Consider the following 53,966-nt stretch of genomic DNA (forward strand, 5'->3'; position numbering starts at 1 on the left):
AGCTCCATACCAGCCACCGCCAAACGCGTCGATGAGTCGGCGGCATCCCGGCTCGCTTCGTGCGGCAACTTGCCATGTGCGATTCGGTCCCAAGTCTGGGTCATGGCGCAAGGGGCCGCCACTTTCGCCAGCCAGCCTTCTATAGCAGCGTTGCGCCCGAGCTTCGCCGCCATCCGCGCATGTGCTGGAGCGCTCGGCCGGTCCTGTATGACGTCCTCCAGGCGGGACCAGAGCAATTGCACAGGACGCCCCATATCGCGGGCGATCAGCGCTGCCTGGACGCCTGCTTCAAAGTCCATCTTCCGGCCGAAGGAGCCTCCTGCATGCAGCGGATAAAGGGTAACGCCGCGCTCATCCATGCCGAGCGCGTCTGCAATGGCGGCCCGAGCCAAGGCAGGCGCTTGTGTTGGCATCCATATTTCAGCAACGCCATCGCTGATGCGGGCTGTGGCGCACATTGGTTCAAGCGCCAAGTGCAGGCTGGGTGCCACGCTGAACTCGCTGGCAAGGATGGTCGCGTTGTCGAACAGTGGTTTGAGATCGCCCTGCGAATAGAGGCGCTGCCCGTCCGATCCTGAAAACGCCCCCTCCAACGCCGCGTCGATGCTCGCACTGCTAACGGACGTTCCCGCCAGTTCGAAAACAGGGTCGCTAACATCCAGCGCCTTGTTGGCGGCCCACCAATTGGTTGCGACCGCCGCCACCCAGCGCTCCGTCCGCACGAACTTGAGGAAACCAGTGACAGACTTGGCAGCCTGTTCATTGACGCTCTTAAGCAAGGCATCACCGATCGGTCCCTGACGGATGGAGGCGAAAAGCATGTCCGGCAAGCGGATATCAGCGGCAAAATTATGGCTGCCGTCGATCTTCGATGGAGTGTCGAGGCGCGGCAAGTCCTGCCCCGCGAGCCTCTCGGCCTGCCCCTGTCGGAACGGCAATATGTCGGGCAGATCAAACTCCGCGGCCTCCGCTGCTACTTCTCCAATCTTGAGAGTGCGCTGGCCGCCGTCGGAAATTAGGCCATTTTCGATGTCGCAGCTTTCCCACGGCACATCCCAGCGCGCCGCCGCAGCCTGGCACAGAAGCACACGCGCCGCCGCCCCCGCTTCCCTGTATGACTTATGAAACATCGGCACCGATGTGCCGGCTCCGGTCAGCATCAGCGCACGGCGCGTGGCATATTGATCGATCGCCCATTCCCCGGCATCGCCCGCCAGACGCGACCAATCGCTGGCCAGCCACTCATTAGCCAGCAAGCTATTCGCATAAAGCGGACTGATCGGCGCACTTTGCACGCCGACGGTTCGCCAATCAGCTCCTAGTTCGTCGGCAAGAATCTGTGGCAGCAAGGTCGTTACGCCTTGGCCAGTTTCAGTCTGCGGCACGATAACAATGATCCGCCCCGCTTTATCGATCTTCAGAAAAGCATTGAAGACCGTCTCGCCAGGTGCGGCGTTGAGATTGGGGCGATAGCTACGCGGCCAAACACCCCATGCCAGCAGCAAGCCTACCGATGCCCCGGCACCAACCAGCAAGGTACGGCGATTTACGCCCCTGACCTGCTGCTTACGGTTTGCCGCCTTCCGCGGTACGCGCCCCATGGCCATGCTGATAAAGAGGCTTGGCGCGGCTGAAAAGCGTTAATGCGCGCCTACCGGCGGGATATTGAAACGGGGGATGTCGATTGCGGGGCAGCGATCCATAACCACCTTCAGCCCAGCCGCTTCCGCACGAGCGGCGGCCGCTTCGTTGACAACGCCCAATTGCATCCAGACCGCCTTGGCTCCGGCTGCTATGGCGTCGTCCACTGCCTCACCGGCAGCTTCGCTGCGACGGAAGATATCCACCATATCGATCGCGACACCGATATCCGCCAAGCGTCCCCAGACAAACTCCCCATGCACATGTTCGCCGGCGATCTGGGGATTGACGGGCAGCACCCGATAGCCGCGATCCTGAAGGAACTTCATCACGCCGTAACTGGGCCGGTTCGGCCTGTCCGAAATGCCCACTAATGCGATAGTTCGCGTTTCCTGAAGCAAGTCAGCGATATCCTGTGGCTGCGTCAGCGGCATGAGCATGCTCCCTTCATTACCAGAATGAAAACAGACGCAGGACAGCGCCAAGCCGTTCCCTCTGCCAGCTTCAATCGCGCAGCCAGGCCGCCACTTTCTCCGCGATGGCGAGGAACGCCTTGCCTGAAGGATCATCGCCCGCGGCCGGCGGTTCTCCCGCGTCCGAACGGCGGCGTATATCGATCGCGAGCGGCACGCGCCCCAGGAAAGCCATGCCCATGGCGGATCCCGCCGCCTCGGCGCCGCCCGCGCCGAAGGGATCGGAAATTTCGCCGCAATGCGGACAGCTATAGCCGGCCATATTCTCGACAAGGCCGATCAGCGGCACATGTGTTTGTTCAAACAGGCTCACCGCGCGGGTAGCATCGATCAAAGCGAGATCCTGCGGCGTGGAGACGATCACCGCTCCCGCCGGTTTATGCTTCTGCACCATCGACAACTGAACGTCGCCGGTCCCCGGCGGCATGTCCACCACCAACAGTTCGACGTCACCCCAATCCGCATCGATTAGCTGCGCCAGGGCGTTTCCAGCCATCGGGCCGCGCCATGCCAGAGCCTTGCCCGGCTCCACCAGATGCGCCATCGACAGCATCGGCACGCCAAACGGGCTTTCCACGGGGATAAGCTGCTTTTCACGCGCCTGCGGCTTCTTGCCCTCGCTAGCCATCAGCCGAGCCTGCGAGGGGCCATAAATGTCCGCATCAACCAACCCGACTGCAAAGCCCAGCCGTTTCAGCGCGACGGCAAGGTTCGCGGACAGGGTCGATTTGCCGACACCGCCCTTCCCCGACGCCACGGCGATGATCTTCATGGCCTTACGCTCAGCCGTCATGGCAATGCGCACATCCTGCACGCCCGGCACCGACAGGCCGCCCTCCCTGATTGCAGCAGCCACGGCGTCGCGCCGCTCAGCGGATAGGCCGCTCACATCGAGCGCAAGGCTCATGATCCCGTCCTTTACCCGAGGCGCGCTGGCGCGGCCATCGGTCAGCGTCTTCAGGCGGGCGGCGAAACTCTCAAGATCGGTCATGACAGCGGCTCCTAGGCAATAATCGTTGCGAAGGGCACTGTTTTTCGCGACCCAGCCTTCCTATAGAGACGGAATGAAGAGAATTTTCGGGTGGATGCCTGGCATCGCTAACGCAATGACCCAGGGTCCCTGGGGAGGAAAGAGCGACGGCCCCGGCGGCAATGATGGTTCGGGCAAAGGCGGTGACGGCGGCCCCCGCAATCCCTGGACGCAGCCGGGCCGCTCTCCGGGCAGCAAGGGGCCTTCCGCCATTGAGGAATTGCTTCGCCGCAGCCGGGAAAGCTTCGGCCAGGGCGGCGGCGGGGGCGGTTTCGGCAACCTGCCTCCCCGGCCGGCAGGCAAGACGCTGTGGCCTGCCGCCATCGGCATCCTTGTCGTCCTTTGGCTGGTACTCACCTGCTTTCACCGAGTAGGCCCGCAGGAGCGCGGCGTCGTGACGCTGCTTGGCAAATATAGCCGCACCCTGTCGCCCGGCATCAGCCTGACGCTGCCCGCGCCCTTTGAGAATGTGACCACGGTCGATGTCGAGGAAATCCGCGCCATCGATATCGGGTCGCCGAGTGCGCAGAGCGAAAACCTGGTGCTGACGGGCGACCAGAACATCATTGACCTCGCCTATTCGGTGCGCTGGAATATTCGCAATCCCGAATTGTACCTGTTCCAACTGTCCGATCCCGACACGACGGTCCGGGAAGTCGCGGAAAGCGCCATGCGCTCTGTCGTCGCCAGCGTCAGCCTGGACGATGCCCTGGGCGCAGGGCGGACCGAGATTGAGCAGCAGGTCGAACAGCGCATGCAAGAGATATTGGACGGTTATAAGTCCGGTATCCGGGTACAGGGCGTGGCGATCAAGCAAGCCGATCCGCCGACTGCAGTCAACGACGCGTTCAAGGCCGTGTCGGCAGCCCAGCAGACAGCGCAAACCTATCTCAACGAAGCGCGCGCCGCTGCGCAGCAGGTGACGGCCAAAGCTCAGGGTGAGGCCGCTGCATTCGACAAAGTCTATGAGCAGTATAAGCTTGCGCCCGACGTAACGCGCCGCCGCATGTATTATGAAACCATGGAGGGCGTGCTGTCCAACGTCGATAAGACGATCGTCGAGAGTGGGAATGTCACTCCTTTCCTGCCGCTGCCGGAACTCAAGCGTCGCGCTCAGGGAGCCAGTGCTGCGTCCGGCGCTGCCGGGGAGGGTCAGTGATGCCGACACTAGTCCGTCACCCCGTCGCCCTGGCGCTTTCCGTGATCGCGCTGCTGTTGCTGATCGGCAGCACCGTGACGATCGTGCCTGAAACCAAGCAGGGCGTGATCGTACGCTTTGGCGATCCCAAGAAGATCGTCAATCGCTACCGCCCCAGCGAAGATTTCGGCAAGACTGGCGCAGGCGTCATCCTGCGCTGGCCGTTCATCGACCAGATCGTTTGGATCGACAAGCGCGTCCTGTCCGTGGAGATGGAGCGGCAACAGGTGCTGTCCACCGATCAGCTACGGTTGCAGGTGGACGCCTTTGCCCGCTATCGGATCGTGGATCCGCTCCGCATGTATATCGCAGCGGGTAATGAAGACCGCGTGTCTGATGCACTGCGCCCCATCCTGGGGTCGGCGCTTCGCAATGAACTTGGCAAGCGGCCATTTGCCGCCTTGCTCTCGCCAGAGCGCGGGCAAGTGATGGATAATATCGAGGCCGGGCTTAACCGCGTGGCCCGGCAATATGGCGCGCAGATCGTCGATGTGCGGATCAAGCGCGCCGATCTGCCCGATGGCGCTCCGTTGGAAAGCGCCTTCACCCGCATGCGCACGGCGCGCGAGCAGGAAGCGCTGACGATCCGGGCGCAAGGCGCGAAGCAGGCGCAGATCATCCGTGCAGAGGCCGATGCCAACGCTGCGCGCATCTATGCCGAAAGCTTTGGCAAAGACCCGCAATTCTACGATTTCTACAGGGCAATGCAGGCCTACCGCTTCACCTTTGCTCCGGACCGGCAAGGTGCGACAACGATGCTGCTCTCGCGCGACAATGACTTCCTCAAGCAGTTCCAAGGGAGGCAGTGATCGGCGCAAATGCCGGTAAACAGGCTTATAGATCAGTTCGGAACCAGCGTCATTCAATGAGGGTTAAGGATGGGCGGCGCATCCGACTCCCGCAGAGTCCCGCCCTTTCCTTTGCCAAGTTCACGAGAGGACCGTCACGAGTGCGTTACGCTTATGCCCTAACCGGCGCCCTGCTGCTCGGCGGCACCGCCATCGCAGTCACCTCCAGCCCGAATGTCGGCGCGCAGGTCGCGCAGAATGAAGGCATGCAGGCCGCTGCCCCCGCTGGCGCGCCTGCCAGCCTTGCGGACATGGTCGAAAAGCTGCAGCCCGCTGTCGTCAATATTTCAACCCGGCAGCGTGTCCAGGTCCAGAACCCGTTCGCGGGCACGCCCTTTGGTGACCTGTTTGGCCAGGCTCCGGGCGCCAAGCCCCAGACCCGCCAGGCGCAGTCGCTGGGATCGGGCTTCATCATTTCCGCCGACGGCTACATCGTCACGAACAACCATGTTGTTTCAGCCGGGGCCGAGGGTGCATCGGTGGACTCGATCACGGTCACTCTCACCAATCGTGAGGAATATTCGGCGAAGCTGGTCGGCCGTGACCCCGCTACCGACATCGCCGTGCTTAAGATCGAACCGAAGAAGGCGCTGCCCTTCGTCAAGTTCGGCGACAGCACCAAGGCGCGCGTCGGCGATTGGGTAATTGCGATCGGCAATCCGTTCGCCCTGTCCGGCACGGTGACCGCAGGCATCATCTCCGCCGTCCATCGCGGCACCGGCGGCACTTATGACAAGTTCATCCAGACCGACGCGTCGATCAATCAGGGCAATAGCGGCGGCCCAATGTTCGACATGCGCGGCAATGTGATCGGCATCAACAGCCAGATTCTCTCGCCCTCTGGCGGCAATGTCGGCATCGGCTTCGCTATCCCGTCCGAGCAGGCCGCACCGATCGTTGATACGCTGCGCCGCGGTCAGACGGTTAAGCGCGGTTATCTGGGCATCCAGATCAGCCCGCTGGGCGAAGATCTTGCCGATTCCCTGGGCCTTGCGAAAAACCGGGGCGAGTTCGTGCAGGGCGTTGAGCCTGGCAAGGGCGCGGACCGGGCCGGTATCAAGGCTGGCGATGTTATCGTCAGCGTCGCCGGTCAGGAAGTGACGCCGGACCAGAATCTGTCATCCATCGTCGCGTCGCAGCCGATTGGTTCGCGCGTGCCGATCGTGCTGCTCCGCAATGGGCAGCGCCAGACGGTCACCGCGATTGTCGGCGAGCGTCCTTCCGAAGATGAGCTGAACAGCTTCGCCCAGCAGCAGGGTGACGATGACTTCAGTCAGCAGCAGGACGATCAGTCTGGCGGCGGCCAGGCGACACAGCAGTCGCTGGGCATCTCCGCTATCCCGCTGACCCCGAATATCGTTCGTCAGCTGGGCATCGCTGCCGACACGCGCGGCATCGTGATCACTGCGGTTGATTCCTCAACCGATGCAGGCGCCAAGGGGCTGCGCCGTGGCGATGTTATCATCACCGCCAACAATCGACCGGTCGCCAGTCAGGCCGATCTCGACGCGGCAGTGCGGCAAGTGTCCTCGCAGGGGCGCAGCGCGATCCTGTTGCAGGTTCTGCGCCGCGGCCAGCCCGCCGTTTTCTTGCCGGTGCGTCTGCGCAACAAATAAGCCGCCTAAACAGCGGATCGTTACGGGCCGCGCTTGCCGGAAGCCCTGTCTCACCACTAGAGTGCAGACAGACTCCGGCGGGCGTGGCCCGCAGCTTTGGGGAGCATGACGCGAATGAGCGACGGTATTTTCATCGGCCTTGGCGCACCCGACAAGGCTGGAGGCATTCCCCAGACATTGAATCTGCGAAGGGCCAATCGCCACGGGCTGATTGCGGGCGCCACCGGCACCGGAAAGACCGTGACGTTGCAGGGGATTGCAGAGAGCTTCTCCGCACTTGGCGTTCCAGTCTTCCTCGCGGATGTGAAAGGCGACCTGTCGGGCATTTCGATGGCCGGGTCACCGACGGCGAAGAATGCCGACAAGCTGGTCGCCCGCGCGAAAGAGATCGGCATCGACAATTATAGCTACGCCGACAATCCCGCGATCTTCTGGGACCTTTACGGCGAGCAGGGACATCCGATCCGCACCACGGTCAGCGAGATGGGGCCGCTGCTGCTCGCTCGCCTGATGGGGCTCAACGAAACGCAGGAAGGCGTGCTTTCCATCGCCTTCAAATATGCCGACGAGGAAGGGCTGCTCCTGCTCGACCTGGGCGATCTTCAGTCGATGCTCGCCTACTGCGCGGAAAATTCCGACGCCCTTTCCACCCGCTACGGCAATGTCACCAAAGCAAGCGTAGGCGCGATCCAGCGTCAGTTGCTGCAGCTGGACAGCCAGGGCGGCGCGCATTTCTTTGGTGAACCGGCGCTCGACATCCATGATTTCCTGAAGGTGGACGATCAGGGCCGCGGCTATGTGAACATCCTCGCGGCAGACAAGCTGATGCAGAGCCCGAAGCTCTACGCCACCTTCCTGCTGTGGCTGCTGAGCGAGTTGTTCGAAACGCTTCCCGAAGTCGGCGATCCGGACAAGCCGGTGCTGGTCTTCTTCTTCGACGAGGCGCACCTTCTGTTCGATGACGCGCCCAAGGCGCTGACGGACAAGATCGAACAGGTCGTCCGCCTGATCCGCTCGAAGGGCGTTGGCGTCTATTTCGTCACCCAGAACCCCATCGATATTCCAGAGGAAGTGGCTGGGCAGCTTGGCAACCGCGTTCAGCACGCCCTGCGCGCCTTTACGCCGCGTGATCAGAAAGCGATCAAGGCTGCGGCCGAAACCTTCCGCGTGAACCCGGATCTGGACGTTGAAACCGCGATCACCGAACTGAAGGTCGGCGAGGCGCTGGTGTCGCTGTTGCAGGAGGATGGTTCGCCCGGCGTCGTTCAACGTACCCTCATCGCGCCGCCGCGTTCCCGCCTCGGCCCGGTTGATGCGAAGGAACGCGCGATCATCCAGTCGATTTCGCCTTGCGCAGGAAAATATGACGAGGCGGTCGATCGCGAATCCGCTGAAGAAATCCTCGCCGCCCGGGGTCAGGCCGCCGCCGCAGCGGTGCAGGCTGCCAAGGCGAAGGCCGAGGCTGATAAGGCCGCCGCTACTCAGGCAAAGCTGGAGGCGAAGCAGCGCGAGGCTGAGTTGAAGGAGCAGGCCCGGCGTGACGCTGCGGCCGCGCGGGAAGCGGCGAAGCCCTCCGCTTTGGATCGGGCGGTCCAATCGGCTACCCGTTCTGCAGCGTCGTCGGTAGGACGGCAGGTGGCCAACGAACTTGGCCGCGCCGTATTCGGAGGGTCCAGCCGCCGCTCCTCCTCCGGAGGATTGGCCGGGCAACTGGTCCGCGGCATTTTGGGTAGCCTGTTCAAATAGGGTGAGGAGAAAGAGGATGTCCGTCGCAAGGATTGCCGTCTGCGCCATAGCCACGGCGCTTGTCCTGCCCGCACATGCGCAGGACCATCGAGACCTCCACCGCGCCGCTGACGCGGCCATAGTCAGCGACATTGCACGCGATCGACAGGCCGAGCGCGATGCCCAGCGACAACCCTATGCCTCGCCTGGCTATGGCTCCATCCGCACAGCCGCCGCAGCGCGCAACGCTTGCGCGGCGAAGGCCCGTGAAGAAGCAGGGCGCGGTTCCCGCATCCTGGGAAGGATCGCGGCCAGTTCCATGTCCACCGGCTGGGAAGTGGAAGGCGAAGTCCGGCCACTTGGCAATCAACGGTCCGTGCCCTTCGTCTGCTCGGTACGCAATGGATCGGTGAGCGGCATCCTGCTCGATCCAGACCGCTAATCGGTTGGGCGCAGGCATAAAGCAGCACTTGTGCGGTTGCAAAAAACTGCCGCCTCCATTCTCTACTCGCGCAGTTGCGTATCGTGGTGCAGGCGCTAATAAAATCACATGAAGGCCCCTGCCCATCCACGCCATCCGCTGAGTTTCGGCGATTTCAGGGCCTATCTGCTGGGGCGGCTCGCCGGGGTCCTGGCGCAATATGGAATGATGACGGTCCTCGGGTGGCAGGCATATAACGTCGCCCGGGAAAGCATGAGTACGTCGGGCGCCGCCGCGCAGCTTGGCCTCATCGGCCTGGCTCAGTTCGTTCCACTCTTCTTCCTCACCCCCATGACGGGCTGGGTCGCGGATCATTTCGACCGACGCACGATAACGCGTTTGACGCTGGCGCTGCTGATGACCGCGTCGGGGCTGCTGGCCTTTGCGACCTATGAAGGCTGGGTCAGCTTGCCCCTGATTTTCGGCATCGCTGCGATCGTCGGCATCGCACGCGCATTCAACGGGCCTGCTTATAGCGCGCTCGCGCCGAACCTTGTCCCCCGCGATGTGCTGCCGCACGCCATCGCCATGTCCAGCGTCGCCTGGCAGGCGGGGATGATCATTGGCCCAGCGCTTGGCGGCTATGTTTATGCAATCACCTCCTGGGGCGCATATGCGATGGCGTCGGCGCTGTTCGCGGTCGCCCTCGCCGGGATGCTGCTAATCGGCCCGGTTCCGCAACCGCCACGCGACACAAGCCGCCATCCCGTCCGGCAGATGATCGACGGCCTGACCTATGTCCGCACCAACCGTTTGGTGCTGTCCACCATCACACTTGATCTCTTTGCGGTGCTGCTGGCAGGCGCGACTGCGCTGCTGCCCATCTATGCGCGCGACATTTTGAAGATCGGCTCGACGGGCCTTGGCCATCTTGCCGCTTCACCCGCTGTCGGAGCCGGAGTCGTGGCGCTGTTCTTCTCCTTCCGTCCGATGAAATCGGAAGTGGGCCTTAAGATGCTAGCGGCAGTGGTGGTCTTTGGCCTCGCCACCGTTCTTTTTGGTTGTACGGCCTTCATGCCCCGGAATATCGCTGTCGAGATCGGCATCGCCGCGCTGCTTCTGTTGGGCGCAGCGGACATGGTGTCAGTCTATGTACGGCAATCGCTGATCCAGCTACATACGCCTGATTCCATGCGCGGCCGGGTATCGAGCCTGTCCCAACTCACCATCTCGGCCTCCAACGAGTTGGGGGAAGCGGAGTCGGGGTTCCTCGCCGCTCTGGTCGGCCCGGTGGCCGCAGTGATCGGCGGCGGGATCGGCGCGATCGTTATCACAATCTTATGGGCGCGGCTTTTTCCCGAACTGCGCCTTGCACGCACCTTTGACCCACCCGACTTACGGGAGGCGGACATCAGCCAGGAGAAGGTCCTATGAAAGCTGCCAATATCCTCGAAACCATCGGCAACACGCCGCATATCCGGGTGAGCCGCCTGTTTGCCGACGCGCCTGCGGGCTCAGAGGTCTGGATCAAGTCGGAACGCTCCAATCCCGGCGGGTCGATCAAGGATCGCATCGCGCTGGCGATGATCGAGGCGGCCGAAGCGTCCGGCGATCTGAAGCCCGGCGGCACCATCATCGAGCCGACATCGGGCAATACCGGCGTCGGCCTGGCCATGGTGGCGGCGGTCAAGGGCTACAAGCTGATCCTGGTCATGCCGGAAAGCATGTCGCTGGAACGGCGGCGGCTGATGCTTGCCTATGGTGCGACCTTCGACCTCACGCCGCGCGAGAAGGGGATGAAGGGTGCGATCGAGCGGGCGCTCGAGTTGATCGATCAGACGCCCGGCTCATGGATGCCGCAGCAGTTCGAAAATGCCGCCAATATCGATGTGCATGTCCGCACGACGGCGCAAGAGATTGCGACGGACTTCGCGGACAGCCCGATCGATGTACTGATCACCGGTGTGGGCACGGGCGGTCACATCACCGGCGCTGCCGAAGTGCTGAAGAAGCTGTGGCCCAGCCTCAAGGTCTATGCCGTCGAACCGACCCTCTCCCCGGTCATCAGCGGCGGCCAGCCCGGTCCGCATCCCATCCAGGGGATCGGTGCGGGCTTCATTCCAGCCAACCTGCACACGCAGTTGCTGGACGGCGTCATCCAGGTCGATCCGGCGGATGCAAAGGAATATGCCCGCCGTGCAGCACGGGAAGAAGGCATGCTGGTGGGCATCTCTTCGGGCGCGACCTTGGCCGCGATCGCGCAGAAGCTGAAGGAGCTTCCGGCGGGTAGCCGCGTTCTGGGGTTCAATTATGACACTGGTGAACGCTATCTTTCGGTTCCCGACTTCCTGCCCGAATAGGTTCGCGCCGGAGCAGGCATGACCGACACTAACATCAGCAGCCAGCCGCATCGGGCGATGTGGCTGATATGGTTCTTGCTGTTCGCCGGTCTGCCTGCGCTGGTGGCACGGTGGGAAGCGCGTGCGCCTGCCGCCGATGCGGCGCGGACGGCGCTTGTCCAGCATGCGCGGCTGCGGCGGCCGACGACCGCTGCGCCGGTCGTGCAGCCGGTGGAGCTTTATGCGCTCGATCGGGATCAGGCGCGGGCATTCAACGAAGCGGTGCCTTTTTCCCGCCTGCCCAATCCGGCAGCGCGGCCCTTCGTTTTTGTGGGGTCAGAGGCCGATCTGGCTCGGGCGACGGACTGCCTGGCCGCAGCGCAACTCTACGAGGCGGGCGACGACGCGGTCGGCGAGCGGGCGGTCGCGCAGGTGGTGCTGAACCGGGTGCGACATCCGGCCTTTCCCAAGACGGTGTGCGGCGTCGTCTTTCAAGGACAGGAGCGATCGACAGGCTGCCAGTTTACCTTCACCTGCGACGGTGCGCTGGCGCGGACACCGGGCCAGGCGGCTTGGGACCGGGCTCGGGAGATCGCCCGGGCGGCGCTGGCGGGCAAGGTGTTCAAGCCGGTGGGATACGCCACCCATTATCATACCGACTGGGTGGTGCCCTATTGGAGCGGGAGCCTGGACAAGATCGCGGCGGTTGGAACGCATCTATTCTTCCGTTGGCGGGGATGGTGGGGGACGCCGCCCGCGTTCCGCCTGGGGCGTGAGAGTATCGAGCCGGTGGTGCCCAAGATCGCCCGGCTGTCCACGGCGCACCAGCAGGGGATTGGCGGCGCGCCCGGCGTGCTGCTGCCCGGAGGCGGCGATGCGCTGGCCGCGCTGACCGCAAAGCCGCAAGAGACGATCGGGGTGGATTCGCTGGGGCGGATCATGGGCGGAGTGCGGTTGATAGCGATTGCGCCGGGGGCGAAAAGCTTCCTGGTTGAACTGAGCAAGACGGCGGCGCCGGATAGCTGGCCGATGATGGCCCAGACTTTTTGCGCGGGGCGGCCGGAATGCCGGATCATGGCGTGGCGAGCGGGGAGCGCGCCGACAGGGTTTCCGCTGTCGGGGGATCAGATGGAAAGCATGAGCTTTGCCTATATCCATAATGCCGCGACGGGATTGCAGCGGGCGCTTTGGAATTGTCAGCAGAATCCGCGGGAAAACAAGGCGGATTGCATGCGGCAGCGGGTGCCGGTGGAGCAGGTAAATGTTCCGCCGCCGCTGACCGGGGTGCGGCGGAAGGAACGGTTCGAGACGGTGAAGATCGTGCCGCCGACGGTGCCGGTTACTGGAAATAATGAATGAAATAGCGAGAAAAACGGGTTTTTGAAAAAGCGGATCAGAATCCTATTTTTCCTATTTTCAAAAGAGCGCGGGTTTGGGGTCTTTCAGATGCCGGGCCAGGAAGTCCAGGCAGGAGCGGACCTTCGCGGTTTCGCCCTGCGCGGGGAGATAGACCGCGGCGATGGTGGAGGCAGGGAGGCTGACGCCGGGTAGCACCGGCTGCAAACGCCCGGCTTCAATATCATCGGCGACCTCCCAGGAGGATTTGATCGCGATGCCCGCGCCGTCGAGCACCCAGGCGCGCGCCAGTTCCCCATCATTGGTGGTGAGCGTCGCGCGCGGCGCAGCCCCCTCCCCCGCGATAGAGCGCCAGATTTCCTGCTGCACCGGTCCCACGACGACATTGTCATGCAGGGCGAGGTCCTGCACACTGGCGGGCAACCCGCGACGTTGCAGATAGGCGGGCGAGGCGCAAAGCAGGCGCGGATTGTCCGTCAGCCACTTCATCTTGAGCGACGAGTCCGGCGGCGGATCGAAATAGATGGCGATGTCATGCCCGCTCTCGACGATGTTCGGGGTCTGCTCGACAGTTTCGAGATGAACCGCCACATCGGGATGAAGCAGGCCATAATGGCGGAACAGCGGGGCCAGACGCGTGCGGCCGACATTGATGGTCGTGACGACGCGCAACCGGCCCGACGCCTCCGTGGCGCGGCGCATCACCTCCGCCTCTATATCGTCCATGTCGGAAAGGGCACGCCCTGCCCGCTCGTAGAAAAAGGCGCCCTCGTCCGTCAGCGACAAATGGCGGCTGTTGCGGCGAACCAGCGCCACGCCCAGCCGTGCCTCCAGTTGGGAGAGGCGGCGGCTGGTCGCGGCAAGCGAGAGGCCGAGCCGCCGCGCCGCTTCGGAGAGCGTTCCGGATTCGGCGATTTTGACGAAGGAGAGAATTTCGGAAAAGCGATCGGCCATTGATCCAAGCTAAGATGACAATGCTGCGCCGCAATAGGATAGCTGTTGCGAGATGATGAGTTTTCATTGCCACATGGCAGACAAGCCACCGTTATGTAACGCTTTTGCTAATCTCACGCGGGACGCAAGGCTGGCTTGCAGGACATGAGCCGCGTTGACCAAAGCTTTTGCAGCGCATCATTTTCCGCGACTTCGACGCCCATGTGACGGAGTGATGGATGAAGACGCTGATTGCCGCACCGGCCAAGGCCGACCCGCCGATCCGGTGGAACGATCTGGAGGCGCTGCCCATTTATGCGGCGATGGGACTTGGCCTGATCTGCCTGGCGCTCGCGCTTGCCGACTGGACGCCCACTGTCTATGCCTCGACCCTGAAAGCGGTGGGGATCATGGGGAGCCTGGCCCTTCGTCATGCCTGGTTGAAACTGGATGATGAAGGGATGGAGCCCGATCTGGCCTGAAAAAGAGACACACTGAATGATCGTCGGACGGACGCCGCGCATCCGCCAGAGTTTCCAGAGCGCATGGAGCACGTTGATCGCTCTGTTCTTCTGGGACCTGGCGGTCACCATTTTCTATTTCGTTTCCCCCTTCAAGGCGCCTGCGCTGCCGCTGACCATCTTTGGCACGGCATTGGCGCTGGTGCTGGGCTTTCGCGTGAACGCGGCCTATCAGCGCTGGTGGGAAGGGCGCATATTGTGGGGCGCGATGGTCAATGTGTCGCGCAGCTTCACGCGCACGGTGCTGGCCTATCTGCCCGATGAGGCGAAGCCGCTGGCGCAGGAACTGGTCGTGCGGCACATCGCCTATGTGCATGCGCTGCGATGCCAGTTGCGCAAGCAGGACCCGGCAGTGGAGGTCAGGCGCATCCTTGACCGCGAGGATATCGACGCGCTGAACCGGCGCAACCCGGCCAACGGCCTGCTCGACGGATCGGGCAAGCGCATTGCGGACGCGGTGCGCAAGGGGTGGATCGACACGATCCAGCAGAGCCAGATCGAGCGGCTGCTGGTCGATATGTCCAATGCGCAAGGCGGCATGGAGCGGCTGAAGAACACACCCCTCCCCGCCCAATATCGCAGCTTCCCCAAATATTTCACCCGGCTGTTCTGCATCCTGCTGCCGATCGGGCTGGTCGAGACGTTAGGTGTCGCGACCCCATTCGGGTCGGCCGTGGCGGGCTTCATGTTCCTGGCAGTGCTGCAGATTGGCGACGATCTGGTCGACCCGTTCGCGAACAGCGTCCACGACCTGCCGCTGACCAGCGTGACGACGATGATCGAGGGGGATTTGTGTCAGGCACTGGGGAAAGAGCCGCCGCCGTTGGTGGTGCCGGTGGATGGGGTTTTGTGGTGAGGTGTCGTGGGCAGCTTTCTTGCGAGATCGTCCGCAAAAATATGACAGGCCATCGCAATCTCGTAAAAATCTGACGCGGAGATAACAACTGGTTCCCCCAGCGTATAGGTTCGAACGCGGGTGACGCGACTGATGTAAATCGGCACCTCCTTCCCCACCAGTGTCAGGTCATTGATCTCATGCGTATCAATCACCTCACTAGGAGCGATCTCCACCTCTGCCTCGCCGCGCCGATAGAATACGCGAAGTCGAGGGAAACTGAGAGTTAGCAGATTGTGCGCATCCACATCACGCGGGCCTACACGCCCGCCTCGATGCTCAAGGCAATTGCGTACTCTCTGTAACGACAAGAACTCTGCATCAAAAGTTAAGGGTTCAGAAAGGCCGGCATTTACGATTTCGAGCAACTTGGGGAAATGAGGCTTTGCTGCGTCCGCCCGAATAACTGCCACATCTGCCTCGAACTGCTCGAGCGTCGTCATGCCCGGCGCTCGTTCGATCAAAGATATGAATAAAACAGCTTCTTCTAAAGTTTCGCGAACACCACGAGCGATATCTTGAAAGCCCTTGCTCAATATCCAGTTTTGATATGTTTCGCGGCGTTCGTCGCTGGTCATTTCAGGACCGTTAAACTGATATCCCAAATGACCGCCCCGCATGTCAGGAGGGGATAGATCGTCCTGGGCAAGAGCACGAAGCGTAGTCGCTACAACTTGACTGGCTAAAATAGCTGCTCGTTGAGCAGGGGCAGCGACACCAGCTGGATTAAGCGTGACGTTTAACGATTGTGCTTCGGCCATACTAGCTCGCTGCAGTGAACGCTTACGTGGTAATAGTCAGAAAACAGGCTGCAGGCGTTGTCGGTGTTTATCTGGTAAGCCAGCCGATACCTATCCAACAAAAAAGGGGCCGCCGGGCAGGCGACCCCTTCTATCCTCTCCGCGAAAGCGGTCGGGTGCGCTTTTAGTCGGCCTTCGACTGAAGGTTCACGGCAGCGTATTTGCCGCGGCGATCGACTTCCAGTTCGAAGTCCAGGCGGTCGCCTTCGTTGAGGGCGGACATGCCTGCACGCTCCACAGCGCTGATGTGGACGAACGCGTCGGGCTGGCCGTCGTCGCGCTGGATGAAGCCGAAGCCCTTCATCGCGTTGAAGAACTTCACGGTGCCGCTGGCGCGTTCACCGGTCAGCTGACGCTGCGGGCCGCGCTCCGCGCCGCCGAAGCCGCCACGATCACCACCGAAGCCGCCTGCGCGGGGTTCGCGGGGCGCGCGTTCCTGAACGGGAAGCGGTTCGCCCTCGATCTTGAGGTCGGTCGCCGAAATCTTGCCGCCACGATCCACCAGGGTGAAGCCGAGCTGCTGACCTTCGGCCAGGCCGGTGAGGCCCGCCTGCTCGACAGCGCTGATGTGGACGAACACGTCTTCCGCGCCATCGTCACGGACAATGAAGCCAAAGCCCTTCTGACCGTTGAAGAATTTGACTACGCCGGTGCCTTCGCCAACGACCTGGGCAGGCATGCCGCCGCCACGGCCACCGCCGAAACCACCACCGCCGCCGCCGCCGAAGCCGCCACCGCCGCTACGGAAGCCGCCGCCGCCACCGCCGCCGAAGCCGCCGCGATCACCACCGCCGAAACCGCCACGATCACCGCCGAAACCGCCGCGATCGAAACCACCACCGAAACCACCGCGATCGCCGCCGTAAAAATTGTCGTCGCCGAAACTGTCGCGCTTGTCCTTGCCGCGCCCGCCGCGGCGACCTCTATCAAAACTCATGCCCTGTTGGTCACTTTCGCTTCGCCCATACGATAACGGATAAACATGCCGGGCGAAGACATGCAGAATCCACCGCAACACATGCGGTTTGGGAATCACTATATCAACTTTTCCGGGCCACGCGAACGTTTTTAGCCCGATTGCCGCCACATTTCCGGGAATGGGACAGGCTGCGCCCTTTTCGGCACAGCCAAAAGCGTCGATTGAGTTACAGCCGCTTTCGCCATAGAGGGGTTTGATGAGCGTATATTTTCATGAAGAGGACCTGCCCGAAGGCGTCCTCGCCCCCGGCCCCGTCGCCGTCGATACCGAAACCATGGGCCTTATCACCCCGCGCGACCGGCTGTGCGTCGTGCAGATCAGCGACGGTCGGGGCGATGAGCATCTGGTGCGCTTCAACCCGGGCAGCGACTATGCAGCGCCCAACCTGCGCGTGGTGCTGGCCGATCCGGAGCGGCTGAAACTCTATCATTTCGGCCGTTTCGACATTGCGGCGATCAAACATTATCTCGGCGTGGTGGCCGCGCCCGTCTATTGCACCAAGATCGCGTCGCGCCTGATCCGCACTTATACCGACCGGCATGGCCTCAAGGAACTGGTGCGCGAAATGCTGGGGCAGGAAATCAGCAAGCAGCAGCAGTCGAGCGACTGGGGCGCGCCCACCCTGTCGGACGCGCAGAAGGATTATGCGGCGTCGGACGTGCGTTATCTGCACGCGCTGAAGGCTGAGCTGGACAAAAGGCTGGTGCGCGAAGGCCGGATGGAACTGGCGCAGGCCTGTTTCGATTTCCTCCCTCACCGGGCCGAGCTGGACCTGGCGGGTTGGCCGGAGATCGACATCTTCGCGCATATGTGAGGGTAGCGGCACGCTTTCATGTCCATTCAGGCCGAACAGCAACGTCACGCCAGGCGTCATTGGGCGCGGCCGGGCGGCAGCCATGACAGGCTGGTCGCGCGGCTGAAGAACTGGTTGCCGATGGCGGTGGGCGTGCTGGCGGCGTTGCTGGTGACGGCGCCCTTCACCGGCGGGGACAAGGTGAGTTTCGTGCTCGACAAGAACAAGGTCGAGGTGGCGAAGGAACGCATGCGCGTGACCGAGGCGCTCTATCGCGGCGAGGATGGCAAGGGGCAGCCCTTTTCCCTGCGCGCGGGGAGCGCGGTGCAGAAAAGCTCGCGCGAGCCGATCGTCGACCTGAATGACATGTCGGCGCGGATATTGCTGTCCGAAGGGCCTGCCGTGCTGAACGCGCGCAAGGGCCGCTATGACATGGACAGCGAGCGGGTCGCAGTGGACGGGCCGGTGCAGTTCGAGGCGGCGGGCGGATACAGGCTGACGACGCGCGACGTGGGCATTGACCTCAAGACCCGGCGGATGCGCAGCGCAGGGCGGGTCGATGGGCGGATACCCATCGGCACGTTCAGCGGCGACCATCTGGAAGCGGACCTGGGCGCGCGGACCGTGACGCTGAACGGCAGGGCAAGCTTGCGCATCGAACAAAATGGCATCAAAGGGCAGAAGTGATGAAGAGATCGCTGATCCTGCTGTCGACCGGCGCGCTGGGCGCGGCCATGATCTATGCCGGCGCCGGGGCGCAGGTGCTGAAGAATCATGACAGCAACGCGCCTGTCAATTTCACCGCCGACCGGATCGAGGTGCAGGACCGCGCCGACCGCGTGGTCGTGTCGGGCAATGTCGAAGTGACGCAGGCGGGCATGAAGCTGAACGCGGCGCGCATGACGGTGGCCTACCGCAATGGCGCTGGCAACGGCGTGGAGGTCGACCGGATCGATGCGTCGGGCAATGTCGTCGTGACCAAGGGCAATGAAACCGCGCGCGGCAATGTGGCGATCTATGACCTCAACAGCCGGCTGATCACGATGCTCGGCAATGTGACGCTGACCCAGGGAGCGAACCGGCTGACCGGCGGACGGCTGGTGATCGATCTGACCAGCGGGCGATCGACGGTGGACGGCCGGTCTTCGGGCGGCGGCGCTCCGGGTGTGAGCGGCGGTTCGGGCGGGCGCGTGTCGGGCACTTTCACGGTGCCGCAGCGGAAGAATTAAGGTCGTTCCGGCGGCGGCGAGTTGAGGGTGTGGCTGCGGCAAAAATGCCACTGTCAACAGACGAATCATGGCAATTTAAAGGCAAAGTGATAGAGTAGGAATCAGCGGGGTCGTCTCTCGATTCTGCGAGGTCCATCATGTCACGGTTGCGGATGGCGGCAGGTGCCGCCTGTTGTATCGTTGCGCTCTCTTCAGTCCAGGCAGCCGCCTCGGAAGCGGGGCAGTGCTGGCAATCCTATGAAGTCGAAGCCGCCAAGGTCCGGGATCTGCACATCATGCTGATGCTGGGCGCGCTGCGCTGCAAGGCGGTGAACAAGGATATTACCGGGAAATATGAGACGTTCACCGCGAAGAAAAGCGGGCTGCTGAGCAGTTACAATAATGTGCTGAAGACGCGGTTCATGCGGGTAAACGGCATCACCGAGGGGGAGCGCGCCTATGAAGCCTTCAATACGCGGCTGGGAAATAGTCATTCCGGACTGGTGCAGGCGAAGAGCTATTGCGAGATGACGGACACGCTGCTGACGTTGGCGACGGGCGCGCAGGACCGGGAATTGCCGCAACTGGCGATGAACTTCTCTGAAAGCGAACTGGGCATCGACAAGCTGTGCGAGGCTGTAGCGGCGCCGGTTGTGGCCGAGGCAGCTCCGGCTGTGGTGGAAGCAACGCCTGCTGCCGCGGTGGTAGCGGAAACAGCTGTCCCGCATGAGGCGATCACGGCGACGGAAGCAGCCCCGGCTGCGGCGGCCAGCGCCAAGGCGGAAGAACCTGTGTCGGCGGCTGCGGCGCTGGAGGCGGCGGCTGTGGCGCTGCAGAATGCGGCGGCAAGCTTGAAGGCTGCTCCAGCGGCGCAGGCTGCGGATAAGCCCGCGGCGGCTCCGGAGGCGAAGCCTGCGGTGATGCAGCCGGTGACCGCGAGTGCGGCCCCGGTGGGGTGAGGTCGGAGTTTTGAGATTGGCGCGGCCCCTCTTCCCTGAAGGGAAGAGGGAGTTTCTAGGGACGTTGATCCCAGGCTTGGAGGGTCACGGTCCCGTCCTCGGCCACGCGAAGTTCGCCAAAAGCGCCGGTGCGCAACTTCAAAGAGGTAGCTGAGAGGCCAAGCGCGAGCAGGGCGAAGCGGGCAGCGCCGTTGCTGGTGACGAGCAGGTCCACGCCCTCTCCTTTCCGCGCGAACCAGTCTTTCCAGGCGGCGATGCGGCTTTCCGCATTCACGGTCCAGCCATCGGGAGCGATGCCGCGTTCGTCCCAATCGGCAAGAGCCTGTTCGCCGATGCGCGCGACTACTTCGGCTTCGGGGCGGCCTTCATCGGGACCATGGTCGATTTCATTGAGCCAAAGGAGCGTGCCGTCAGGGGCACGGGCGATGGCTGTGCCGATGCGCGCGGCAGTTTCAGTGGCGCGCTGGAGGGGGCTGCTGTGGAGGCTGGTGATGGCGAGTTTCTGGGCGGCGAACCATTGGCCGAGGCGGTCGGCCTGGGCGCGGCCGCTTTCGACCAGCGGCAGGTCCGTACCCGCGCCGATGCGGCAGGCGGTGGCGCTGCTTTCGAAGGTGTTGCCGTGGCGGATGATGAAGATGCGGCGCATAAGGTTGGTTTAGGGCTTTGTGCGGTGGAATTGAACGGGGAGAAAGGGGCTTCGACAGGCTCAGCCCGCACGGGGGTTGAGTATCTTGTGGAAACGGTTTCCCGACTTCGCTCGAAACGAACGGAAGTGGTCAGGGAGGCGTAGGGTCGCCGTGGGTGGCGATCAAGGCCTCGACGCGCTCGATGTCGGCTTCGGTGTCTATGCCGGAGCTGTCGAAAAGCGGCGGGTCGATGGCGACGGTGGTGATGGGGATGCCGAGTTCGATCAGGCGCAGCTGTTCGAGCCCTTCGAGATTTTCGAGCGCGGTCGGCGGAGACTGTTCGAACCGCGTGAGGGCGTCGAGCGCGTAGCCATAGAGGCCGACGTGACGCCAGACCGGCGAGAGCGGCTGGCTGGAGCGCAGGGCGTCTTCGTTACGGATGGCGGGGATGATGTTTTTGGAGAACCACAGGGCGCGGCCATCAGGAGCGCGGGCGCACGTGGTGCCGCTGAAAGGGGAACGGCGCTTGTGATCCCGCAGGGCGTCGAGAGCGGGCCAATCGAGCGCAATGACGGGGGTCGCGACCTTCGCGCCCGAATGCAGCGCAGCAAGGACGGCGCGGAGCGCACTTTGCGGCTGAAAGGGGGAATCACCTTGCAGATTGACGACGAAGCTTGGCGGCGCGGGGCGTTGCAGCGCGGCTGCTAGCGCGCGGCCGGAGCCTGTGGCGATCGCGCTGTCAGTCATGGCGGCGGCGCAACCTGCCACACGGGCATGGTCGGCGATTTCCCGATCATCGGTCGCGACGACCAGATCCGTATCAGCCAGCCCTGCGGTCGCGGCGCGGGCCATGGCGATAGTCCGATGCAGCAGCGTGCGCCCGGCAATCAGACGCAGCGGCTTGCGCGGCAAACGGGATGAGCCCGCCCGCGCCGGGATGACGATGATGCTGTTCAGGCGACCCCGGCGTGCAGCAGGTCGTGCATGTGAACCGCACCCACCAGATGCCCGCCTTCGCAAACGAAGAGCAGCGTGATGTTGTGCAGATGCATGAGGCGAAGAGCCTCCGACGCAAGCTCATCCGGACCCACCGACAGCGGCGGCACGGTCATGAACTGGCCCACGGCTTCGGTGAGATGCTGGGTGCCGGTGACGGTGCGGCGCAAATCGCCATCGGTGAACGCGCCGATCAGCTCGCCGCTCTGGTTCACCACGGCCGTGCCGCCGAGCCGGCCACGCGTCATTTCGATCGTGGCGTCCAGCAGCGACGCGTCTTCACGCACGCGTGGCACCGCGTCGCCAGCCGCCATCAGATCGCGCACCTTAAGCAGTTGAGCGCCGAGCCGGCCATTGGGATGGAATTTGTGGAAGTCGTCCGCCGAAAAACCGCGCATTTCCATGAGGGCGATCGCGAGCGCATCGCCAAAGGCCATCTGCACCGTGGTGGATGTAGTGGGCGCCAGTTCATTGGGGCAAGCTTCGCGCACCGCAGGCAGCAGCACGCAGACATCCGAAGCGGTGGCTACGGTGCTTTCCGCCCGCGCGGTCAGGCCGAGCAGCGGGATGCCGAACCGCTTGCAGTATTGGATGATGGGGCCAAGTTCGTTGGACTCACCCGAATGGGACAGCATGAGGACGATATCGTCCGGCGTTACCATGCCCAGGTCGCCATGACCGGCGTCGGCCGGGTGCATGAAGATGGCGGGCGTGCCGGTCGAGGTCAGCGTCGCGGTCATCTTCCGCGCGACGATGCCGCTCTTGCCCATGCCAGTGACGATCAGGCGGCCCCGCACATTCATGATCATTCCGACCATGCGCAGGAAGATTGCCGCGAAATCGCGATCGGTGAATTTGGCTTCGAGCGCGTTCAGCCCATTGGATGCGATTGACAAGGTTCTGCAGGCCGTTTCAACGATGCGGCTGCCTGAACCGAAAGGCACGATTTTCGATACTGTCGACACGTGTTCGCCCTTTTTTCCATGTTGCGCCGCCGGGTTTTCCCGTACTGGCCCATCATGGCAGCGGTCACCATGTCTGGCGCACCGCCCTTACCTCATTTCGCGACCCGTATTCGGCTGCAAGCCGACCCCGCCGAAGGAAATAGGCTGGTTGAGAGCGGTATGGCAATTCATTTTGCTGATGCGAATGAAAATTTACGCGCCTTTATTGCCACATCGGCTGCAAATTATTGCTTATTTGTAGGTAACGGGAACTTTTACCAAGCGCGCGCGTATTGGCCCGCTTTTTACTGCGGATCAGGATGCGTGATAGTCCCGATACCAGGAAACGAAGCGTGGCACCCCGACCTCTATTCCCGTCGTCGGGGCAAAGCCGATATCCTGCGCGATCGCGCTGATGTCGGCGAAAGTAGCGGGTACATCACCCGGCTGCATCGGCTGGAAATCAATCTCTGCCTTGCGCCCAATCGCTTGTTCCAGCACCGAAATCAGGTGCATCAGCTCTTCTGGCCGATTGTTGCCGATATTGTAGAGCCGGTGCGGTGAGCGGCTGCCGCCTGCCTTTGGCGCGCCATCGTCGGCGGGCGCATGATCGAGGCAACCGATAACGCCGCTGACGATGTCGTCAATATAGGTGAAGTCGCGCTGCATCCGGCCATGATTGAATACGGGGATGGCCTCCCCGGCGAGGATCTTTTTGGTGAAGATCCACATCGCCATGTCGGGGCGGCCCCACGGACCATAGACGGTGAAGAAGCGCAGGCCCGTCATGGGAATACGGAAAAGATGCGCGTAGGTTTCGCTCATCAGTTCGTCGGCGCGCTTGGTAGCGGCATAGAGCGAGACTGGATGGTCGGCGCGGTCCTCGACGCGGAAAGGCAGCACGTCATTGCCGCCATAGACTGACGAGGAAGAGGCATAGACGAGGTGCCGCACCCGCCGCTCCCGCGCCAGTTCCAGCATGTTGACATGCCCCGCCAGATTGGAGCGGACATAGGCATGCGGGTTGATGAGCGAATAGCGCACCCCCGCCTGCGCGCCCAGATGGATGATCGCCTCCACCGTCTGGTCCGCCAGCGCAGCCTTCAGCGCGTCCATGTCGGCAAAGTCGAGTTCGGCGAAGGTGAAGAGCTTGCCATGCCGCTGCTGCAGCGCAGCGATCCGGTCGCGCTTGAGCGAGACCGGATAATAGTCGTTCATATTGTCGATGCCGATGACCGCCCGTCCGGCGGCGAGCAGCTGGTCTGCGACGGCCATGCCGATGAATCCGGCCGCTCCCGTGACGAGGATGGTCATGCAGCCACCGCCGCGCGTGACAGGATCGGGTCGGTCGCCATGGGAATCTCTTTCAGCGGTGGGATCTTAGCTCTCTTGTAAGGAGACAATCCCGCGAGCGATGTAAAGGGCTTTCCCCCAAAGAGGCGGACGGCTGACCCAAATGAGTCAGTTTAGTCATTCCCTAATCATTGATGCTTATGGCTTTTTCCATGGACATGGCATCCCATCCCCTCGCCAGCGGCAGCCGCGCCTATGGTCCGGCGCAGCGTGCGCGCTGGACGAAGCTGGCGGCCGAAGCAGCCGAGGCCAACGCTTTTTACGCCCCCGACATGCTGTGCGCGGCACTCGATCACCTGGCGGGCGCGGCGGGCGTGCGGTTGGTGGAGGCGCAGGCGGAAGGCGAGCTGATCGGGCTGCTGCCGGTGACGGTTGCTCCGCGTCATGGGCGCTTGCCGGTGGCGTGCGTGAGCAATTGGATGCACGACCATTGTTTCTTCGGCGCGCCGCTGATCCGGCGGGGACAGGAATTGGCCGCGTGGCGGGGGCTGCTGGCGCAGCTGGACGCTGCCCATTGGGCTCCGGGCTTTTTGTATCTTCAGGGGCTGGACGCAGCAGGCGCCAATGCTGCGGCGCTGGAGGCGTTGTGCGTCGAGCAGCGGCGCGGGCGGCGGGAGGTGCATCGTTATGACCGGGCGATGCTGCGGTCGGCGCTGGATGCCGAAACTTATTGGGAAACGCATGTGCGCGCGAAGAAGCGCAAGGAGATTAGGCGCTTGCAGAAGCGCCTCGCGGAGCTGGGGACAGTCGAGCAGCGGCTGCTCACCGACCGCGCGGAGCTGCCGCATTGGTGCGCCGATTTCCTGGCGCTGGAGGCGTCGGGCTGGAAGGGGAATGAAGGCACGGCGCTGGCTTGTTCAGGGAGCGACGCGGCCTTTTTCCGGGCAGCGTGCGCAGCCGCTTTTGATGCGGGACGGCTGCATTTCCTGCGGATCGATCTGGACGGCAGGCCGATCGCGATGCTGGCGAATTTCCGCCATGGCGAGGGCGCATTCTCCTTCAAGATCGCCTTTGACGAGGAACTCGGCCGCTTTTCGCCAGGCGTGCTGATCGAGCTGGCCAACTTGCACGCGGTGCAAGGCGATCCGGATATTGCTTGGATGGACAGCTGCGCGGCGGCGGACCATCCGATGATCGACAGCCTTTGGGCCGAGCGGCGGACCATCGTGCAATATCGCATCGCGCTGCGCGGGCGGGGCCTGGATCGGATCGGGCGCGCGGCGGCCTTTGCGATCGCCAATGGAGCGGAGGCGATCGCCAGCCGCGTGAAGGGATTGTCATGACCGCTCATTCGCCGATCACCGCGCGCGTCTTTTCGGATGAAGCGCGAGGCGTGTTTGCCGCCGCCTATCCGGATGCGGCCGTCAAGCTGACGCATGAACTGGCAGGGCACCCGCTACTGACAATCGAGGCGCTGGCAGGGCTGGCGGAGCGGATGCCTGCGGCCTCGGTCGAATATAATCTGGGCAAGCTGCCGTTGGGCATACGGCCGGAGGAGACGCCATCGAACGGGTTGAGCCTGGGCGAGACGATCCGGACGATCGAAACCAATGGCAGTTGGGCGGTGCTGAAGAATGTCGAGCGGGACGCAGCCTATGGCGCGCTGCTGGACGCGGCGCTGCGGGAACTGACGCCTCTGGTGGAATTGTGGACGGGCCCAATGCTGAACCGGGAGGCGTTCATCTTCCTCTCCTCACCGGGGAGTGTGACGCCGTTCCACATGGACCCGGAGCATAATATCCTGCTGCAGATCAAAGGCGAGAAAGTGATGACCGTCTTCCCCGCCGGGGATGAAGAACTGGTGCCTGCGGAGCAGAGCGAAGTTTTCCATGCAGGCGGTCATCGCAACCTTGTGTGGCGGGAAGAATTTCGCGGGCGCGGGACGGCGGTCACGCTACTGCCGGGCGACGCCATCCATGTGCCGGTCAAGGCTCCGCATTTCGTGGAGAATGGCGCGGGCGTATCGGTCAGCCTGTCAGTGACCTGGCGGTCGGAACGCAGCGTGGCGGAGAGCGAACTGCATGGCCTTAATGCGGTGCTGCGGCGGCGCGGACTGCCTGTTGGGCGGATCGGGACGCGGCCGGAGCGGCAGGGCGTGCGGCGGCTCGCCTATCGGCTCATGCGGAAGCTGGGCGTTTAGCCAAACGACGGAGCAGCGCTTCGGCCTCCAGACGGGGCGAGAAGCGTTCAATCTGCCACCATTCCAGCGCTTCTTCGCAGGTGGCGAGGCTATGCTTGTACCGGTCCTTGCCGGCGAGCAGCGAGTAGAGGCCAAGGCCGCGATCGGCATAATGGGCTACGGCGGCGGCGTGGCAGAGCAGGCCGGGCTTGTCCTTGGACGAACGCGGCGCGGCGAAGGCGGACTGATAGTTCATCGCCTGCCCGCGATGAATGAAATTGACGAGCAGGCCGACTACCCCGCCGTCATCGGTGAAGCGGAGCAGTTCGACCTCGCCGCTGGCGCGGCCGCGCTCCACCAGCATCGCGACAAAGCGGCGGAAGGCGGGATCGGACCAGGCATTGTCCGCGTGACGGCCCTCATTGAGGACGCGCATTTCTTCCAGCCAGCTATCGGCTTCTGCAGCGCTCTGGGCGGCGGCGATGCCGGGAAGGCCGCCATGATCCTTCATCGCGCGGCGGATCTGGCTGCGGCTGTTGGCGCTGAGCAGCGAGAGATAATCGCCCCCGGCAGTGCGAACGCCGCCCAGATCCACCTGATAGACGGGCGAGCGGTCAAGGCGCGTCGCGCGGCGCAGCGACAGGCCGAGCAAGGGGGAGTCCGGCGCGATGCCGCTGAGACGCAGGGTGCGCCAATCGGCCCGGCGCAGGAGTGCGCTGTGGAATGCCTGGACCGCCTCCCCTTCCCTGCCCCGCGCGGTGAGCAGGCCATTATATTCGACAAAGGGCCGATCTGCGGCGGGATCGCCCGACTGGTTGAGCGAAAGGGTGGCGCAGCGGCCGAGCAGCCGGGGCTGCATGGCATGACTGGCGAGCGCGAGGGCGACGTCACTCCCCTCGTCATCCGTAACCGCGAGCAAATCCGGGCGAACACCGTAGCTGTCCAGCCAACTGCCGGTCCAGGTCCAACCCAGGAAGAAGGATGCGTCCGCCGCCACCTCCAGCGCCTGCCAGCGGGGCGCCAGTTCGGCTGGATCGGGCAAGCGGGAGAAGTGGGCGTGGAGAGCCATCGCCGCCCCTTGTGACAGAGCCGCCGGGGCGGTCAAGTCATGCGCGGGTCAGAGATGCCGCCGTTTGTCCGGATCGACCGAGCCGTCCCGCCGCACCCCGGCACGCGCCAGGTCGCGACCCATGCGGCCAGTGAGGAAACGGAACCACATGCGGAAATCCGCGCGCAGCGACCATAGCGGATGGCGGAAAGTGGCGGGCCGGTTTCGCTCGATCAGGCTATGGCCGATCCACGCGAAGCCATATCCGGCGAGTGGCACGGCAGGCACGATCCACCAACGACCGGTCAATGGCAGGGCCGCCAGCAACAGCACGACGACGCTCGTTCCGGCATAATGCAAAGCCCGCGTAGCGGGGCGGGCATGTTCCTGCAGATAATAGGGCCAGAATTCGCTGAACGCGGCGATATCGCTCATTATCTCCCCTCCGGGGCGACAGAGCTAGGGCGGCGCTCCACTCGCGTTAAGAGCGATGCGTCAGGCCGTGCGCAAATCGGGAGCGAACAGGAAATAGTCGTAAGCGGCGCGCGCTACTTCCGCCATGATGCGGTCACGGGCTGCATGGCCGCGATGATCCTTCATGACGAACACGGAAATGGCTATCATCCGCCCGTCCGGCAGGGTGATGATGCCGGTGTCGTTGCCAAGGCCGTTGAGCGTCCCCGTCTTGTGCGCGACGGGTGTGCCGGGCGGAAGCATGCCGACCAGCCGCGCCTTGCCCGTCTTGCAGCGGGACATGATGCCAAGCAGCATGGCCGTGCTGCCGCCCTTGAGCGCCTTGCCATGCTGGATGGCGGACAGCAGGTCGTTCATCGCGCGCGGCGTGGAAGTGTCACGCGGATCGGCCGCGAAAGCCAGGTTGGGCATGTCGCGCGCGTCACGCTGGCCGGAGGTCAGACCGCTTTCCGCCTCATCGCCTGCCGTTCCGGCGCCGAGCTTGGCGCGGGCGAGAAGCTGGGCCGTATTGCTGTCCACCCGCTGGCCGCGAATGCCGATCGACTGAAGCCAGCCATTCACCGCTTGCGGACCACCCGCACGGGCGACCAGCGCATCGGTAGCCTCATTATCGCTGCGGGTGAGCATGAGGTCGAGCAAGGTCGTGACGGTCAGCGGGGTGCCCAGGCGCGGCAGCTTTTCATCGAAGCGCAGCGTGCCGGCGTCGGCGAGCGAGAGGATCTTCCCCGCCACGGCGACCTTGTAGGTGCTGGCCATGGGGAAGAGCGTGTCGCCGTTCAGTTGAAGAGTCTCGCCATTGGTCAGGTCGCGCACCGCGATGCCGACCGTGCCGTCACTCAAGGTCGCGAAGCGGGCGAATTCGCCGAGCAGCCGCGATTGCGCGGTCTGCTGCACCATATTGGGCTTGGGACCGAAGGCGTCGGCCGTCGGCAAGGGCGCCAGAAACAGGCCAAGGCCCGCCAGAAAGGCGGCAGCGGAAGAAAGACGCGGCATGGATCTTCTTTCCCCGATTCGCAGCGCCGGGGCAAGGCTGTTTGCGCGGGTTGACAGGCGTCCGCCCACAGCGCCATCACCCCCGGCATGACCGCTATGATCAAGCTAGACGAAAGCTGGCGCGCGCCGCTGCGCGAGGAATTCGGCCGCCCCTATATGCAGGCCCTTAAGCAATTCCTTGAGGAGGAGAAGGCGTCGGGGAAGCGGATCTTTCCCAAGGGCAGCGAATATTTCCGCGCGCTCGACCTGACGCCGCTGGACAAGGTGAAGGTCGTGATATTGGGGCAGGACCCCTATCATGGCGAAGGGCAGGCCCACGGCCTGTGCTTCAGCGTGCGGCCGGGAGTGCGCACGCCGCCGTCGCTGGTCAATATCTACAAGGAATTGAAAAGCGACCTGGGGCTGACGCCGCCGCGCCATGGATTTCTGGAGCATTGGGCGCAGCAAGGAGTGCTGCTGCTGAACAGCGTGCTTACGGTGGAAATGGGGCGGGCAGCTTCGCACCAGAAGCGGGGTTGGGAAGAGTTTACCGATGCGATCATCCGGCTGGTCAATAGCCAGGAGGAGCCGGTCGTCTTCCTGCTGTGGGGCGCTTATGCGCAGCGCAAGGCGGCCTTCGTCGATGAGACGCGGCATCTGGTGCTGAAGGCCGCGCACCCCTCCCCACTGTCGGCGCATAACGGATTTCTCGGATGCCGGCATTTCTCCAAGGCCAACGCCTTTCTGGAAGCGAAGGGGCGCGGTGCGGTGGATTGGGCCTTGCCGGAATGTGACCTGAGGTGAGCGGCGATTAGCACCGTCACACCGGATCAAGTCCGGGGTGACGAATTAGGTGACAAGGTTCGCTCGATACGAACGGGGGCTTTGGGCGGATGACTACCGCTTCAGCGCGAACCAGATGACGTGGCGGGGGCCTTTGCCATTGTCGCGCGCCTTGACCGCGACTTCATCCACCAGAAAGCCCGCATCGCGCAGACGGCGGGTGAAGGCGGCGTCCGGGGCGGCAGACCAGATGGCGAGGATGCCGCCCGGTTTCAGCGCAGCCTTGGCGGTGGCGAGGCCGCTCGCCGAATAAAGCCGGTCGTTGGCAGGCGCGGTAAGGCCGTCCGGACCGTTATCGACATCAAGAAGGATCGCGTCGTAGCTGCCGCGCGCCGAGGCGATTTCCGCCGCTACATCGCCTTCGATCAGGCGGACGCGCGGATCGTCGAGACAACCTGCCGCAAGCTCCACCATCGGCCCCCGCGCCCATTCGATGATCTTGGGCACCAGTTCGACCAGCGTGACGCGACCGCCCTGCCCCAAACCGGCGAGCGCCGCGCGCAGGGTGAAGCCCATGCCGTAGCCGCCGATCAGCAGATGCGGGTCCTTGCGCCCCTTCAGCCGCTCCAGCGTCATGACGGCGAGCGCCTTTTCCGAACCGCTCATGCGGCTGCTCATCAGCTCGTTGCGATCAAGGACGATCATGTGATCGGCCCCGCGGCGGTAGAGCTTCAATTCCTGCCCGCCCGGCACGGGGGCGGTGTCGATAAGTTCGCGCGGGGTCACTATCTGGTCCTTCCTTGGTCACAGCCGCATGGCAGCTTGCCGGGGCGCACGCAAATCTTCTGGCGCTCGCCGACGCTGGCCCCTATCTCGCGGGCCAGCCCCTTTCCCGTTCAGCCAGGCAGTCATTGTTCCGATGCGTTATTTCCTCGACACCGAATTCAACGGATTTGCGGGCGCGCTGATCAGCGTCGCGCTGGTGCCGGAATTTGGCGACGACGAATTTTACGTGTCGCTGCCGCTGGCGGAGGAGCCGCATGGCTGGGTCCAGCGCAACGTGATCCCCTATCTGCGCCATGTCCCGCCGGGGATCGACATGGAACTGAGCCGGGTAGAGGCCGCGCATCACCTGGCCGACTATCTGGCGGGTGATCCCGATCCAGTGATCGTAGCGGACTGGCCCGAGGATCTGGCGCATTTCTGTGCGCTGCTGGTGACCGGACCGGGGCAGATGGTGGATATGAACGGGCTGCAGTTGCAGTTGGTGAACGCGGCGGGATTCAGTGCGGCGGCGAACAGCCGGATTCCGCATAATGCGCTGCATGATGCGCGAGCGCTGCGGGATTTCTGTTTGGGGAATTGAAGGAGCGAACACACCCGTCATGCCAGCGGAAGCTGGCATCTTGGGATAGCGCGCAACGGGGCCTGAGACCCCCGCTTTCGCTGGGGTGACGGCACGGGTAGGTCCGCCTGCCCACTCCAATTCCCCATAACGGATCGAGGCCCGGTCCTGCTTGCGCAGGCCGGGCCCCATTCCCTCTCCAAACCGATGCTAGAGATCAGCCGTCGTAGTCGCCGCCGACATTCTGGTTGCGCGGCGGGGCTGCGGCGGTGAGGCGCAGTGCCTCCGCCGACTGGGCGATCGAACCGATTTCGTCCGGCGTGTCGTCATCGTCGATCTGCACCTTCTGCAGCGAACCGACGAGCGAATCATGCAGATCTGCCGGAAGGACTGTTTCTTCTGCGATCTCGCGCAGGGCAACGACGGGGTTTTTATCGCGATCGCGGTCCAGCGTCAGTTCGGCCCCGCCAGAAATCTCACGGGCGCGCTGCGCCGCAAGCAGGACGAGATCAAAGCGGTTGGTAACCTTGTCGACGCAATCTTCGACGGTAACGCGGGCCAAACGGGCGCTCCTGGCAAAGGAATGAAAATCGTGAAGCCCGCGCATATAGGCGGCATCCGGAAGAGTCAATGAAAAGCCCATAAAGCCGTGGCGCGGCGCGACAATTGGGGGCATGAACGGGACATGGTGATCAACCGGCAGTCCACAGCGAAGCGTGAAGAGGCCGGGATAAGCCTGTCCATCGGGGGCAACAGGCTGAAGATCATCGAGCATGGCCCTGCGCTGCGCGACGCTCTGATCGACCTGATCGACGGGGCCAGGGGCAGCCTCAAACTCTATTATTACATCTTCGCTGATGATGAGAGCGGGCGGATGGTGCTCGACCGGCTGGTCGCGGCGCGCGAGCGCGGCGTGGCCGTGACGCTGATGATCGACGCGTTCGGATCGGCCGACACGCCGGTCGCCTTCTTCGATCCGTTGATAAAGGCGGGGGGGCATTTCGGCCGCTTCGGCGCGCGGCGGTCGACCCGCTACCTGATCCGTAACCACCAGAAGATGACGATCGCCGACGACCGGCGGCTGTTGCTGGGCGGCTTCAATGTCGAGGACGACTATTTCGGGCTGCCAGAGGATGACGCCTGGGCGGATCTGGGCCTGATCCTGGAAGGGCCGCAAGTAGCCGCGATGAGCATCTGGTACGGGCAACTGTGGCGTTGGGTTTCGACCAAGCGGCAGCGGTTCCGGACATTGCGGCGGATGGTTCGGCACTGGCACCCTTCCCTTCATCACGATCCGGCAGACCCCATGCGGTGGTTGATCGGCGGGCCGACCCGGAGGCTGAGCCCCTGGGCGCAGGTGGTGAAGCATGACCTGGAACATGCCAGCCGCGTGGATATGGTGGCGGCCTATTTCTCCCCCGGCCGCGGCATGTTGAAGCGCATTGCGCGGGCGGCGAAGCGACAGGGCGCGCGGCTGATCCTGCCGTCAAGGTCCGACAATGGCGCGACGGTGGCGGCGGCGCGGCTACTCTACGGCCCGCTGCTCCGGCGCGGGGTGGAGATTTGGGAATATCAAAGCTGCAAGCTGCACATGAAGCTGATCGTCATCGACGATGCCGTCTTCATCGGATCGGCCAATTTCGACATGCGCAGCCTGTTCCTCAACCTGGAGATCATGCTGCGGATCGAGGACAAGGCGCTGGCGCAGGAAGTGCGGGACTTCATCAGCCGCCGCACAGGCGAGAGCCGGCGAATAACGCTCGAAAGCTACAAGGCTCAGCGCGGCGTGCTGACGCTGATCAAGCAATGGATCAGCTATTTTCTGGTCGGCGTGCTGGACTATACCGTCACGCGGCGGCTCAATTTCCGCAATCCCGATGCGGATTGATCCTTACATGTGGATCGCGTTGCGGAACATGATGAAGGCGATGATCACCAGATAGATGCCGAAGATTCGCTTCAGCAGGCCCGCGGGCAGGCTGTGCGCGGCGGCAACGCCAAGCGGCGCGGTGAGGACCGACATGGACGCGATCGCCAGCGTCGCGGGCATGTTGACGAAGCCGAGCGACCCCCAGGGCAGGCCGGTTTCCTTAAGCCCGATCAGTGCGAAACCAATGGCGCTGGGAATAGCGATCAGCGTGCCGATGCCCGATGCAGTAGCGATCGCACGGTGGATGGAGCGGCCGCATAACGTCATCACCATGATCGCTATCGTGCCGCCACCGATGCCCAGCAGCGCGGAAAAGGTGCCCAGCCCCCCTGCGATGCCGACGCGGGCAATGCCCGATGGCATCTCGTCGCTGATCACCTTGCCGCCGACCTTGGGCAGCAGGAAGTTCAAGGACATGAGGAATACGCCCGACGCGAAGATCATGGTCAGCACTCGTCCGTCCACATGCCCCGCGAGCAGCACGCCGATCCCGTCGCCCAGGATGATCCAGGGCGCCCAGGCTTTCAGCACCTCAAACTCCACCGCGCCCCGCTTGGCATGGGCGAGCAGCGAACGGATCGAAGTGACGATGATCGTGGCGGCCGAGGTGCCGATGGCGACATGGGCGATCGCTTCATGCGTGCCGCCCAGCAACGGCAGCACCACGAACAGCGCCGGCACCACGACGAACCCGCCCCCGATGCCGAATATCCCGGCAGCAAAACCCGCGAAGAGCCCCGCGCCAAGCATGGCGGCAAGGGGCACGAGCCAGTTGACGAGGTCCCCGTGCATCAGCGCGCCTCCCTGCTGCGGTGCAGGACAGAGCGCGGCGGCAAGGCGGCTTCGGAAATTTGTTCGACCATCACGGAGTACCCAGGCCTCTCTTCGTCGGATGTGCTTGGTTGGGGGCAGGGAACCAGACTGCCCCCAGCAAACAAGACGAACGAGACCGGGGAACCCGCAAGGCCGCGGGAAAAGATTAGGAGCGGCTAGGCGCTTGTCAGCCCAGCGCCTCCTGCGCGGGGGTGTAAGGCAGGCCGAGCGCCTGCGCGACGGCTTGGTAGGTCACCTTGCCGTTCCAGACGTTCAGGCCGGCGAGAAGATGCGGGTCGGACCGCAGCGCTTCCTTCCACCCCATGTCCGCGATACGCAGCGCATGGGGCAGCGTCACATTATTGAGCGCATAGGTGCTGGTGCGCGCCACCGCGCCCGGCATGTTGGCGACGCAATAATGGACGATGCCATCGACCACATAGGTCGGTTCGGCATGAGTGGTGGCATGGCTGGTTTCGAAGCAGCCGCCCTGATCGATCGCGACATCGACCAGCACCGCGCCCTTCTTCATGGTCTTGAGCATGTCCGCCGTGACCAGCTTTGGCGCAGCGGCGCCCGGGATGAGGACCGCGCCGATCACCAGGTCCGCATCCGCTACACATTCGGCCAGGTTGGCGCGGTTGGAAAAGCGCGTCTTGGCCCTCGCTTCGAAATAGATGCCGAGCTTTTCGAGCACTTCGGGGCTGCGGTCGAGGATGGTGACGTCGGCACCGAGCCCCGCCGCCATTTGCGCGGCGTTAAACCCGACGACGCCGCCGCCGATCACGCAGACCTTGGCAGGAAGAACGCCTGGCACGCCGCCCAGCAACACGCCGCGCCCGCCATTGGCCTTTTCCAGCGCGGTCGCGCCCGCCTGAATCGCCATGCGCCCGGCAACCTGGCTCATCGGCTTCAGCAGCGGCAGGCCGCCATGATCGTCGCTCACCGTTTCATAGGCGATGCAGGTCGAGCCGGACGCGATGAGGTCGCGCGTCTGCTCCGGATCGGGCGCGAGGTGAAGATAGGTATAGAGAATCTGGCCGGGCCGCAGCATCGCGCGTTCCTCGGCCTGGGGCTCCTTCACCTTCACGATCATCTCGGCAGCGGCGAACACCTCGCGCGCGGACGGTACGATCTCGCCCCCCGCCTTGGCATAGAGCGCGTCATGCGCGCCGATCCCATCGCCTGCGCCGCTTTCCACCAGCACCTGATGGCCATGGGCGGTAAGCTCATAGACGCTCTCAGGCGTCAGACCGACGCGATATTCGTGATTCTTGATCTCCCGTACCGTGCCTACAATCATGTTCAGCCTTTCCATCCCTGAGGGCATATCGTCGTCAGGGATTTTATCGCCGGGGAAGCGATGATTGTTCCGGAATCGGGCTTGCAACCGGAACGATCTCCTTATCCGATATAGTCTGCCGGAACGGAATTACAGGAGGCATATCAAGCACCCCTTGCCTAGCGCCGCGACGCACGATAGGGAGCCGCCTTCCAGTGCATGCGGAGCGGTGGCCGAGTGGTCGAAGGCGCTCGCCTGGAAAGTGAGTATACGTCAAAAGCGTATCGAGGGTTCGAATCCCTCCCGCTCCGCCAGCCCTTCCATCGCGATGCTGTAAAAATCTCAGGCGACGGCGCGTCCGGCGTTGGCGACATCTTCTGCCGTACAGAAATAGAGCTGCGCCTTGCCGCCGCGTTTCGAGCGGTAGAGGGCGGCATCGGCGCAGGCGGTCAGATGTTCAAGGTCCAGCCCATGGCGCGGGGCCATGGCTATGCCGATGCTGACCGAAATGCGGATCTGTTCGTCCATCAAATTATAGGGCGCGCTCAGCTGCTTGATGATGCGGCGGGCCAGCATTTCCGCCTCGCCTTCATGCTGGACACCTTCCTGAACCACGATGAACTCGTCGCCGCCGATGCGGGCGACGGTATCGACCGAGCGGACGGTGGCCCGCAGCCTGGCGGACACTTCGCGCAGGACGGCGTCACCCATCGGGTGGCCGTAGCGGTCGTTTATGATCTTGAAGCCGTCCAGGTCGAGGAAATGAACGGCCAGTTGGCTGTCCTCCGACGCAGTGACGCTGAGGCTGTTCTGAAAGCGCTCCCTCAGGAGCAGACGGTTGGGAAGGCCCGTCAGCGCGTCCTGCCGGACGAGTGCGGCCAGATCATGTTTCGCCGTCAGATGCTCTACATCCGACTGGTAGAGATGGCGCACCGATTCCAGGCTGAGCAGCGTCACGACACTGACCAGCAGCGCCTCTATGATGAAATATTCCGCGTGCATGGCCCCGTCGCCGCCCACTCGGGCGTGCAGCGCCAGGGCGGCGACAGTCGGAACGGTCGCTAATAGCAGGCTGACCACGCAGATGCGCGGCCTGCCGCCGATCCGGGACACGATGCCCGCACCAAAGGTGAAGACCAGGCTGACAGCGACCAGATGATTGAGCGGGGTATGCGTATTGAGCACAGCCGCACTGAGCGCGCCGAGCAGCGCGGCGAAAACATAGCTGCCGATCGCATAGCGCCGTTCCCATTGCTTCACCCGTTCGATTGGCAGGGCGGTTCCATGAACCTCACGGCGATAGGCGGTCAGAAGGACGAGGCGCGCGATCGTCACCAGCATGGCGGCAGCGGTGATAAGGCCGGTGGTGACACTGCGATGTTCCATGAAGATCGTCGCGCCTGCGACGCTGAACAACAGGCCCATGCCGGCGATGGGAAGACGCATGGCGAACAACGCCTCCACCAGTTCGCAATAGACTGCATCGGGCAGCGGGAGAGACGATCGCCCTTCCGCCGAGGGGCGCAAGCGCCGCATCAGCTTCGCAATCCGGCTCCGCCTTTTTATAACTTGCGTCAAAATCCTGCTCCGGCCCTGTCAGCGCATCATCATGCAACGCCCGAGAGCCGGGAAAATTGCGCGGAGCGTTTAGCTGATCATCTTGATTTTGATAAGTTTTATCTTCTTCCGCAAAGATGTTCGAACAGCGATAAGCATAAGATGAGGAGAGATGGTTTGACCGGAGAGGAAAAGACAGCCGCTATTCTGGAAATCCATGCGCTCAAGGCGCGTTATTTCCGGACGATGGACATGAAGGACTGGGCGGGGCTGGAGGCAGTATTTGCGCCCGACCTCGTCGCCGACTTCCGCGGCGCGACGAGCGAATGGAATGAAGCGATGCTGATCCATGGGGCCGCGCCCTATGTCGCGCAGCTCGCGCCGATGCTGGAAAAGGTCTGCACCGTGCATCACGGCCATATGCCTGAAATCAACATCGAGACGGCGACGGAGGCCAGCGGCGTCTGGGCTATGGAAGACAAGCTGTGGCCGGAAGAAGGTTCACCGCTGCCGTTCCGGTGGATGCATGGCTATGGCCATTACCATGAGCGCTATGTCCGCCTGGCCGACGGGTGGCGGATCAAGGAAATCCGCCTGACGCGGCTGCGTGTCGATGCTGGCTGATCCAGCCGCCTCGCTGCCGATCAATCTTGGCAGTCGGACAAAGCGGGTCTATTCTCTCTCCTAACGGCCGGCCGGATGAAAAGGCACGGCTTGGGGGAGAGCGATGGACGAAGCGTTTGTAAAGAACGTGGCGGAGGCGATAGCCCTTTTCGGCTTCGGCGGCGGCATATTGCTGCTATTTTGCCTGATCGCCGAAGCTTTCCTGCGCCATCGTGAGGGGTTGAAGCCCTTCAGCCGGGAAACCGGGCACAATTACCTCTTCTTCCCTCTGGGTCCGCTGCTGGAAGGGGTGATCGCCAACACGCTGCTGATCGCGGGGCTCACCGCATTATGGCATCTGACGCCGCTGCGGGTGGCGGTGAACTGGTGGACGCTGCCGCTCTACTTCTTGGTCGGCGAGCTTGCCTTCTACATTTTCCATCGCGCCGGGCATGAGCTGCGCATCTTCTGGGCCGATCATTCGATCCACCATTCGGCCGAAACCTATGACTTCACCGTCAATCTGCGGCACACGCCCTTTTCGACCGTCTATCGCCTGCTGACATGGTCGCCGCTGGCGCTGCTGGGCTTCCACCCGGTCGTACTGGTGCTGATGGCGATCAACATCCCGGCGTTTCAGACATTCTGCCATACGCAAAGGATCGGGCGGCTGGCGCCCTGGTTCGAATGGCTGTTCGTGACGCCCAGCAATCATGCCGTGCATCACGCCTGCAACCCGATCTATCTCGACAAAAATTATGGCGGACTGCTGATGATCTGGGACCATGCCTTTGGCACCTATCAGCGGCTGGAAGACAGCGAACCGCCCGTCTTTGGCATTACCCGCCAGCCGCGATCGTCCAACCCGATCAGGGTGCTGACCCATGAGTTCCGCTATCTGGCCGGGGACGTGCGCGCCGCACCGGGGCTTGCCGCCAAGCTGAAGGTGCTGCTGGGCAAGCCGGGCAAGACGTTCCAGGCCGATCATGCGCCCGATCCCATGGTGATCGAACGCGGCTTGGCAGGACACTGACATGACGGAGCTTTCGGGGCCTGCCGCGCTCATCCCCCTGCTGATGCTGTTTCCCCTGGCCGCCACCATAAGGCAGAGCTGGCCGGGCGCGGAACGATGCGGGGGCCGGATCAGCAATGCGGTTAGCGGCGCAGGCTGGCTGGTGCCGTTGATCTTCGTCGTGCCCATGTGCATCGGACTGATGATCGCCGGGCGCCTGTCTCCCCTGCCCCAGCAAAGCTATGCTACGATTGCCTCGAGCTATGGCCCTGCGGCCGGGCTGGCGATGGCGATAGCGGTGGTGATCGCGGAATTGTGGCTGGTGCTGGCCCCCGCCATGGTGGTGCTGCGCTTCAGCGATCCGGCGCAACGCCCGGCGATGCGCGCGCTGATCCCGCTGAACCTTGTGCTGGGGCTCGGCTTCCTCGCCATCCTCCTTTTGATCTGGCGCTGAAGCCTCAAGCCGGGCGTTTGCGCATCATCGCCTGGCGGCGGCATTGGGCCACGATCTTGCCGTCCTGGTTGCGAGCGACATGTTCAAATTCGACTATACCTGTCGTCGGGCGTGATTTGCTTTGGCGCGCGGACAGCACCTTGCTGCGCACCCGGATCGTGTCGCCCTGGAACACGGGATTGGGGAAGATCACATCGGTCATGCCGAGATTGCCGACCGTGGTGCCGAGCGTCGTGTCATTGACCGACATGCCGATCATCAGCCCCAACGTGAAGAGGCTGTTGACCAGCGGCCTGCCCCATTCCGTCCCGGCCGCGAAATGGGCGTCCAGGTGCAGCGGCTGCACATTCATGGTCAAGCTGGAAAAGAGGATATTGTCGGTTTCGGTGACGGTGCGCGACCAGGAATGATCGATCTCCAGTCCCGGCGTCAGCTCCTCAAAATATAGTCCGGCCACTTGCGCGCTCCCTCTCTCCGCTACGCTCCTGATAGGCCGGATATCACAGTTCCTCCAGCGCCGCGCTCGCCTCCATCCAGACTTCCTCGACCGCTTCCAGCTTCTTTTCGACGGCGGCGCGCTTCACCATGAGGTCGGTCATGGTCATTTTCGCTTCCGCGCCGGTGGCGGATTTGGGATCGAACAGCGCCTGATCGATCCGGCTACGCTCCGCCGTCAGCAGCGCCATTTCCTTCTCCGCCTTGCTCACGGCATTTTTCGCGGCCTTCTGCTTCTCGCGCCATTCGGCGGCGTTGCGCTTTTCGGCCTTGCGATCGACCTTGGGCGCGTCGCCGCTGCTGCCGTTCCCGTCCGCCTTGCGCAGGATGATATCGGTATAATCCTCCAGGCTGCCGTCGAAGGGCTGGGCCGTACCGTTATCGACCAGCACCAGTCGGTCGGCGACCAGTTCGATCATGTGGCGGTCGTGCGACACGATCACCACCGCGCCGCTATAGTCGTTGAGCGCCTGAACCAGCGCCTCGCGGCTATCGACGTCGAGGTGGTTGGTCGGTTCATCAAGGATGAGGAGATGCGGCGCATCGCGGGTGATCAGCGCCAGCGCCAGCCGTGCCCTCTCGCCGCCCGACATGCTTCCGACCTTCTGCGTGGCGCGCTCGCCCGAAAAGCCGAAGCGGCCAAGCTGAGCACGCACAGCGCCCGGCGTCGCGCCCTTCATCACGCGCGTCATATGTTCGAGCGGCGTGTCGTTCACGTCCAGCTCCTCCACCTGATATTGGGTGAAATAGCCGACATTCATCTTGGCCGACGCGTTCATCGCGCCTTCCATGGGCTTCAACTGCGCGGCGATCAGACGGGCGAGCGTCGTCTTGCCGTTGCCGTTACGTCCGAGCAGCGCCAGCCGATCGTCGGGATCGATGCGCAGGTTCACCCGGCGCAGCACCGGCGTGTCGGTATAGCCGACCGCCGCCATGTCCATGGTGATGAGCGGCGGACGCAGCTCCGGCGGATTGGGGAAGCCGAAATGCAGCGTCGGGTCCTCGATAGCCGCGGCGATCGGCTGCATCTTGGCAAGCGCCTTGGCGCGCGACTGCGCCTGTTTCGCGGTGGAAGCGCGGGCGGAATTGCGAGCGACATAGTCCTGCAGCTTCTCGCGCTCCGCCTGCTGCTTGGCGCGGGCTGCCTCCTGCTGGGCCAGCCGCTCGGCCCGCTGACGTTCGAAGGCGTCGTAGCCGCCGGGATAAAGGGTGATCTTACCCCCTTCCAGATGCAGGATATAATCCACCACATTGTTGAGCAGATCGCGCTCATGGCTGATGACCACGACCGTGCCGCGATAGGCTTTCAGGAAATTCTCCAGCCACAACGTCGCTTCAAGGTCGAGGTGGTTGGAAGGTTCGTCGAGCAGCAGCAGGTCGGGATTGGAAAAGAGCAGCGAAGCCAGCGCCACGCGCATCTTCCAGCCGCCCGAATAGCTGTCGAGCGGGCGGCCCTGCATCTCTTCATCGAAACCTAGGCCGACGAGGATGCGCGCGGCGCGGGCGGGCGCGGTGTAGGCGTCGATCGCATTCAGCCTCTCATAGATATGGCCGAGGCGATCGGGATCATGCGTCGCCTCGCTCTCCGCCATCAGGGCGGCGCGTTCCTTGTCGGCGGCGAGAACGGTTTCGAAGGGCGTTGCGGTGCCCGCGGGCGCTTCCTGCGCGATATAGCCCAGGCGCGTGTCGCGCGGCATTTCGCAGCTGCCCTCGTCGGGATCAAGCTGGCCGATCATCACCTTCATCAGCGTCGATTTGCCAGCGCCGTTGCGGCCGATCAGGCCAACGCGGCTGCGCGGCGGAAGCGCGGCGCTGGCGCGATCGATAATGGTGCGGCCGCCGAGGCGCACGGTGATGTCCTTGAGATTCAGCATGGGCGGGGCTTTAGCAGGATGACGGGCGATGCCAAGCTGAGTCGATCTGTTCCTTATTTGGCAGCGACGGGTTCTGCATACAGCGTGAACTGCGTATGCAATCCGCCGTCCGAGGACTGGCCGAGCCAGAGGTCGAAAACCCCTGGCTCCGCGATGATCTTGTTCCCTGCTCCCACAAATTGCAGGTCGGCGCGCGAGAGGGAGAAACGAACCGTCTTGCTCTCCCCCGGCCCCAGCGTGACGCGCTCGATACGCTTCAACTCACGCACCGGCCGGGTGCGGCTCGCCACGCGGTCGCGGATATAAAGCTGCACCACCTCGCTGCCGCGCCGGTCTCCCTTGTTGGTCAGCCGCGCCGTTACCTCTATCGCGCGGTCCCAGCGCAGCGCGCTGTCCGACAGCTTCAAATTGTCCAGCGCGAATGTCGTGTAACTAAGGCCGTGGCCGAAGGGATAGCGCGCGCTGTTATCGGTCGTCATGTAGCGCGCGCGATATTCGGTGCGGTTGTCGATGACCGGGCGGCCGGTGGACTTGCGGTCGTAGAAAAAGGGCTCCTGCCCCGATTCCCACGGGAAGCTGACCGGCAGCTTGGCCGAAGGATCAACCCGGCCGAAGAGAATATCGGCGATCGCATGGCCCGCTTCCGATCCCAGGAACCAGGTGGCGAGGATGGCCTGCGCATTGGCTACGCCGTCGTGCAGCGCCAGCGCGCGGCCGTGACGGAGCAGGACGATCATCGGCTTTCCGGTGGCCGCGACCGCCTCGGCCAGCGCCTGTTGCGCGGGCGGCAGTTCGATCACGGTACGCGATTGCGCTTCGCCCGACATGTCCTGCGATTCGCCCACCGCGAGCAGGATGATGTCGGCCGCCTTGGCCGCTTCCACCGCCTGCGCGATGCCGCCATCTATGGGGCCGCTGATCTCGCAGCCCTTGGCGATGCTGAGCAATGCGGGGTCCGGCATGGCGGCGCGAAGCCCGGCGGCGATGTCCACGCCCTTCCCCTTGTCGCCATAAAAGGCCCAGGGTCCGTAGATGTTTGCGCGATCTTCTCCGAACGGTCCGATCAGTGCGATCTTCTGGCGCCTGGCATGGTCGATCGGCAGGACGCCGCTATTCTGGAGCAGCACGATCGACCGCGTCGCCGCTTCCCGCGACAGCGCGCGATGGGCCGGGGTAAAAATGCGGCTCTTCTCCGCCTCTTCGCTGATCGACCGGTAGGGATTGTCGAACAGGCCGAGGGCGGTTTTCACATAAAGGATGCGGCGCACGGCGACGTCCACCGTCTCCATCGGCACCGCGCCGCTTTTCACCAGATCGGGCAGGTGGCGGATATAGAGGCCGCTCTGCATCGACATATCGACGCCCGCCAGCACGGCGAGCCGCGCCGCGTCGCGCTCATCCTCCGCATAGCCATGGGCAATCAGTTCCTCGTCAGCGGTGTAGTCGGAAAAGACAAAGCCCCGGAATTTCAACTCGCCGCGCAGCAGGTCGGTCAGCAGTTCGCGATCGGCGGTGGCGGGCACGCCATTGATTTCGCTGAATGCCGCCATGGTGGTCAGCGCGCCCGCCGCGAAGGCGGAGCCGAAGGGCGGCAGATGCGTCTCGCGCAGCGTCTCGTCGGAAATATCGACGCTGCCATATTCCAGGCCCGCCGCCACTGCGCCATAGGCGGCGAAATGCTTGGGGCAAGCGAGCAGGCTGTCGTCGCGGCGCAGGTCGCGTCCCTGAAAGCCGCGCACGCGGGCGGCGGCGAACAGGCTGCCCAGATAGACATCCTCCCCCGCCCCTTCGACCACCCGGCCCCAGCGCTGATCGCGCGCAACATCGACCATCGGCGCAAAGGTCAGGTGCAGCCCCGCCGCGCTCGCCTCCTGCGCCATGGCGCGCGCCGTGCGTTCGGCGAGCGACGGGTCGAAGCTGGCGGCTTCGGCCAGCGGGACCGGGAAGATGGTCTTGAGCCCATGGATGACGTCGCCCGCCAGCAGCAGCGGGATGCCGAGGCGGCTTTGCTTGACCGCGATGTCCTGCGCCCGGCGAGCGCCCGCAACGCCGATGCCGTTGAACAGGCAACCCACCCGCCCCTTGCGCACCTCGTCGGAAAGCCGCTTCTCATCCTGGATGCCGACCTGCGGATTGGGCGGGTTGTAGGGGCGGAAACTGTCGGTCAGGCAGGTCATCTGCCCCGCCTTTTCCTCTACAGTCATGCGGCCGATGAGGTCATCCACGCGCGCGACTTCAGCGGCCGCGAAAGCCCGGCGGGGAAATGGCAGGGCGACAAAGCCGGCCAGAGCGGCAGCGATCAGCGAACGGCGGTCGAGAGTCATCAGCGACAGCCTAAAACACTTCTCTGCTTCTGCGAAGGCTGCCCGCATGGGCAAACGCACGCCCCATCGCGCAGGCAGCGGATATCCTAGCCGAGCGCTCTCAAGCGGGCGCGAACAGCTTCGTGCCGACCACGCCAATGACCGTCAGCGCCATGAACCCCGCCTGCACCGGCGTTACCCGGTCGCCGAACAGGATCACACCGCCGATGATGACGCCGACTGCGCCAAGCCCCGTCCAGATCGCATAGGCCGTACCCGCAGGCAGGCCCTTCATCGCAAGCGCCAGCAGGCCCATGTTGAGGAAGCTGAGCGCAATCGGCACCGCCGACGCCTGCCAGCTGCCGATGGTCGCCGCCCATTTAAGGCTGAGCGCCCAGCAGATTTCGGTAAAAACGGCAATGCCCAGCACCAGCCACGCCATGACCAGCGTTCCTTCTTTCAGGCGGGCTCGGAAGGAAAGGCGCACGGGCCGGAAACCCGAAAGAGGCGGCGCGCCCAAGAGGGGCCTGAAGACCCACAAGGGTGGTGGACAGGGCTGGATTCGAACCAGCGTACGGGAAACCCGGGCAGATTTACAGTCTGCTGCCTTTAACCACTCGGCCACCTGTCCAGTGCCCTGACGCGGCGGACAAAAACGTCTTTCACCGCGCTGGAGGCGCGCTCAATGGCGAAAGGAGGCTTGCCTGTCAATGGGCGGATGTGAAAAGAGCGCTTCCATGAAAAGAGGACATCGCAGCGCAAAGCCCAAGGGCAACTTTCCACGCTTCTACGGGCGTCATGCCGTCATAGCGGCCCTCGCCAATCCCAATCGGGTGGTCCGCAAGATATGGGGCACGCGCGAAGCGCTAGGCGCGCTCGACCTGCCCCCGGTTCTGCCGATCGTCTATGCCGATGTCGCCGATCTGGGCCGCATGGTGCCGTCCGATGCGCCGCACCAGGGCATCGTGGCGGAGGTGGAGCCGCTCGACGATGTGTGGCTGGGCGACGCGCTGGAGGCGGGCGAGGACGACAAGCGCCCGGTGCTGGTGCTGGATCAGGTGACGGACCCGCATAATGTCGGCGCGATCCTGCGCTCGGCCGCCGCCTTCGACGCTCTGTGCATCGTGACGCAAGACCGCCATGCGCCGCCCGAATCCGGCGTGCTGGCCCGCTCCGCGTCGGGCGCGCTGGAAATCGTGCCCTGGGTGCGCGTCGTGAACCTCGCCCGTGCGCTCGATGAAATTGCCGAGGCGGGATATTGGCGTATCGGTCTCGACGGCGAAGCGGACACGAACCTTGGCGACGCGATTGGCGATTCGCGCGTGGCGCTGGTGCTCGGCGCGGAGGGCGAGGGGTTGCGTCACAACAGCATGGCCCATTGCGATATTTTGGCTAAACTGCCGATCAGCCCGCGGATGGAGAGCCTGAACGTCTCCAACGCGGCCGCCATCGCCCTGTACGCCGCCGCCAGCCGGTAGCGCGCCGGGCATGAAGCGCGCTGCCTGCCAGCGGCGCGCGCGAACAGGGGGACGATATGGCCGCTTTCTTCCGTGCTGCGAGCGCACTCGCCTGCTGCCTGATGCTGGGCGCTTGTCTGGTGACGCCGGGCAAGTTCGAATCGACACTCGACATACGTGCGGACCGGCAGTTCAGCTTCACCTACAAAGGCGAGATCATATCGTCGGACATGAAGGGGATGGGCGGCTCTTCCGGCACGCCCAGCGATGATCCGATCGGCGGCGGCGCGCCCGAAAAGAAGGACAGCGCCTGGCGCAAGACCGCCCTGCAAAAGGGAACCGAAGAGCGATTCGACAGCGGCGGCGACAAGAGCGACGAGGCGCAGATGCAGGCGATCGCCGCCGCGCTATCGAAGGAAAAGGGTTTCCGCTCCGCCCGTTACATGGGCAATCACCGCTTCGAAATCGATTATGCGATCAGCGGCCGGCTGACCCACAGCTTCCTCTTCCCCTTCAACAGCGATGCGGAGATCGTCCTGCCCTTCGTCGCGATCGAGTTGCGCGGCGATGATCGTGTGCGGGTGAAGGCTCCAGGCTATTCCAACGGCTTCGACAAGAGCCGTGGCCCGATGGGGCAGGGCAGTGCGGATGAGGACGCGGCAAAGGCGCTGGACGGCAGCTTCACGCTCACTACCAACGCGGAAATCGTCAGCCAGAATCAGGAGGACGGCGCGCAGAGCGTCCCCGAAGGCAAGCGGATCGTTTGGCGGATCACGCCGCTGACCGGTGAGGCGCCCATGGCGACGCTGCGCGTCAGCCGATAGCGGGCGCCTCGATCAGGTCGATCAGTCTTCCGGCGCGATGGTGACGCGCAGGCCGTCCAGATCGTCGTTCAGCACCAGCTGGCACGACAGGCGGCTGCTGGCATTGCGATGATCGGAGCTGTCGAGCAGATCGTTTTCATCTTCGCTCAGCGCAGGCAGCTTGTCGGCGAAAGCGGGATCGACATAGACATGGCAGGTGGCGCAGGAGCAGCAACCGCCGCACAGCGCCAGCAGTTCGTCAAAGCCGTTGTCGCGGATGACTTCCATCACCGAAAGGCCATTATCGCCTTCGACGGCCTGCTCTTCACCCGAACGGTTGACCACAATCAGTTTAGGCATGTACCTCGATCCCCAAATTTCCTTCGCCGCTCATAGGCGGGGGGGCCGAGAAATCAAGAGCCGGAAGAGCAGAGCATGGTGACCACCCCGGAGCAGCTGCGCGCCAGCCTGGACGCGATCGCCGTCCTTGAACCCGGCTTTGCCGCCGCCCTGGCGCGGGTCGGCTACCCCCTGCCGCGCGTGCGGGAGCCTGGCTATGAAACGCTGCTGCGCACCATCGTGGGCCAGCAGGTCAGCGTCGCGGCGGCGGCCGCGGTCTGGCGCAAGCTGGAGCAGGAATTGGGCGAAGGCTGTGCGCCAGACAAGCTGCTGGCCCGCGACTATGACGCGCTCCGCGCCTGCGGCCTTTCCCGGCAGAAGCAGGGCTATGCCCGCAGCCTCGCCGAACTGGTAACGCGCGGGAAGATCGACCTGCATGCCCTGCCACAGGATGATGAGGAGGCGATCGCGCTGCTGACGCAGATCAAGGGGATCGGCCGATGGTCGGCGGAAATATATCTGCTGTTCGCGGAAGGACGCCCGGATGTCTGGCCCGCAGGCGACCTAGCCGTGCAGATAGAAGTTGGCCGCATCCTTGGCCTTCCCGAACGGCCCAGCGAACGCGAAACGCGCGCGCTGGCGGAACGATGGCGTCCTCATCGGGGCGCTGCGGCCATCATGGCCTGGCATCACTATAACACAGAGGTTCTTTGATTCATGTCCCTGCCCCACGCCCGCTACATCGTCCTCGAACATGAGGGCGTGTGGAAGATCAATCTGGACAACCGCTATTACGGTCCCTTCCCCACCCGCGAGGCGGCGGTGGAAAATGCGACCGGCACCGCACGCAAGGCGGCCGAGGGAGGCTATCCCGCGAGCGTATTGTTGATGCAGGGGACGCGCTTCGAAACGCTCTGGACCAATCAGCCTGACGAAGCCTCGTCCTGACTTTTTTGCCGGTTGACGGAACCACAGGGCATTTACGACATTTATTGCCTCCAGTTTCGCGGGCTGAGGCATGAGCAAAAAGGTTCTGATTGTCGAAGACGAGATTTTCGTCGCGCTGGAAATTGAGCAGATTGTCGAGGACGCCGGTTTTGCGGTCAGCGCCATTGCAGCTGATCGTGAAAGCGCCCTCGTCGCGGCGGCGGATTGCGACATCGCACTGGTCGATCTCAATCTGCGCGATGGGCCTACGGGTCCCAGCATCGGCATGGAGCTTGCCGCCACCTATGGCGTGCGCGTGATTTACGTCACCGCCAATCCCGCCCAGATCGGCGCCGCGTCTCAGGCTGCGCTGGGGGTCATCACCAAACCGTTCCGCCCGCAAAGCATCGCCGCTACGCTGCACCTCGCCGCGTCGAACCAAAATGACCTGGAAACGGTGGAGATTTCCGGCTTTACGCCCTTTCCGCCGCCGCCCGGCTCATGGAGCGGAATGGGATCCACAGGCTGACCAACAGCCCTTCGGGCCGCCAATCGCGCTGCATACGGCCGCCAAGCTGGCGCTCTGCGCTGAGCTGCATGAGGCGGCTGCCAAAGCCTTCATGATCTGACGGTCGAACCTGCGGCCCGCCTTCTTCGCGCCAATCGATGCGAATGTCCGTTCCCTCTTCGCGCACATCGATATGCACGCGGCCATGTGGCACCGACAACGCGCCATATTTCGCCGCGTTGGTGGCGAGTTCGTGGAACAGCAGCGCGAGCGGTGTCGCAGACCGATCATCGATCGCCGGATTCTCACCGGAAAAGACGATGCGGCTCTCGCCCGCATCATTATAGGGCGCGAAAATCTGCTCCAATATGCCACGCAGCCGGCCCTGTTCCAGATCCTCGTCCGCTTCGGCGCTGTGCGGGCGGACGAAGTCATGGGCGCGGCCCAGCGCCATGATCCGGTCGCGCAGATCGTCCGCGACGTTCCGAATGGCCGGGTTCTGCCGCGCGGACAGGCCGATCAGGCCGGATATCACCGAAAAGATATTCTTGATGCGATGGGACAGTTCATGCGCGATGATCTCGCGCTCCTCCATCATCAGCTTTTGTTCGTGAATCTCGGTGCAGGTGCCGATCCAGCGCAGGATTTTGCCATCGTCGTCGCGGATCGGCAGGGCGCGGCCCAATGTCCAGCGATAGTCACCGCTATGATGCCGCAACCGATATTCGATTTCATAGGGCTCGCCGGTTTCCAGCGATCGGCGCCAGCGCGCCCAGGCCCGTTCGCGGTCGTCGGGGTGGAAGTTGCCGTTCCACCGGTCCCCATCGGTCGATCCATCCGAAACCCCGGTATATTCGTACCAGCGGGCGTTGTAATAATCATGATAGCCGTCCGGCAGAGTGGACCAGACCATCTGCGGCATGGTGTCGGCAAGAGTGCGGAACAGCCGGTCGCTTTCGGCCACCGCCTCGGCATCCCTGGCCTGGCGCGCGATCACGGCTTGGTCACGCCGCCGTCCCTCCAGTTCCACCATGACCTGATGCGCCAGCAGGGATATTCCCTGGCGCTGCAACGCCGTCAGATCCTGACGCGGCTTGTCGTCAATGACACAGAGCGCGCCAAGCGACGTGCCCTCCGCATCCAGCAGCGGCGCGCCCGCATAGAAACGGATATGGGGGGCGCCGGTCACCAGCGCGTTGGCGGCGAAGCGCGGGTCGGCCTGCGCATCGGGGATAACGAAGATGGCGCTCCCCTGCATCGCATGGGCGCAAAAGGACAGGTCGCGCGGCGTTTCCGCTGCATCCAGGCCGGTTCGGGCCAGGAAACGCTGGCGTTCCTGTTCGACGATGCTCACCAACGCGATGGGCGCGTCGCAGAGCGCGGCGGCGAAGTCGGTGATCTGGTCCAGGGTGTGGAAACCGCCTGCGTCCAGATCATAGCGCGCCAGCACTGCGGCGCGGTCCGTCTCCAGCCCCCAGCCGTCAGCCATCGCTGACCCGTTCAATATCGGCCCCAACCGCCGACAGCTTTTCCTCCAGCCGCTCATAGCCGCGGTCAAGATGATAGACGCGGTTCACCTGCGTCTCGCCTTCTGCGGCAAGTCCTGCAAGGATCAGGCTCATCGACGCGCGCAGGTCCGTCGCCATGACGGGCGCGCCCACCAGCCGATCAACGCCGCGCACGACGGCGGTACGGCCATTGACGCCGATGTCGGCGCCCATGCGCGCCAGTTCGGGCACATGCATGTAGCGGTTTTCGAAAATCGTCTCGGTCAGCACCGACGCGCCATCCGCCTTGGTCAGCATCGCCATGAACTGCGCCTGCATGTCGGTCGGGAAGGCAGGGAAAGGCGCGGTGGACAGCGTCAGCGGCTTCAGCTTGCCGTCCGCCGACACGCGGATGCCGTCCTTCAGCTCATCGATCTGCACGCCAGCTTCGCGCAGCGCGGCCAGGATAGCGTGCATGTCGTCGGCACAGGCGCCCGCCAACTCCAGCGAGCCACCCGTGATCGCCGCCGCGCAGGCGTAGCTGCCCGCTTCGATACGGTCCGGCATGACGCTGTAGGTCGCGCCGTGCAGCCGGTCACGGCCGTGGATGATGAGCTTGTCGCTGCCGACGCCCTCGATATCCGCGCCCATCGCGATCAGCAGCCTGCAAAGATCGACGATCTCCGGCTCCCGAGCCGCATTTTCCAGGATGCAGGTGCCCTTGGCGAGCACCGCCGCCATTACCGCATTTTCGGTCGCGCCGACCGATACGACGGGGAAGGTGTAGATGCCGCCGGGCAAGCCGCCGTCAGGCGCGCTGGCGCGGACATAGCCCGCGTTGATCTCGATAATCGCGCCGAACGCTTCCAGCGCCTTCAGATGCAGGTCGATCGGGCGGTTGCCGATCGCGCAGCCGCCCGGCAGCGAAACCCGCGCCTCGCCCGCACGCGCGAGCAGCGGCCCCAGCACCAGGATCGACGCACGCATCTTGCGCACGATGTCATAGGGCGCTTCGGTCGAAGTGACCCGGCCCGCGCGCATCGTCATCACCCGCCCGAAATCCTCCGGCCGCGCGCCTTCGATCATGGTCGAAACGCCAAGCTGGTTGAGCAGATGACCGAAGCTGTCGACGTCCGCCAGGCGCGGCAGGTTGCGCAGTGTCACCGGCTCGTCGGTCAGCAGCGCGCAGGGCAGCAGGGTGAGCGCGGCGTTCTTCGCGCCGGAGATGGGAAGGCGGCCGCTCAGCACTTTGCCGCCGCGAATATGAATGCGGTCCATCGGCTGGGTTCTTAACGTTAATTACGTGGCGCGCAAGGCAGGACGAGCGAGCGCAGCAGCAGGCCATGCGTGGTCCTGAGGATACGCCCACGAAACATTTGCATATTCCCGAGCATTATTGATCGAGTTTAGTGCAGCGCCTGTAAATGCAGCCAAAAGACGCAAGGGGCGTTTTGCCATCGTAACGACAAAATTTGATAAAAAGGTGCTTTGGGTGGCGACAAGTTGTTTCGCGGAAAGGCTGGCAAAGCATGTGCCCCTGTCCGATGCGGAAAAGGACGCGCTGACCAGACTTGAGGAAAATCCGCGCAAGGTGAAGCGCGGCGCAATGATTCAACGCGTGAACGAAACCGTCACGGAATTGTTCGTCCTGCGCGAAGGGCGCGTGATGAGCTTCGTCATCCTGCCGGACGGCAGCCGTCAGATACTGCGGGTCTATTTCCCAGGCGATTTTATCGGATCGGCCAGTACCATCTACAGCAAGGCGCCGGAATCATTGGTCGCCCTGTCCGACGCGATCATCTGTCCCTTCGACAAGCACGCCTTGCGCCGCCTGTTGGAACAATATCCGCGCGTCGCGGCGCTGCTGTTCCTGTTGTCCAGTTCGGAAAAGGTCGCGCTGACCGATCGGCTCGCTTCGCTGGGCCGTACGTCGGCCAAGGCGCGGGTCGCCGCCTTCCTGCTCGACATTTTCGACCGGCTGCGCGTCACCGACGACGGGGTGACCGACAGTTTCGACCTCAAGCTGACGCAGGAAGAGATTGGCGACGCCATCGGCCTGACGTCGGTCCATGTGAACCGGATGGTCCGTCAGATGGAACAGGAAGGGCTGATCGGCCGCGCGAATGGCCGCATCACCCTGCTCGACATGGCTCGGCTCGAAGAGATCGGGCACTATACCAACCGGCACAAGGATGTGGACCTGGACTGGATCCCGGGGCTCTGACCCAAAGCGGCACTCCCGTCATCCCAGCGAAAGCTGGGATATCCTTGGGCCAAGCACAGCACCAACGATCCAGATGCCAGCTTTCCCTGGCATGACGGATGCGTGTCTGCTCCTCAGGCCAGCAACTCGACGTCCCAATAAAGCCAGTCATGCCAGCTTTCATGCAGATAGTTGGGCGGAAAGGCGCGGCCATGTTCCTGCAATTGCCAGCTTGTGGGGCGGATCGGCGTCACATGCAGCTGCATATGCGCCTCCTTGGGCGTGCGCCCGCCCTTTTTGAGGTTGCAGGGTGAACAGGCGGTCGCGACATTTTCCCAGGTGGTGCGCCCCCCGGCTCGGCGCGGAATGACATGATCGAAGGTCAGGTCATTGGGCGATCCGCAATATTGGCAGACGAACCGGTCGCGCAGGAACAGGTTGAACCGGGTAAAGGCGGGATGCTCCGACGGCCTCACATATTGTTTGAGCGCGATGACAGAAGGAATCTTCATCTGCAGGCTTGGGCTGTGCACCTCTCGCTCATAGCTGGCGACGATGTCCACCCGCTCCAAAAAAACCGCCTTGATGGCGGTCTGCCAGGGCCAGAGGCTCAGCGGATAATAGCTTAACGGCGTATAGTCAGCGTTCAGCACCAATGCCGGACAGTTTTCCGGATGTCGTATCAGGTCGGGATGGTACATAAGAACCCTCGAACCCCCAATTGCCAGGCCCTGATTAATCAGGAACGTGACGGCAACATGACAGCATTAACCACCCCGACCCGTCAAGGGCCTGTATGAACCAATCCTTCACGCCACAGCATATGGTGACTCGCTTTGCGCCGAGCCCCACCGGCAGGCTGCATATCGGCCATGGCTGGTCCGCCCTGCTGGCCATGGACTTCGCCCGCGCAAATGGCGGCTCGTTTCGCCTTCGGATCGAAGATATTGACGGCACCCGCAGCCGTCCGGAGCATGTCGCCGGCATTGTCGAGGACCTCAACTGGTTGGGGGTCGCCTGGGACGGAGAGATCGTCTTCCAGTCCGATCGTCTCGGCCAATATGAGGCCGCGCTTCGCCAATTGCGCGAAATGGACCTGCTCTATCCCTGCTTCTGTTCCCGCGCCGACATAGCCGCGAGCGCGAGCGCGCCCCACGGTCCTGAAGGCCCGCTCTATCCGGGGACATGCCGGGATTTGTCGACGAGCGAGCGGGCTAGACGGATCACTGCCGGAGAGCCTCATGCCTGGCGCCTGGATATGGCAAGGGCGATTCAGCATGCCGGGCAACTTGATTGGCTGAATATCCCTTTCCCCGCTCGGACTGAGTTTGTCGAAGCTCCTTTCTTCTCTGCAATGCGGACAGAGCTTGTGCAGGCCGATCCGCTTGCCGCCGGTGACGTGGTCCTCGCGCGCAAGGACGCGCCCGCCAGCTACCATCTGTCCTGCACGCTCGACGACGCGGCCATGGGCGTCACCCATGTGCTGCGGGGCGAGGACTTGTTCGCCGCCACCCATGTCCATCGCCTGCTCCAGGCGCTGCTCGGCCTGCCCTCGCCAATCTACTGCCACCATCCGCTGCTGGTAGGCGTGGACGGCAGGCGTTTGGCCAAGCGCGACGGATCGATCGCGTTGGCTGATCTGCGCGCGCAGGGCATGGATCCGCAAAGGCTCGCCGCCGATCTGCGGGCCGCGCGCTTTCCGGTTGGCATTTCGCTGGCCAAAGCCTAGATTCGCATCATGAACACCGTTCTCGTGATCGCCCTCATCCTTGCCATGGCCGCGACCCTGTTCGCGCTGATCCGCGGCATCATCGCCTTTCTCCAGGCCAGCAAGGAACAGCTGAACGCGCCGGACGGCACGCCCAGTCCTTCCAGCCTCAAACAGAACAAGATGATGATGAACCGCGTCCTGTTTCAGGCGGCGGCGATCATCATCGTGGCGATCCTGCTGCTGATGAAGGGCAACGGCTGATCCGCCGATGGTGAAGCTCAACAAGATCTACACCCGCACCGGCGACGCGGGCACCACCGGTCTTGTCGATGGATCACGCCTGCCCAAACATGCGCCGCGCATGCAGGCGGTCGGCGATGTGGACGAAGCGAACAGCGCGATCGGCCTTGCCGTCCTCGCAATCGGTGATGCACCCGAAGCCGCCTGGCTGACCACCATCCAGAATGACCTGTTCGACCTGGGCGCCGACCTTGCCACGCCAGTGCCAGACGGGGAAGACGAACCCTGGGCGCTGCGCATCGTCGCCAGTCAGGTCAAGCGGCTGGAAGAGCAGATCGACGCCATGAACGCTGACCTGCAACCGCTCGACAGCTTCATCCTGCCCGGCGGCTCCCCTGCCGCAGCCGCCGTGCATCTGGCCCGTGCCATCACACGCCGGGCGGAGCGCAGCGCCACGGCCGCTGCGGTCGAGGTGGCGCTCAATCCCCAGGCGCTCGCCTATCTTAACCGCTTGTCCGATCTGCTGTTCGTCCTCGCCCGGCGCTTGAATGGCAATGGCGCTGGCGATGTCAAATGGGTGCCCGGCGCATCCCGCTAACCTGCGTTACTGGAACCTAATCCGCCCCTCATGCGCTTGTTTTTTGCAAGCGCAGCAGGAACCTGTGGAAAGGGGCAAGTATGGCGAAAAGCCGGATAGCACCGGGCCAGGAGGATCTGACGCCTCGCTATCGCGACGTTCGCGCGCTCAGCGAAGCTCTGGCTGCGCCGCTGTCCGACGCTGATGCCACCGTTCAATCCATGGCGGATGCGTCGCCCGCCAAATGGCATCTGGCGCATGTAAGCTGGTTTTTCGAAACCTTCGTCCTGCGCGACCATGTGCCCGGCTACCGGCCCTTCGATCCGCATTACGCCTATCTCTTCAACAGCTATTATGACGGGGAAGGCGCCCGCCATGCGCGGCCGTTGCGCGGCATGCTGACCCGGCCGTCGCTCGAGGAGATCCTCGCCTATCGCGCGCATGTCGATGCAGCATTGCTCACCGCCCTTCCGACCATGCAGGCGGACGCGCAGGCGCTGGTGACGCTCGGCCTCCACCATGAACAGCAGCATCAGGAATTGATGCTGACCGACATACAGCATCTCTTCTCCCTCAATCCGCTGGAGCCGGCGCTGTTCGACGCACCCAGCACCTCGCTCGCCGCCCTGCCCGGTCCCGTCCACTGGATCGAGGGCCGCCAGGGGCTGGTGGAGATTGGTGACGAGGGCAAGGGCGACTTCGCCTTCGATTGTGAGGGGCCCCGGCACAAGGCCCTGCTCCACCCCCACGCGCTTGCCCATCGCCCGGTCACCAACGCCGAATGGATCGCCTTCATCGAGGATGGCGGCTATCGCGATCCGGTACATTGGCTGTCGGACGGCTGGGCGTGGGTGCAGGCCGAAGGCGTGGAAGCGCCCCTCTACTGGCGGCAGGAGGCGCAGGGCTGGACCCGCTTCGCCCTGGATGGCCGCAAGCCCGTCAATCCCGCCGCACCCGTATGCCACATCAGCTTTTATGAAGCGGACGCCTATGCAC

Annotated in this window: 58 protein-coding genes and 2 tRNA genes (2 of these 60 only partly in view); 33 read left to right on the forward strand and 27 right to left on the reverse strand. The window is 63.6% G+C overall.

What is annotated here, in order from left to right; genetic code table 11:
- The 3 genes from ACZ5Y5_RS09855 to ACZ5Y5_RS09865 all read right to left on the reverse strand — a co-directional run.
- Window positions 1–1,601 carry the 5' portion of a molybdopterin cofactor-binding domain-containing protein gene (locus ACZ5Y5_RS09855; protein ID WP_464808463.1) on the reverse strand. The gene continues 676 nt to the left of window position 1, outside the view, so the window shows 1,601 of its 2,277 coding nt (coding positions 1–1,601); its start codon is at window positions 1,599–1,601; its stop codon lies beyond the left edge, outside the window.
- A gap of 39 nt (window positions 1,602–1,640) precedes the next feature.
- A complete protein-coding gene (locus tag ACZ5Y5_RS09860) occupies window positions 1,641–2,075 on the reverse strand; it encodes a CoA-binding protein (protein WP_464808464.1) in 435 nt (144 codons plus the stop codon).
- Window positions 2,076–2,145: 70 nt separating this feature from the next.
- Complete coding sequence (locus tag ACZ5Y5_RS09865; RefSeq protein WP_464808465.1) at window positions 2,146–3,105, reverse strand: Mrp/NBP35 family ATP-binding protein; 960 nt, start codon at window positions 3,103–3,105, stop codon at window positions 2,146–2,148.
- Between the two features lie 73 nt (window positions 3,106–3,178).
- On the opposite strand from ACZ5Y5_RS09865, the gene hflK reads away from it, so the two are divergent.
- The 8 genes from hflK (at window position 3,179) to ACZ5Y5_RS09905 (ending at window position 12,650) form a co-directional block, all read left to right on the forward strand.
- Complete coding sequence (hflK, locus tag ACZ5Y5_RS09870) at window positions 3,179–4,303, forward strand: FtsH protease activity modulator HflK (protein WP_464808466.1); 1,125 nt, start codon at window positions 3,179–3,181, stop codon at window positions 4,301–4,303.
- Complete coding sequence (gene hflC / locus ACZ5Y5_RS09875; protein WP_464808467.1) at window positions 4,303–5,151, forward strand: protease modulator HflC; 849 nt, start codon at window positions 4,303–4,305, stop codon at window positions 5,149–5,151. The genes hflK and hflC overlap by 1 nt, the downstream gene beginning before the upstream one ends.
- A gap of 140 nt (window positions 5,152–5,291) precedes the next feature.
- On the forward strand, window positions 5,292–6,806 hold the full coding sequence (locus tag ACZ5Y5_RS09880) for a Do family serine endopeptidase (RefSeq protein ID WP_464808468.1): 1,515 nt from the start codon (window positions 5,292–5,294) through the stop codon (window positions 6,804–6,806).
- A 114-nt stretch (window positions 6,807–6,920) separates the two neighbouring features.
- On the forward strand, window positions 6,921–8,552 hold the full coding sequence (locus tag ACZ5Y5_RS09885) for a helicase HerA-like domain-containing protein (protein WP_464808469.1): 1,632 nt from the start codon (window positions 6,921–6,923) through the stop codon (window positions 8,550–8,552).
- 16 nt (window positions 8,553–8,568) lie between these two features.
- Entirely contained in the window at window positions 8,569–8,973 is a 405-nt protein-coding gene (locus ACZ5Y5_RS09890) for a hypothetical protein (protein WP_464808470.1), read from the forward strand.
- Between the two features lie 108 nt (window positions 8,974–9,081).
- On the forward strand, window positions 9,082–10,386 hold the full coding sequence (locus tag ACZ5Y5_RS09895; protein ID WP_464808471.1) for an MFS transporter: 1,305 nt from the start codon (window positions 9,082–9,084) through the stop codon (window positions 10,384–10,386).
- Window positions 10,383–11,312, forward strand: coding sequence for a cysteine synthase A (cysK, locus tag ACZ5Y5_RS09900; RefSeq protein WP_464808472.1), 930 nt, complete (start codon window positions 10,383–10,385; stop codon window positions 11,310–11,312). The genes ACZ5Y5_RS09895 and cysK overlap by 4 nt, the downstream gene beginning before the upstream one ends.
- An 18-nt stretch (window positions 11,313–11,330) precedes the next feature.
- Window positions 11,331–12,650 (forward strand): cell wall hydrolase, encoded by a 1,320-nt coding sequence (locus ACZ5Y5_RS09905; protein ID WP_464808473.1) that lies wholly within the window; start codon window positions 11,331–11,333, stop codon window positions 12,648–12,650.
- Window positions 12,651–12,707: 57 nt separating this feature from the next.
- Here the strand turns inward: ACZ5Y5_RS09905 and ACZ5Y5_RS09910 are convergent, their stop codons facing one another.
- Window positions 12,708–13,601 carry a LysR family transcriptional regulator gene (locus tag ACZ5Y5_RS09910; protein WP_464808474.1) on the reverse strand — a complete coding sequence of 298 codons (894 nt, stop codon included), beginning with the start codon at window positions 13,599–13,601 and terminating at the stop codon, window positions 12,708–12,710.
- Window positions 13,602–13,819: 218 nt separating this feature from the next.
- Here ACZ5Y5_RS09910 and ACZ5Y5_RS09915 point away from each other — a divergent pair, with 218 nt between their 5' ends.
- A complete protein-coding gene (locus ACZ5Y5_RS09915; protein WP_464808475.1) occupies window positions 13,820–14,062 on the forward strand; it encodes a hypothetical protein in 243 nt (80 codons plus the stop codon).
- Between the two features lie 16 nt (window positions 14,063–14,078).
- Window positions 14,079–14,957 (forward strand): bestrophin family protein, encoded by an 879-nt coding sequence (locus ACZ5Y5_RS09920; RefSeq protein WP_464808476.1) that lies wholly within the window; start codon window positions 14,079–14,081, stop codon window positions 14,955–14,957.
- Here the strand turns inward: ACZ5Y5_RS09920 and ACZ5Y5_RS09925 are convergent.
- Complete coding sequence (locus ACZ5Y5_RS09925) at window positions 14,897–15,757, reverse strand: hypothetical protein (RefSeq protein ID WP_464808477.1); 861 nt, start codon at window positions 15,755–15,757, stop codon at window positions 14,897–14,899. The two genes, ACZ5Y5_RS09920 and ACZ5Y5_RS09925, sit on opposite strands and share 61 nt — an antisense overlap.
- Before the next feature lie 163 nt (window positions 15,758–15,920).
- Entirely contained in the window at window positions 15,921–16,733 is an 813-nt protein-coding gene (locus tag ACZ5Y5_RS09930; protein ID WP_464808478.1) for a cold-shock protein, read from the reverse strand.
- A 238-nt stretch (window positions 16,734–16,971) separates the two neighbouring features.
- Between ACZ5Y5_RS09930 and ACZ5Y5_RS09935 the strand changes: the two genes are divergently transcribed.
- From ACZ5Y5_RS09935 to ACZ5Y5_RS09950, 4 genes are all read left to right on the forward strand, one after another.
- Window positions 16,972–17,589 (forward strand): ribonuclease D, encoded by a 618-nt coding sequence (locus tag ACZ5Y5_RS09935; protein ID WP_464808479.1) that lies wholly within the window; start codon window positions 16,972–16,974, stop codon window positions 17,587–17,589.
- A gap of 18 nt (window positions 17,590–17,607) precedes the next feature.
- Window positions 17,608–18,255, forward strand: coding sequence for an LPS export ABC transporter periplasmic protein LptC (locus ACZ5Y5_RS09940; RefSeq protein ID WP_464808480.1), 648 nt, complete (start codon window positions 17,608–17,610; stop codon window positions 18,253–18,255).
- Entirely contained in the window at window positions 18,255–18,797 is a 543-nt protein-coding gene (locus ACZ5Y5_RS09945) for an LptA/OstA family protein (RefSeq protein ID WP_464808481.1), read from the forward strand. The genes ACZ5Y5_RS09940 and ACZ5Y5_RS09945 overlap by 1 nt, the downstream gene beginning before the upstream one ends.
- 137 nt (window positions 18,798–18,934) lie before the next feature.
- A complete protein-coding gene (locus ACZ5Y5_RS09950) occupies window positions 18,935–19,735 on the forward strand; it encodes a hypothetical protein (protein WP_464808482.1) in 801 nt (266 codons plus the stop codon).
- Between the two features lie 55 nt (window positions 19,736–19,790).
- Here the strand turns inward: ACZ5Y5_RS09950 and ACZ5Y5_RS09955 are convergent, their stop codons facing one another.
- From ACZ5Y5_RS09955 to ACZ5Y5_RS09970, 4 genes are all read right to left on the reverse strand, one after another.
- A complete protein-coding gene (locus ACZ5Y5_RS09955) occupies window positions 19,791–20,381 on the reverse strand; it encodes a histidine phosphatase family protein (protein WP_464808483.1) in 591 nt (196 codons plus the stop codon).
- Window positions 20,382–20,511: 130 nt separating this feature from the next.
- A complete protein-coding gene (locus tag ACZ5Y5_RS09960) occupies window positions 20,512–21,306 on the reverse strand; it encodes a 3-deoxy-manno-octulosonate cytidylyltransferase (protein ID WP_464810516.1) in 795 nt (264 codons plus the stop codon).
- An 8-nt stretch (window positions 21,307–21,314) separates the two neighbouring features.
- Window positions 21,315–22,322: a KpsF/GutQ family sugar-phosphate isomerase gene (locus tag ACZ5Y5_RS09965; RefSeq protein WP_464808484.1), complete on the reverse strand. Its 1,008-nt coding sequence runs from the start codon at window positions 22,320–22,322 to the stop codon at window positions 21,315–21,317.
- A gap of 294 nt (window positions 22,323–22,616) precedes the next feature.
- Window positions 22,617–23,615 (reverse strand): NAD-dependent epimerase/dehydratase family protein, encoded by a 999-nt coding sequence (locus tag ACZ5Y5_RS09970; protein ID WP_464808485.1) that lies wholly within the window; start codon window positions 23,613–23,615, stop codon window positions 22,617–22,619.
- 191 nt (window positions 23,616–23,806) lie between these two features.
- Here ACZ5Y5_RS09970 and ACZ5Y5_RS09975 point away from each other — a divergent pair, with 191 nt between their 5' ends.
- Both ACZ5Y5_RS09975 and ACZ5Y5_RS09980 read left to right on the forward strand, forming a co-directional pair.
- Window positions 23,807–24,937: a GNAT family N-acetyltransferase gene (locus ACZ5Y5_RS09975; protein WP_464810517.1), complete on the forward strand. Its 1,131-nt coding sequence runs from the start codon at window positions 23,807–23,809 to the stop codon at window positions 24,935–24,937.
- Window positions 24,934–25,794 (forward strand): cupin-like domain-containing protein, encoded by an 861-nt coding sequence (locus ACZ5Y5_RS09980; protein ID WP_464808486.1) that lies wholly within the window; start codon window positions 24,934–24,936, stop codon window positions 25,792–25,794. Before ACZ5Y5_RS09975 ends, ACZ5Y5_RS09980 begins: the two co-directional genes overlap by 4 nt.
- On the opposite strand, the gene ACZ5Y5_RS09985 is transcribed toward ACZ5Y5_RS09980, so the two are convergent.
- The 3 genes from ACZ5Y5_RS09985 to ACZ5Y5_RS09995 are packed head-to-tail and all read right to left on the reverse strand — an operon-like array spanning window position 25,772 to window position 28,288.
- Window positions 25,772–26,842 carry a GNAT family N-acetyltransferase gene (locus tag ACZ5Y5_RS09985; RefSeq protein WP_464808487.1) on the reverse strand — a complete coding sequence of 357 codons (1,071 nt, stop codon included), beginning with the start codon at window positions 26,840–26,842 and terminating at the stop codon, window positions 25,772–25,774. The two genes, ACZ5Y5_RS09980 and ACZ5Y5_RS09985, sit on opposite strands and share 23 nt — an antisense overlap.
- Before the next feature lie 48 nt (window positions 26,843–26,890).
- Window positions 26,891–27,256, reverse strand: a complete 366-nt coding sequence (locus ACZ5Y5_RS09990) for an Mpo1-like protein (RefSeq protein ID WP_464808488.1) — start codon at window positions 27,254–27,256, stop codon at window positions 26,891–26,893.
- A gap of 60 nt (window positions 27,257–27,316) precedes the next feature.
- The gene (locus tag ACZ5Y5_RS09995) at window positions 27,317–28,288 is read right to left on the reverse strand and encodes a serine hydrolase (RefSeq protein ID WP_464808489.1); all 972 of its coding nucleotides are present in this window, start codon (window positions 28,286–28,288) and stop codon (window positions 27,317–27,319) included.
- 87 nt (window positions 28,289–28,375) lie between these two features.
- Between ACZ5Y5_RS09995 and ung the strand changes: the two genes are divergently transcribed.
- Window positions 28,376–29,071: a uracil-DNA glycosylase gene (ung, locus tag ACZ5Y5_RS10000; RefSeq protein WP_464808490.1), complete on the forward strand. Its 696-nt coding sequence runs from the start codon at window positions 28,376–28,378 to the stop codon at window positions 29,069–29,071.
- Window positions 29,072–29,164: 93 nt separating this feature from the next.
- On the opposite strand, the gene ACZ5Y5_RS10005 is transcribed toward ung, so the two are convergent.
- Entirely contained in the window at window positions 29,165–29,836 is a 672-nt protein-coding gene (locus ACZ5Y5_RS10005) for a spermidine synthase (protein ID WP_464808491.1), read from the reverse strand.
- A 133-nt stretch (window positions 29,837–29,969) separates the two neighbouring features.
- Here ACZ5Y5_RS10005 and ACZ5Y5_RS10010 point away from each other — a divergent pair, with 133 nt between their 5' ends.
- Window positions 29,970–30,416: a hypothetical protein gene (locus tag ACZ5Y5_RS10010; protein ID WP_066526816.1), complete on the forward strand. Its 447-nt coding sequence runs from the start codon at window positions 29,970–29,972 to the stop codon at window positions 30,414–30,416.
- A gap of 196 nt (window positions 30,417–30,612) precedes the next feature.
- On the opposite strand, the gene rpoZ is transcribed toward ACZ5Y5_RS10010, so the two are convergent.
- Window positions 30,613–30,957, reverse strand: a complete 345-nt coding sequence (gene rpoZ / locus ACZ5Y5_RS10015; RefSeq protein WP_066526813.1) for a DNA-directed RNA polymerase subunit omega — start codon at window positions 30,955–30,957, stop codon at window positions 30,613–30,615.
- Window positions 30,958–31,044: 87 nt separating this feature from the next.
- Here rpoZ and ACZ5Y5_RS10020 point away from each other — a divergent pair, with 87 nt between their 5' ends.
- Window positions 31,045–32,283, forward strand: coding sequence for a phospholipase D-like domain-containing protein (locus tag ACZ5Y5_RS10020; RefSeq protein ID WP_464808492.1), 1,239 nt, complete (start codon window positions 31,045–31,047; stop codon window positions 32,281–32,283).
- A gap of 3 nt (window positions 32,284–32,286) precedes the next feature.
- Here the strand turns inward: ACZ5Y5_RS10020 and ACZ5Y5_RS10025 are convergent, their stop codons facing one another.
- Together ACZ5Y5_RS10025 and ald are read right to left on the reverse strand one after the other, a co-directional pair.
- Window positions 32,287–33,117 (reverse strand): sulfite exporter TauE/SafE family protein, encoded by an 831-nt coding sequence (locus tag ACZ5Y5_RS10025; RefSeq protein WP_464808493.1) that lies wholly within the window; start codon window positions 33,115–33,117, stop codon window positions 32,287–32,289.
- 208 nt (window positions 33,118–33,325) lie between these two features.
- Window positions 33,326–34,441: an alanine dehydrogenase gene (ald, locus tag ACZ5Y5_RS10030; protein WP_464808494.1), complete on the reverse strand. Its 1,116-nt coding sequence runs from the start codon at window positions 34,439–34,441 to the stop codon at window positions 33,326–33,328.
- A gap of 202 nt (window positions 34,442–34,643) precedes the next feature.
- On the opposite strand from ald, the gene ACZ5Y5_RS10035 reads away from it, so the two are divergent.
- A tRNA-Ser gene (locus ACZ5Y5_RS10035) sits at window positions 34,644–34,734 on the forward strand.
- A gap of 28 nt (window positions 34,735–34,762) precedes the next feature.
- Here the strand turns inward: ACZ5Y5_RS10035 and ACZ5Y5_RS10040 are convergent.
- Complete coding sequence (locus ACZ5Y5_RS10040; protein WP_464808495.1) at window positions 34,763–35,956, reverse strand: diguanylate cyclase domain-containing protein; 1,194 nt, start codon at window positions 35,954–35,956, stop codon at window positions 34,763–34,765.
- Between the two features lie 198 nt (window positions 35,957–36,154).
- On the opposite strand from ACZ5Y5_RS10040, the gene ACZ5Y5_RS10045 reads away from it, so the two are divergent.
- The 3 genes from ACZ5Y5_RS10045 to ACZ5Y5_RS10055 all read left to right on the forward strand — a co-directional run bounded on the left by ACZ5Y5_RS10045 (window position 36,155) and on the right by ACZ5Y5_RS10055 (window position 38,046).
- A complete protein-coding gene (locus ACZ5Y5_RS10045; RefSeq protein WP_464808496.1) occupies window positions 36,155–36,601 on the forward strand; it encodes a nuclear transport factor 2 family protein in 447 nt (148 codons plus the stop codon).
- Window positions 36,602–36,704: 103 nt separating this feature from the next.
- A complete protein-coding gene (locus ACZ5Y5_RS10050) occupies window positions 36,705–37,613 on the forward strand; it encodes a sterol desaturase family protein (RefSeq protein ID WP_464808497.1) in 909 nt (302 codons plus the stop codon).
- 1 nt (window position 37,614) lies between these two features.
- On the forward strand, window positions 37,615–38,046 hold the full coding sequence (locus ACZ5Y5_RS10055; RefSeq protein WP_464808498.1) for a hypothetical protein: 432 nt from the start codon (window positions 37,615–37,617) through the stop codon (window positions 38,044–38,046).
- A gap of 4 nt (window positions 38,047–38,050) precedes the next feature.
- Here the strand turns inward: ACZ5Y5_RS10055 and ACZ5Y5_RS10060 are convergent, their stop codons facing one another.
- The 5 genes from ACZ5Y5_RS10060 to ACZ5Y5_RS10080 form a co-directional block, all read right to left on the reverse strand.
- The gene (locus ACZ5Y5_RS10060) at window positions 38,051–38,536 is read right to left on the reverse strand and encodes a MaoC family dehydratase (protein ID WP_464810518.1); all 486 of its coding nucleotides are present in this window, start codon (window positions 38,534–38,536) and stop codon (window positions 38,051–38,053) included.
- A 10-nt stretch (window positions 38,537–38,546) separates the two neighbouring features.
- Complete coding sequence (locus tag ACZ5Y5_RS10065) at window positions 38,547–40,415, reverse strand: ABC-F family ATP-binding cassette domain-containing protein (protein WP_464808499.1); 1,869 nt, start codon at window positions 40,413–40,415, stop codon at window positions 38,547–38,549.
- Between the two features lie 53 nt (window positions 40,416–40,468).
- Complete coding sequence (gene bglX, locus ACZ5Y5_RS10070; RefSeq protein ID WP_464808500.1) at window positions 40,469–42,739, reverse strand: beta-glucosidase BglX; 2,271 nt, start codon at window positions 42,737–42,739, stop codon at window positions 40,469–40,471.
- Window positions 42,740–42,839: 100 nt separating this feature from the next.
- Window positions 42,840–43,160: a DMT family transporter gene (locus ACZ5Y5_RS10075; protein WP_464808501.1), complete on the reverse strand. Its 321-nt coding sequence runs from the start codon at window positions 43,158–43,160 to the stop codon at window positions 42,840–42,842.
- Window positions 43,161–43,262: 102 nt separating this feature from the next.
- Window positions 43,263–43,349 (reverse strand) — tRNA-Tyr (locus ACZ5Y5_RS10080).
- A 106-nt stretch (window positions 43,350–43,455) separates the two neighbouring features.
- On the opposite strand from ACZ5Y5_RS10080, the gene ACZ5Y5_RS10085 reads away from it, so the two are divergent.
- Window positions 43,456–44,196, forward strand: a complete 741-nt coding sequence (locus ACZ5Y5_RS10085; RefSeq protein WP_464808502.1) for a TrmH family RNA methyltransferase — start codon at window positions 43,456–43,458, stop codon at window positions 44,194–44,196.
- Window positions 44,197–44,252: 56 nt separating this feature from the next.
- Entirely contained in the window at window positions 44,253–44,999 is a 747-nt protein-coding gene (locus ACZ5Y5_RS10090; protein WP_464808503.1) for a hypothetical protein, read from the forward strand.
- Between the two features lie 21 nt (window positions 45,000–45,020).
- Here the strand turns inward: ACZ5Y5_RS10090 and ACZ5Y5_RS10095 are convergent, their stop codons facing one another.
- Entirely contained in the window at window positions 45,021–45,338 is a 318-nt protein-coding gene (locus ACZ5Y5_RS10095; protein WP_464808504.1) for a 2Fe-2S iron-sulfur cluster-binding protein, read from the reverse strand.
- Between the two features lie 75 nt (window positions 45,339–45,413).
- Between ACZ5Y5_RS10095 and ACZ5Y5_RS10100 the strand changes: the two genes are divergently transcribed.
- The 3 genes from ACZ5Y5_RS10100 (at window position 45,414) to ACZ5Y5_RS10110 (ending at window position 46,773) form a co-directional block, all read left to right on the forward strand.
- Window positions 45,414–46,031 carry a DNA-3-methyladenine glycosylase family protein gene (locus ACZ5Y5_RS10100; protein ID WP_464808505.1) on the forward strand — a complete coding sequence of 206 codons (618 nt, stop codon included), beginning with the start codon at window positions 45,414–45,416 and terminating at the stop codon, window positions 46,029–46,031.
- A gap of 3 nt (window positions 46,032–46,034) precedes the next feature.
- Window positions 46,035–46,265, forward strand: coding sequence for a DUF2188 domain-containing protein (locus ACZ5Y5_RS10105; RefSeq protein WP_464808506.1), 231 nt, complete (start codon window positions 46,035–46,037; stop codon window positions 46,263–46,265).
- A gap of 70 nt (window positions 46,266–46,335) precedes the next feature.
- Window positions 46,336–46,773: a response regulator gene (locus ACZ5Y5_RS10110; protein WP_464808507.1), complete on the forward strand. Its 438-nt coding sequence runs from the start codon at window positions 46,336–46,338 to the stop codon at window positions 46,771–46,773.
- On the opposite strand, the gene ACZ5Y5_RS10115 is transcribed toward ACZ5Y5_RS10110, so the two are convergent.
- A complete protein-coding gene (locus ACZ5Y5_RS10115) occupies window positions 46,718–48,241 on the reverse strand; it encodes a sensor histidine kinase (RefSeq protein WP_464808508.1) in 1,524 nt (507 codons plus the stop codon). The two genes, ACZ5Y5_RS10110 and ACZ5Y5_RS10115, sit on opposite strands and share 56 nt — an antisense overlap.
- Entirely contained in the window at window positions 48,234–49,517 is a 1,284-nt protein-coding gene (murA, locus tag ACZ5Y5_RS10120) for a UDP-N-acetylglucosamine 1-carboxyvinyltransferase (RefSeq protein WP_464808509.1), read from the reverse strand. Before murA ends, ACZ5Y5_RS10115 begins: the two co-directional genes overlap by 8 nt.
- Before the next feature lie 214 nt (window positions 49,518–49,731).
- Here murA and ACZ5Y5_RS10125 point away from each other — a divergent pair, with 214 nt between their 5' ends.
- Complete coding sequence (locus ACZ5Y5_RS10125) at window positions 49,732–50,463, forward strand: Crp/Fnr family transcriptional regulator (protein WP_464808510.1); 732 nt, start codon at window positions 49,732–49,734, stop codon at window positions 50,461–50,463.
- 113 nt (window positions 50,464–50,576) lie between these two features.
- On the opposite strand, the gene ACZ5Y5_RS10130 is transcribed toward ACZ5Y5_RS10125, so the two are convergent.
- The gene (locus tag ACZ5Y5_RS10130; protein WP_464808511.1) at window positions 50,577–51,143 is read right to left on the reverse strand and encodes an HNH endonuclease; all 567 of its coding nucleotides are present in this window, start codon (window positions 51,141–51,143) and stop codon (window positions 50,577–50,579) included.
- A gap of 95 nt (window positions 51,144–51,238) precedes the next feature.
- Between ACZ5Y5_RS10130 and gluQRS the strand changes: the two genes are divergently transcribed.
- From gluQRS to egtB, 4 genes are all read left to right on the forward strand, one after another.
- A complete protein-coding gene (gluQRS, locus tag ACZ5Y5_RS10135; protein ID WP_464808512.1) occupies window positions 51,239–52,171 on the forward strand; it encodes a tRNA glutamyl-Q(34) synthetase GluQRS in 933 nt (310 codons plus the stop codon).
- Window positions 52,172–52,180: 9 nt separating this feature from the next.
- Complete coding sequence (locus ACZ5Y5_RS10140; protein ID WP_464808513.1) at window positions 52,181–52,414, forward strand: twin transmembrane helix small protein; 234 nt, start codon at window positions 52,181–52,183, stop codon at window positions 52,412–52,414.
- 7 nt (window positions 52,415–52,421) lie between these two features.
- A complete protein-coding gene (locus ACZ5Y5_RS10145) occupies window positions 52,422–52,991 on the forward strand; it encodes a cob(I)yrinic acid a,c-diamide adenosyltransferase (RefSeq protein ID WP_464808514.1) in 570 nt (189 codons plus the stop codon).
- 80 nt (window positions 52,992–53,071) lie between these two features.
- Window positions 53,072–53,966: the 5' portion of an ergothioneine biosynthesis protein EgtB gene (egtB, locus tag ACZ5Y5_RS10150; RefSeq protein ID WP_464808515.1), read on the forward strand. It continues 374 nt past the right edge of the window; 895 of the gene's 1,269 nt are visible here — the first part of the coding sequence; its start codon is at window positions 53,072–53,074; its stop codon lies beyond the right edge, outside the window.

The organism is Sphingobium sp. TomTYG65, assembly GCF_055395525.1.

What these genes read in the sequence shown, in the direction of transcription:
- ACZ5Y5_RS10105 (WP_464808506.1), top strand. Translation starts at nt 46,035, where the DNA reads ATGTCCCTGCCCCACGCCCGCTACATCGTCCTCGAACATGAGGGCGTG.
- ACZ5Y5_RS10100 (WP_464808505.1), top strand. Translation starts at nt 45,414, where the DNA reads ATGGTGACCACCCCGGAGCAGCTGCGCGCCAGCCTGGACGCGATCGCC.
- gluQRS (WP_464808512.1), top strand. Translation starts at nt 51,239, where the DNA reads ATGAACCAATCCTTCACGCCACAGCATATGGTGACTCGCTTTGCGCCG.
- ung (WP_464808490.1), top strand. Translation starts at nt 28,376, where the DNA reads ATGACCGCTATGATCAAGCTAGACGAAAGCTGGCGCGCGCCGCTGCGC.
- ACZ5Y5_RS10130 (WP_464808511.1), bottom strand. Translation starts at nt 51,143, where the DNA reads ATGTACCATCCCGACCTGATACGACATCCGGAAAACTGTCCGGCATTG.
- ACZ5Y5_RS10140 (WP_464808513.1), top strand. Translation starts at nt 52,181, where the DNA reads ATGAACACCGTTCTCGTGATCGCCCTCATCCTTGCCATGGCCGCGACC.
- ACZ5Y5_RS09980 (WP_464808486.1), top strand. Translation starts at nt 24,934, where the DNA reads ATGACCGCTCATTCGCCGATCACCGCGCGCGTCTTTTCGGATGAAGCG.
- ACZ5Y5_RS09995 (WP_464808489.1), bottom strand. Translation starts at nt 28,288, where the DNA reads ATGCCGCGTCTTTCTTCCGCTGCCGCCTTTCTGGCGGGCCTTGGCCTG.
- ACZ5Y5_RS10090 (WP_464808503.1), top strand. Translation starts at nt 44,253, where the DNA reads ATGGCCGCTTTCTTCCGTGCTGCGAGCGCACTCGCCTGCTGCCTGATG.
- ACZ5Y5_RS09905 (WP_464808473.1), top strand. Translation starts at nt 11,331, where the DNA reads ATGACCGACACTAACATCAGCAGCCAGCCGCATCGGGCGATGTGGCTG.
- ACZ5Y5_RS10065 (WP_464808499.1), bottom strand. Translation starts at nt 40,415, where the DNA reads ATGCTGAATCTCAAGGACATCACCGTGCGCCTCGGCGGCCGCACCATT.
- ACZ5Y5_RS09890 (WP_464808470.1), top strand. Translation starts at nt 8,569, where the DNA reads ATGTCCGTCGCAAGGATTGCCGTCTGCGCCATAGCCACGGCGCTTGTC.
- ACZ5Y5_RS10055 (WP_464808498.1), top strand. Translation starts at nt 37,615, where the DNA reads ATGACGGAGCTTTCGGGGCCTGCCGCGCTCATCCCCCTGCTGATGCTG.
- ACZ5Y5_RS10115 (WP_464808508.1), bottom strand. Translation starts at nt 48,241, where the DNA reads ATGGCTGACGGCTGGGGGCTGGAGACGGACCGCGCCGCAGTGCTGGCG.
- ACZ5Y5_RS09910 (WP_464808474.1), bottom strand. Translation starts at nt 13,601, where the DNA reads ATGGCCGATCGCTTTTCCGAAATTCTCTCCTTCGTCAAAATCGCCGAA.
- ACZ5Y5_RS10095 (WP_464808504.1), bottom strand. Translation starts at nt 45,338, where the DNA reads ATGCCTAAACTGATTGTGGTCAACCGTTCGGGTGAAGAGCAGGCCGTC.
- ACZ5Y5_RS09950 (WP_464808482.1), top strand. Translation starts at nt 18,935, where the DNA reads ATGTCACGGTTGCGGATGGCGGCAGGTGCCGCCTGTTGTATCGTTGCG.
- hflK (WP_464808466.1), top strand. Translation starts at nt 3,179, where the DNA reads ATGAAGAGAATTTTCGGGTGGATGCCTGGCATCGCTAACGCAATGACC.
- cysK (WP_464808472.1), top strand. Translation starts at nt 10,383, where the DNA reads ATGAAAGCTGCCAATATCCTCGAAACCATCGGCAACACGCCGCATATC.
- ACZ5Y5_RS09860 (WP_464808464.1), bottom strand. Translation starts at nt 2,075, where the DNA reads ATGCCGCTGACGCAGCCACAGGATATCGCTGACTTGCTTCAGGAAACG.
- ACZ5Y5_RS10010 (WP_066526816.1), top strand. Translation starts at nt 29,970, where the DNA reads ATGCGTTATTTCCTCGACACCGAATTCAACGGATTTGCGGGCGCGCTG.
- ACZ5Y5_RS10085 (WP_464808502.1), top strand. Translation starts at nt 43,456, where the DNA reads ATGAAAAGAGGACATCGCAGCGCAAAGCCCAAGGGCAACTTTCCACGC.
- ACZ5Y5_RS09945 (WP_464808481.1), top strand. Translation starts at nt 18,255, where the DNA reads ATGAAGAGATCGCTGATCCTGCTGTCGACCGGCGCGCTGGGCGCGGCC.
- ACZ5Y5_RS09930 (WP_464808478.1), bottom strand. Translation starts at nt 16,733, where the DNA reads ATGAGTTTTGATAGAGGTCGCCGCGGCGGGCGCGGCAAGGACAAGCGC.
- ACZ5Y5_RS10145 (WP_464808514.1), top strand. Translation starts at nt 52,422, where the DNA reads ATGGTGAAGCTCAACAAGATCTACACCCGCACCGGCGACGCGGGCACC.
- ACZ5Y5_RS10040 (WP_464808495.1), bottom strand. Translation starts at nt 35,956, where the DNA reads ATGCGGCGCTTGCGCCCCTCGGCGGAAGGGCGATCGTCTCTCCCGCTG.
- ACZ5Y5_RS09940 (WP_464808480.1), top strand. Translation starts at nt 17,608, where the DNA reads ATGTCCATTCAGGCCGAACAGCAACGTCACGCCAGGCGTCATTGGGCG.
- ACZ5Y5_RS09925 (WP_464808477.1), bottom strand. Translation starts at nt 15,757, where the DNA reads ATGGCCGAAGCACAATCGTTAAACGTCACGCTTAATCCAGCTGGTGTC.
- ACZ5Y5_RS09915 (WP_464808475.1), top strand. Translation starts at nt 13,820, where the DNA reads ATGAAGACGCTGATTGCCGCACCGGCCAAGGCCGACCCGCCGATCCGG.
- ACZ5Y5_RS09990 (WP_464808488.1), bottom strand. Translation starts at nt 27,256, where the DNA reads ATGAGCGATATCGCCGCGTTCAGCGAATTCTGGCCCTATTATCTGCAG.
- ald (WP_464808494.1), bottom strand. Translation starts at nt 34,441, where the DNA reads ATGATTGTAGGCACGGTACGGGAGATCAAGAATCACGAATATCGCGTC.
- bglX (WP_464808500.1), bottom strand. Translation starts at nt 42,739, where the DNA reads ATGACTCTCGACCGCCGTTCGCTGATCGCTGCCGCTCTGGCCGGCTTT.
- ACZ5Y5_RS09895 (WP_464808471.1), top strand. Translation starts at nt 9,082, where the DNA reads ATGAAGGCCCCTGCCCATCCACGCCATCCGCTGAGTTTCGGCGATTTC.
- ACZ5Y5_RS09985 (WP_464808487.1), bottom strand. Translation starts at nt 26,842, where the DNA reads ATGGCTCTCCACGCCCACTTCTCCCGCTTGCCCGATCCAGCCGAACTG.
- ACZ5Y5_RS09935 (WP_464808479.1), top strand. Translation starts at nt 16,972, where the DNA reads ATGAGCGTATATTTTCATGAAGAGGACCTGCCCGAAGGCGTCCTCGCC.
- ACZ5Y5_RS10110 (WP_464808507.1), top strand. Translation starts at nt 46,336, where the DNA reads ATGAGCAAAAAGGTTCTGATTGTCGAAGACGAGATTTTCGTCGCGCTG.
- hflC (WP_464808467.1), top strand. Translation starts at nt 4,303, where the DNA reads ATGCCGACACTAGTCCGTCACCCCGTCGCCCTGGCGCTTTCCGTGATC.
- ACZ5Y5_RS10075 (WP_464808501.1), bottom strand. Translation starts at nt 43,160, where the DNA reads ATGGCGTGGCTGGTGCTGGGCATTGCCGTTTTTACCGAAATCTGCTGG.
- ACZ5Y5_RS10025 (WP_464808493.1), bottom strand. Translation starts at nt 33,117, where the DNA reads ATGCACGGGGACCTCGTCAACTGGCTCGTGCCCCTTGCCGCCATGCTT.
- ACZ5Y5_RS10050 (WP_464808497.1), top strand. Translation starts at nt 36,705, where the DNA reads ATGGACGAAGCGTTTGTAAAGAACGTGGCGGAGGCGATAGCCCTTTTC.
- murA (WP_464808509.1), bottom strand. Translation starts at nt 49,517, where the DNA reads ATGGACCGCATTCATATTCGCGGCGGCAAAGTGCTGAGCGGCCGCCTT.
- ACZ5Y5_RS09970 (WP_464808485.1), bottom strand. Translation starts at nt 23,615, where the DNA reads ATGACCATCCTCGTCACGGGAGCGGCCGGATTCATCGGCATGGCCGTC.
- ACZ5Y5_RS09975 (WP_464810517.1), top strand. Translation starts at nt 23,807, where the DNA reads ATGGACATGGCATCCCATCCCCTCGCCAGCGGCAGCCGCGCCTATGGT.
- ACZ5Y5_RS09885 (WP_464808469.1), top strand. Translation starts at nt 6,921, where the DNA reads ATGAGCGACGGTATTTTCATCGGCCTTGGCGCACCCGACAAGGCTGGA.
- ACZ5Y5_RS09920 (WP_464808476.1), top strand. Translation starts at nt 14,079, where the DNA reads ATGATCGTCGGACGGACGCCGCGCATCCGCCAGAGTTTCCAGAGCGCA.
- ACZ5Y5_RS09955 (WP_464808483.1), bottom strand. Translation starts at nt 20,381, where the DNA reads ATGCGCCGCATCTTCATCATCCGCCACGGCAACACCTTCGAAAGCAGC.
- ACZ5Y5_RS09865 (WP_464808465.1), bottom strand. Translation starts at nt 3,105, where the DNA reads ATGACCGATCTTGAGAGTTTCGCCGCCCGCCTGAAGACGCTGACCGAT.